Here is a 57,671-nt window from a genome sequence, read left to right on the forward strand (position 1 = left end):
ACGACGTGCAAGGCGCTGACCGGGTGACGCTCGGAGAAAATGCCGGCCCGATCACCCCCGGCACCTTCACCGGCACCTATGGCACCCTGGTGCTCAACGCCAACGGCACTTACACCTACACCCTCAACACCAGCGATGCCGACTTCAAGGCGTTGCACGGCGGCGGCGACGGCACCGAAACCTTCACCTACACCCTCACCGATGCGGACGGCGACAGCAGCACCGCCTACTTGGTGCTCAACGTCTACAACAACGACGATCCGGTGACCCTCAACGGCCTCAACGTGTATGGCGGTGAGCTGACGGTCTACGAGAAAAACCTCAGCGACGGCAGCAGCCCGGACGCACCAGCCCTGACTCAGAGCGGCACGTTTACCATCACCGCGCTGGATGGCGTCACCACCCTGACCGTCGGCGGTATCGCCGTGGTCAGCGGTGGCGTGGCCGCCGGCTTCCCGCAATCGATCACCAGCCCGCTGGGCAGCACGCTGACCATCACCGGGTTCAACTCCGCCACTGGCGTGGTCAGCTACAGCTACACCCTGGTGGACAACGAAGCGCACCCAACCGCCAACGGCGCCAACACCCTGCCTGAGCAGTTCGCCGTAACCGTGGTCGACGACAACGGCACCACCGCCACCGGCAGCCTCGACGTGAACATCGTCGACGACCTGCCCAATGGCGTGGACGACAGCAATGCTTCAACGGCCTCGGAAACCCTGCTGACCCTCAACGGCAACGTGCTGAGCAACGACGTGCAAGGCGCCGATCGGGTAGCCGTGGGTGAAAACGCAGGCCCCATCACCCCCGGCACTTTCACCGGCACCTACGGCACCCTGGTGCTCAACGCCAACGGCACTTACACCTACACCCTCAACACCAGCGATACCGACTTCAAGGCGTTGCACGGCGGCGGCGACGGCAGCGAAACCTTCACCTACACCCTCACCGATGCGGACGGCGACAGCAGCACCGCGAACCTGGTGCTCAACGTCTACAACAACGATGATCAGGTGACCCTCAACGGCCTCAACGTGTATGGCGGTGAGCTGACGGTCTACGAGAAAAACCTCAGCGACGGCAGCAGCCCCAACACGCCTGCTCTGACCCAGAGCGGCACCTTCACCGTGACCGCCCTCGACGGCGTCACCACCCTGACCGTGGGCGGCATCACTGTCGTCAGCGGTGGCGTGGCCGCCGGCTTCCCGCAATCGATCACCACGCCACTGGGCAGCACGCTGACCATCACCGGGTTCAACGCGGCGACCGGTGTCGTGAGCTACAGCTACACCCTCAACGATAACGAAGCGCACCCAACCGCCAACGGCGCCAACACCTTGCCCGAACAGTTCGCCGTGACCGTGGTCGACGACAACGGCACCACCGCCACCGGCAGCCTCGACGTGAACATCGTCGACGACCTGCCCAATGGCGTGTACGACAGCMATGCTTCAACGGCCTCGGAAACCCTGCTGACCCTCAACGGCAACGTGYTGAGCAACGACGTGCAAGGCGCYGACCGSGTGMCGCTCGGAGAAAATGCCGGCCCGATCACCCCCGGCACCTTCACCGGCACCTATGGCACCCTGGTGCTCAACGCCAACGGCACTTACACCTACACCCTCAACACCAGCGATGCCGACTTCAAGGCGTTGCACGGCGGCGGCGACGGCAGCGAAACCTTCACCTACACCCTCACCGATGCGGACGGCGACAGCAGCACCGCCAACCTGGTGCTCAACGTCTACAACAACGACGATCCGGTGACCCTCAACGGCCTCATCGTGTATGGCGGTGAGCTGACGGTCTACGAGAAAAACCTCAGCGACGGCAGCAGCCCCAACACGCCTGCCCTGACCCAGAACGGCACCTTCACCGTCACCGCGCTCGATGGCCTGCAAACCCTGACCGTCGGCGGCATCACTGTCGTCAGCGGTGGTGTGGTCGCCGGCTTCCCGCTGACGGCCGTCACGCCACTGGGCAGCACCCTGACCATCACCGGGTTCAACGCCGCCACCGGAGTGATCAGCTACAGCTACACCCTCAACGATAATGAGGGGCACCCGACTGCCAACGGCGCCAACAACCTGACCGAGAACTTCAACGTCGTCGCTACCGATACCGATGGCGACCCGGCGACCGGGCAGATCAACGTCAACATCGTCGATGACCTGCCGAGCGCCAAACCTGACTCGTCGTCGGTAGTGGAGGGCGGCACCGTCAACATCAGTGTGCTGGGCAACGACATCAGCGGTGCCGATGGTCCGGCGACGGTGGTCGGCGTGCGCGCCGGTAGCAATACCTCGACGTCGGCCATCGGCGGGTTGGGCAACCAGATCAATGGCACCTATGGCTACCTGACCCTCGATGCCAACGGCAACGCGGTGTATCACAGCAACCCGGGTTCGGTCGGCGATGCGGGGGTGACCGATACGTTCACCTATACCGTGCGCGATTCCGATGGCGATGAAAGCACCACCACCATCACCATCGACGTGACCAACAGCATTATCAAGGCCAACCCCGATAGCGACGTGACGGTCTACGAAAAAGCCCTCGACCTGAGCATGGATGGGCAGGACCTGGCCGTCGCTACGGTCACCGGCAGCGACCCGGGCAACACGGGCGAAACCGCGTCCGGCACCCTGGTCGGATCTGTCTCGGGTGGCAGCGGTGCGCTCACCTACACCCTGGTCGGCAGCGCCACCGGCACCTACGGGCAAATCCTGCTCAACCCCGACGGCACCTACACCTACACCCTCACCTCGGCGCCGAAAACCTCGCCGAATGCCAACGACGGGCCGAACAGCCTGAGTGAAAGCTTCACCTACAAGGCCACCGATGCGCTGGGCAACAGCAGCACCAGCACCATCGTGGTCAACATTGTCGATGACGTGCCCAAGGCAGTGGCAACGGATCGCTCGGTGGCGGCGGTGGAAATCGATTCCAACCTGCTGATCGTGCTCGATGTCTCCGGCAGCATGGCCGACCCTTCCGGCGTGTCGAACCTGTCACGGCTGGATCTGGCCAAGCAGGCCATCAGTGCCTTGCTGGATAAATACGACGACCTCGGCGATGTGAAAGTGCAGCTTGTCACCTTCAGCAGCAGCGCCACCGACATGACCTCGGTGTGGGTCGATGTAGCGACCGCCAAGACACTGCTGGCCGGCCTCAGCGCGAACGGCAATACCAACTACGACGCGGCCGTGCTGACCATGCAGACCGCGTTCAACACCTCGGGCAAACTGACCGGTGCGCAAAACGTCGGCTACTTCTTCTCCGACGGTAAGCCCACCACCGGTCAGGAAATCGGCGCTGCCGACGAGACCGCTCTGAAAGCCTTCCTCGATGCCAACGACATCAAGAACTACGCGATCGGCCTGGGCAGCGGCGTCAGCAACGCCAACCTCAATCCACTGGCCTATGACGGCAGCAGCCACACCGACACCAATGCGGTGGTGGTGACCGACCTAAACCAGCTCAACTCGGTGCTGTCCGGCACTGTGATCGGCGCACCGGTAACCGGTTCGCTGCTGGGCGAGGGCGGTACCTTCGGCGCCGATGGCGGCTTCATCAAAACCATCACGGTGGACGGCACCACGTACACCTACGATCCGAGCGGCAACAGCAATCAGGGCGCGCTGAGCTTCAGCGGCGGGCTCAACCACGGCACGTTCAACACCGTGGACAACACGTTGAGCATTGCCACCAGCAACAGCGGTACCTTGCAGATCAATCTCGATACCGGTGAATACGCCTACATTTCGCAGAAAACCACATCGGTGTTGATCACCGAAAACATCGCCTTCACCGCCAGCGACAACGACGGCGACCTGGCCAGCGCCACCCTGACGGTCAAGGTCATACCGAACGCACCGCCAGTGGCCGCCGATGATAACGTCATCACCAACGTGCTCTCGGGCACTGTCGTGGTGCCGGGCGAACTGTTGCTGGCCAACGACACTGACCCCAATGGGGATCAACTCTCGGCGACACCGACCTCCTTCAACACCGGCTGGATAGCCAAGGGCGCGGACTTCACCGGCACCGGCGCGATCAACTTCACCGGCACCAACAACAACCCTGCCAACCAGAGTCTGGCAGACGTGCGCAATGCCTTTGCGGCCAACACGGCGACCATGACGGCGCTGCTGGTGGTCAGTGGCTATCTCGACAAAGCGAACAGCTCCAATGGCAACAATGAAGACCTCATCACGGTCAAGCTGAAACAAGGTGAGACGCTCAACCTCGATCACAACCTGGACCCCGGGCACGTCACGATGGAGTATTCGCTCAACGGCGGGGCGTTCGTCAGCATCGCCGATGGCGGTACCATCACCGCAAGCGCGGATGGCACTTACCAGATCCACATGACCAACATCACCGACCCCGGTAACGGCAATACGAATGCGGCGGAAAACTATCAGCTAACCATGACCGTCAACTACGCCGGGGCACACGACGTCACCCCGGACTACCACGACACCTACACCGCCAACGACAACCATGGCGGCAGCGACTCGGCCAACCTGACCATCAGCTATCAGGACGGCCACACCCTCACCGGCACTAGCGGGGATGACGTACTGGTGGCAGGCACGGGTAACAACATCATCAATGCCGGCGACGGCAACGATGTGCTCACTGCCGGCTCCGGCAACAACGAGCTGCACGGCGGCACCGGCAATGATTTGCTCTTCAGCGGCCCAGGCAATGACATACTCGATGGCGGTACGGGCATCGACACGGCCAGTTACGCCCACGCCACCGCCGGAGTGACGGTCGACCTCAGCCTGCCCGGTGGGCAAAACACCCTGGGCGCGGGCTCGGACACCCTGACCGGTATCGAAAACCTCACAGGTTCGAACTTCAACGACACCCTGACCGGTGACAACAACAGCAACGTGATCAACGGCGGCCTGGGCAACGACATGCTCAACGGCGGAGGCGGCGATGACTGGCTGATCGGCGGCCTGGGCAACAACACCCTGACCGGCGGAGCCGGGGTCGACACCTTCCAGTGGCTCAAGGGCAACAGCAGCCATGACTTGATCACCGACTTCACCCCCGGCACCGACAAGCTCGACCTGTCGCAGCTGCTGCAAGGGGAGAGCGGCACCACGGCTTCACTGGATGACTACCTGCACTTCACCGTCACCGGCAGCGGGCCGTCGACGGTGACCAGCATCGACGTCAGCGCCATGGCCGGCGCCGCGCCGAACCAGACCATCGACCTGGCTGGCGTCAACCTCGCCAGTCATTATGGTGTAACGCCGGGGGTGGGCGGGGTGATCGCGGGCGGGCATGACACGGCGACCATCATCAACGGCATGCTCAACGATCATTCGTTGAAGGTGGATACCGTGTGAACTGAAAGCCCACTAAAAACCCGCCATCCCTGTGAAGGGGGCGGGTTTTTTGTTGTCCGGGTCAAAGGCCGATGTCCTATCGGTGGCTACAGAACCTCGACGTACCTATCATCACATCGGCTCTGGCGCCCCGATCAACCGCCCCATGGCCCCGAATACACCCAACTCCCTGATTGCTTCCAGTTCCCCGCGTGTCTCGACCATCTCGGCAATCAGCGGCAAATCAATGCTGTGGGTCGCGCGAAAGATCGCTTCGATGAACATCCGCTTGTCTGTCTGCTCGTCGATGTTACGAATGTAGGCCCCATCTATTTTCAGGTACGCCAACCCCAATTGGGTCAGGTTGCCGATCTGACTGAAGCGCCCACCGAAGTGTTGCACGCCGATGCGATAACCGGTCTTGAGCAGGCTGCTGCTCAAGCGTTGTAGTGCTTCGGGTGACGGCAATTGGCGCTCGTCGATTTCCAGGGTCAGCAGTGGTGCCAGATCCGGGAGGGAGTCGAGCAGGTCGAGGATCGTCTGCCACTGCACTGGATCGCCCAGGGTGCGATCGGACAGGCTCAGTGCCAAAGGCCTGCGGTTGACTACCAGGTCGTCCAGCGCGGCCTCGAGCATCACCAGGTCAAACCGTGCCGACCAGCCGAGACGCTCGATCCACGGCAGGAAATGCCCGGCGGCAATCGCCTCGCCCTGTGGGTCGAGCAGGCGTGCGAGCACTTTGTGATGCAGCACCTGGCGGGTGTCGGCGCATTGCACGACGGGCTGGAAGTACAGCTGCATTTTGCCTTCGGTCAAGGCATCGTCGATCCAGGTGCGCCAGTCATGCTGGGAGTGATTCGGCGCGGTGTCACGATGGCTCAAATGCACCCAGGGTCGCTCGGGATGCTGCCGGGACTCGGTCAGTGCCTGGTCAAGGCGCAGGAGTACAGTGCTGATCGGCTCCCCGGGGCGATAGGCGACAACGCCCAGATGGGCGACGGGCATGCAGTCGCTGGCTCCGGTCAGGCGCAGGTTTTCCAGGCTGACACTGACATCGGAGGCCAGACGCGCTGCACTTTGGGCGTCCAGACCCGGCGTCAGCAGACTGAATTCGCCGCCACGATTGCGTGCCGCCAGCCAGGTGCGACGCTCCGGCAATTGAGTCAGGCGCTTGAACAATTCGCCCACGGCACTGATCAGCGTGTCAGTTCGTTGGCCACCCAGTCGCTGGTTGAGCCCGTTCAGGTCGTTGATCCGCAGCATCAGCAAATGGCCATCGCGGCTCTGTTCGCACACGCGTAAATGGTCGGCCAGTTGCTCGTCGAGCAGGCGCCGGTTGGCCAGGCCGGTGAGGCTGTCCAGATAGGATTCGGCCCGCAGTTTTTCGCTGCGTGCGGCTTCTTCGGCGAACAGCGCCTTGAGCTTCTCGACCATCTGGTTCATCGCCAGCACCACCCGTTTCAGTTCCGGTGTGCGCGGCAGTTTTGGCAGGCTGAGAAACTCGCGTTTGCTGATGGCTTCAGCTTGTCGGACCATGCTGTCGAGTGGACGAAATTGCCTACGCAGCATCCATCCTCCAATCACCGCACTGAACAGCCCGCACAACAACAACCAGATCAGGCTGCCGAGAGTGCTGTCCCAGAGCTTGGCCAGGGCAAATTGCGGATTGCTCAGCACTTCGACCCGTGCCAGTTGTTCCCAGCCGCGCATGATCAAGGCATCRCCACCTTCCGGGCGCAGGTCGACCAGGTTGACGAACCAGTCAGGCGCACCGTCGATTTTCGTCGGTGCGCTGCGCTCCGCCAGGGTTTGCTGATCCTTGAGCCTGATGACGCGGATGCTGCTGAAGTAGCCACTGTCGAAAATCGAGCTGACCATCAGCTCCATCATGGCCGGGTCATCGACCTGTGCGGTCAGTGACAGCCCCAGCGCGGTGGCTGCGTCCTGGGCGTGGGCGCGCAGCTGACTGAGGGTTTGCTCGCGGGAGCTTTCCAGGCTGGCAAAAAAACTACCGCTGAACGCCACCAACAGGAACAGGCAGATGGCCAGGAACAGCTGTTTACGCAGTGTCATACATCGCTCCTTGCCATGGCGGTCAGCCGTCCCCTATGTCGAAGCCTTCGGCCTGCATCTTTTTCAACACGTCCTGCCAGCGCGACAGCTTTTTCGGGTCGTTGCTGCGCTGGCCGCCGTTTTTGCCCGGCAGGTACAGGCCTTCGGCATTGAAGGCGTACACCGGTAGCAGGTCTTTGCGTTGGGACGCGGGGCGGATATCGCCGATCAGGTTGTCCAGTACCAGCGGGTCGGTCGTGGGGGTGCTGTAGAACGTCAGCACCATATGCGCCTGGTTCTGACTCAGGGCCTTGACGTAGGTGATGCGCAGTTTTTCGCTGGGAATGCCGAGTCGGCGCAGGCTGAAGTATTTCGCCAGGGCATAGTCTTCGCAGTCGGCGGCGCCCTTGATCAGGGCTTCGACGGGGGTGGCCCAATAATCGGTCTGTTGCCAGATGCGCGTGTCGTCCTGAAAGTTCAGCTGTTGATTGAAGAAACGGTTCACCGCGTTGAGTTGCTCAGGTTCAGGCGCGCCGCGTGTGCTCTGCAGCATTTGACTCCACGCTTCGATCCGGCCTCGCGCCGGTCCCGGCGAGCCGTAGCGTTGTTCAATGGTTTGCAGAATCTGTGAAAAATCCCGGTCGGCACGGACCCCGTTGAATGCAGTCAGTAGCAAACCGGCCAGCAGCATCCAGCCGCCGAGCCGAAGTCGGAGCGCTGGCCATCCTGGACTACGCAGACTGCGGGCCATGTCTGGCTGCTCGAGTGTGGATGGGTGAAGTTTAGGTGGAGTTTTTGCGGGGGGAGGGCAGGTCGTCGGCCGACAGGCGCTCACCGAGCTTTTTGTGGTCAGGATTTGCGCAGGGTTTTCTGATTGAGGATGTAGAAGGTCACCAGCACCGCACTGGTCAGCATGAACCCCTGTGCCCAGGGACGCGGCACCAGATAGCAGGAGAACAGGATGCTCGCCCACATCAGGCCGATGGCGTAGGCCTTGCCCTTGAGCGGAATGCCATTGCCGTTGAGGTAGTCGCGAATCCATGGCCCCAGCCGGGGATGCTCAACCAGCCACTGATAGAAGCGCGGGGAACTGCGGGCAAAGCAGGCCGCCGCCAGCAGCAGAAAAGGGGTGGTGGGCAATACCGGCAGGAAAATCCCGATCACCCCCAGCGCTACGCTCAGCCAGCCGATGGCCAGCAGCACGTAGCGCAACATCAGGGGGCGGTTGCCTATGGGGTTGTCCATAGGCAGAACCTTAGTGGTGACGTGGCTTGAGAATCGCCGGTTTTTCGTCTGGCGCGTTGCACAGCAGGTACAGCGCGGTCAGGGCTTCCGGGATCTGCACGATCATGTCGTCCATCAGGTTGGCATCGGCGGCAATGTCGGAGAACTCCGGTTGCTCGTCGAACAGGCCCGAACCGACCATGATCGGCAGCAGCATTTCGCTGACTTCGTCTTCGGCGGTTTCGAACCAGGCTTCTTCACGCAGGAACACGCCTTCCATGAAACCGATGCACCAGCCGCGCAGTTCGGAATCATCCGGATCGTCGCCCAGGTCAAGGTCGCACGGCAGCTCGAACTCTTCGTCGGAGGCCAGTTGGCGGGCGATGTGGGCCTTGAGGCCGATCAGCGTGGCTTCGATCTCTTCGCGCTGGGCTTCGCCGCTGTAGTGCGGCTCTTCGGCGAAGAGGGCGTCGATCCATTCACGGTCGGGAACCACTTCGGAGCAGATCGACAGCGCGGTGAGGTAGCCGTGGGCGGCCACGTAGTCCAGCGCCTCGTCATGCAGTTCATCAGCGTCGAGGAAGACTTGCAGGCGGGTTAGTTGCTCAGCGAAGGACATTAAAGGACTACCTTGGGGAATGTTCGATGCGGGAATTCTAGGCCTTCTTGAGCACTTGGGCCAGCCGCACGGCATATTTGCCCGTTTGTGGGCGCTGCCCCCCATACAGTTCGGTCAAGCGGTATCTCTGTGGGAGCGAGCTTGCTCGCGATGGCGGTGGTTCAGGCGAAATCAATGTTGACTGTGATGGCCTCATCGCGAGCAAGCTCGCTCCCACAGGTTTCCCACAGTTTTTTTGCAAATCAGGTTAGCCGGTGTCTTATCAGCGGCACCCTTTGCCGGACGGGGCTCGGGTATACTCGCGCGTTTTGTGATGCCCTGCTGGCGTCACGGCTGAGATGTGAAGCGTCATGCAATGCGCACTTACGATTTGTCGGTGCAGCATCGCGGGTTCTGAACCAGCCTTGCAGGGATGTTTCGGTGATTTTTGGAGTTTCTATGCTCGAACAGGCTCAACGCGTCCTCAAGGACATCTTCGGCTACGACAGTTTCCGTGGCCGCCAGGGTGCAATCATTGAGCGTGTGGCCAGTGGTGGCGATGCCCTGGTCCTGATGCCTACCGGTGGCGGCAAGTCCTTGTGTTTCCAGGTCCCGGCGCTGTTGCGCGAAGGCCTGGCGGTGGTGGTCTCGCCGCTGATCGCACTGATGGACGACCAGGTCGCCACCCTCGAAGAGCTGGGGGTGGCCGCCGCCGCGTTGAACTCCACCCTCAGCGCCGAGCAGCAGCGCGACCTCGCCGCCCGTATCCGCCGCGGTGAAGTGAAAATGCTCTATCTGGCACCGGAACGACTGGTCCAGCCGCGCATGCTGTCATTTCTGCAGGGGCTGGACATCGCCTTGTTCGCCATCGACGAAGCACACTGCGTGTCGCAATGGGGCCACGATTTCCGTCCGGAATACCTGCAACTGGGCCAGTTGGCGGAAATGTTCCCCGATGTACCGCGCATCGCCCTGACCGCCACGGCCGACAAGCGCACCCGGGAAGAAATCGTCACCCGTTTGCACCTGCAAGACGCCGAGCGCTTCCTGTCGAGCTTCGACCGGCCGAACATTTTTTATCGCATCGTGCCCAAGGAGCAGCCGCGCAAGCAGTTGCTGGCGTTCCTCGCCGAGCGCCGTAGCGATGCCGGCATCGTGTATTGCCTGTCGCGCAAGAAAGTCGAGGAAGTCGCCGCGTTCCTCAGCGAACAAGGCTTTCCGGCGCTGCCGTACCACGCTGGTCTGCCCAACGATATGCGGGCCTACCATCAGAAACGCTTCCTCAATGAGGAAGGCCTGATCATGGTTGCGACGGTGGCGTTCGGCATGGGCATCGACAAGCCCAACGTGCGTTTTGTCGCCCACCTCGATCTACCGAAATCCCTTGAAGCCTACTATCAGGAAACCGGTCGTGGCGGCCGTGACGGTCTGCCGGCGGATGCCTGGATGGCCTACGGCCTGCAAGACGTGGTGATGCTCAAGCAGATGCTGCAGAACTCCGAAGGCGACGAGCGCCACAAGCGCCTGGAGCAGCACAAGCTAGACGCCATGCTCTCGCTGTGCGAAGAAACCCGCTGCCGTCGGCAAACGCTGCTGGCCTACTTCGACGAAGACATGCCCGAGCCTTGCGGCCATTGCGACAACTGCGTCGACGGCGTGCAGACCTGGGATGCCACCGAGCCTGCGCGTCAGGCGCTGTCGGCGATCTACCGCACCGGTCAGCGCTACGGGGTCGGGCACCTGGTGGATGTACTGCTCGGCAAGGACAACGAAAAGGTCCGCAATTTCGGTCATCAGCATCTGTCGGTGTTTGGAGTCGGCAAGGCGAGGGCCGAAGGCGAGTGGCGCTCCCTGTTCCGCCAATTGGTGGCTCGCGGGCTGGCCGATGTCGACCATGAGGGCTATGGCGGACTGCGCCTGAGCGACAGTTGCCGGCCGTTGCTCAAGGGCGAAGTGACCCTGGAGCTGCGCCGCGACCTCAAGGCGCAAACCGTGGCGAAAAGCAGCAAGAGCCAGGCGAGCCAGCTGGTCCGTGGCGAGGAGCGCGAACAATGGGAAGCCTTGCGCGCCCTGCGACGCAAGCTCGCCGAAGAACATGGCGTACCGCCGTACGTCATCTTTCCCGACTCGACCCTGCTGGAGATGCTGCGCAGCCAGCCGACTTCTCTGGCGGAAATGGCCCGGGTCAGCGGCGTCGGCGCGCGCAAGCTGGAGCGCTACGGCGAGGCCTTCCTCGAGGTGCTCGGCGGCCAGGTCGAGGCGCCGAAAGCGGTGGCCGACGTGCGTCACGAACTGATCACTCTGGCGCGGGCCGGGATGACGCCGGTGCAGATCGCCGGTCAGTTGCAGTGCTCGGAAAAGAACGTCTACACCATGCTGGCCGAAGCGATTGGCAAGCAGCAGTTGTCGTTGGAACAGGCACTGGATCTGCCTGAAGACCTGATGGGTGAAGTGCAGGACGCCTTTCTCGACGGCGAAGGCGAATTGCCGGCGGTTTCCGAAATCGCCGCATTGTTCGCGGGCAGGGTACCGGAAGGGGTTTTGTACTGCGTTCGTGCTGCCTTGCAGTCGGAGTTCGAGATTTGAGACATCTGTAGCGCTGATGTAACGATTCAGTACAGATCAAGCCTTGCCTCAAGTCGAGGCTCATGCTTAGCTGACTAATAATTAGTTTTTATTTATTTCAGTCTAATCTTGAGTGTTTTATGCCGTTAACCGATCAACACCGCTTTGGCATGCAATTGGCCCAGATGTCCCGCGGCTGGCGTGCCGAACTGGACCGCCGTCTGGCGGGCATGGGCTTGTCCCAGGCGCGCTGGCTGGTGCTGCTGCACCTGGCACGTTTCGATGAAGCACCGACCCAGCGAGAACTGGCACAAAGCGTCGGCGTCGAAGGCCCGACCCTGGCCCGTTTACTCGACAGCCTGGAAAGCCAGGGCCTGGTGCAACGCCAGGCCGTGCTGGAAGACCGTCGGGCAAAGAAAATCGTGCTCTGCGCGCCGGCGCGTCCCCTGATCGAACAAATTGAAACCATTGCCACGCAACTGCGTCACGAACTGTTCGAAGGCGTCGATGAAGCGGACTTGAAGGTGTGCATGCGGGTTCACGGGCACATCCTGGGCAACCTTGAAAAGTCTTGAGGCATAACCGAACGCCAGGTTTTTGAGAGACCGCATTGGGCAAACTATAAGAACTACTCGGCGATATCGTGTTCGTAACGGATGTACGAATGCGTACGGGTAGTTTCTGTAGATCTCAAGGATGCTCATGCTCAAGTGTTGGCGATTGGTTTTACGCGGTGGTTCTCAGTGGTTACTGGCCGGGGCCGCTGTCACTTATTCGGCATGGGCGCCTGCGCTGGGCCTGGGTGAAATCACCCTGCATTCGGCGCTGAATCAACCGCTGCGTGCCGATATCGCACTGGTGGATGCGGCTGGCCTTGAGGAGAACGAACTGTCGGTGAGCCTGGCAACGGCAGACGAGTTCAGCCGTGCCGGGGTCGACCGGGTATTTTTCCTCGATAACCTGAAGTTCACTCCGGTCCTGCGTGGTAATCGCAGCGTTATCCAGGTGACCTCCAGCAAGCCGGTCAGTGAACCCTTCCTGAATTTTCTCGTGCAGATCAATCAGCCTAATGGGCGATTGCTGCGTGAGTACACGGTGCTGATCGATCCTCCGGGTGCGCCAGGCGTTGTTCCCGCCGCCGATGAACCGGTTTTCCGGTCCCCGACGTCCGCATTCCCCCGTGTCCAACCGGACATGGCGCCGTCACCCGTGACAAAGACGACGCCAGAACCGGACGTCGCCGTGGTTGATCCCGCTGTCGAACAACTGGCCGCCAGCACCCTGCAAAACCACTCGCTGCAAACCACTGTCGATGAGCTCAATGCGAAGCTTCAAAGCCAGGATGAGCTGATCGCCGACCAGAAAAAACAGTTGGCTGAACTGCACACCCAACTGGCGGAGCTCAAGAAGGTAAAGACGCAACCCGTTGCTTCCGATGCGGTGACGCCACCCCCCGCCATTGCTGAAAACCCCGGGATTGGCTGGCTGCCGATTGCCGGCGTGTCAGCGCTGATGGCGTTGCTGTCGCTGGGCTGGTTTTTTCGCCGCTGGCAGCATCGAGACACAGTGTCAGAGGCTGTGCCGTCGCAGCATGAACCGCTGGCTGAGCTCTTTACCGAGCCAGTGATGTGGCCCCCCGTCATGCAACCGGCCGCAGTGCATCGCGGCGGGGTGCCGGCCAACGATGAGCTTGAACGGGTCGATAGCCGTCATTCCATCCCGGTCGCTGCTGCGGTGGCAGTGGTTGCGGATTTGGCGATGTCTGGCGAATCCGTCGCTGACGATGAGTACCGGCTCAACCTGGAGGAGTTGTCCATGGTGTCGAGTTGGGACGTGATCAGCCCAAACGAGAACCAGCAGTCGGCTGCTCTGGCCATGATCGAGCCTGCGTTCGAATTGGAGGCGCAACCCGCTTCGCCGTCCCGGCAGCCTCCGGTCGGGCTATCATAGCGGCGTCGTCAAACTCTGGAGTTACGCCCCATCATGACCGTCAGCAAACCGGAAATTGTCATCACCTATTGCACGCAATGCCAGTGGCTGTTGCGTGCGGCCTGGCTGGCCCAGGAACTGCTCAGCACCTTTGGTGATGACCTGGGCAAAGTCTCCCTGGTGCCAGGCACTGGCGGGGTCTTTCATATTTACTGTGACGCCGTGCAGATCTGGGAACGCAAGGCGGACGGTGGCTTTCCTGAGGCCAAAGTGCTCAAGCAGCGGGTCCGTGATCAGATCGACCCGGACCGCGACCTGGGGCACAACGACCGCACTCAGTGAGACGCGGCCTCGGCTGTAACGGCTTTCTTGCTTGTGCCAGTCGAGAACCTGCTGGACACCACAATCGCCACAATGATCAGCGCGCCCCCCAGCAACATGCGCAGGGTGGGGTTTTCGTTGAACAGTAGCCACGCGACGGTGATGCCGTAGACCGGCTCCAGGGCGAACACCACGGCGGCGGTGCGTGCCTTGATCACCGCGAGGCTGGCGACGAACAGGCTGTGGGCGACACCGGTACAGAACACACCGAGCAGGCCGATCCACAGCCAGTCGATGGCACGCACTTCGCTCAATTGAGGCGCCGCCACCGGCAGCAGGCACAGGGCAACCACCACGTTCTGGCACAGCGCTGCCTGCACGGGCGGGACGCGCCCGGAGCTGGCACGGTTGGTCAGCGACAACAGGGCGAACAACAACCCGGAACCCACGGCCCACAGCAGACCTGTGGTGGCGCCGCTGGCCAGGTCAAAATCAGGTGTGACCAGCACCAGCCCGATACTCACCAGCAGCACCAGCACGATCTCATTGGCGCGAATGCGCTCGCGGAAGATCAGCCCTTCGAGGATCACGGTAAAGGCCGGGAAACTGGCGAAGCCAAGCGTCGCAATCGCCACGCCTGCTACTTTCACCGCAATGAAGAAACTCACCCAGTGCCCGGCCAGCAACAAGCCGCTGAGCAGCAGTCGACGCCAGTCCACGGCCTCGAGTTTCTGCCAGCGCGTCTGGCTGGCGAACCGTGCAAAAAACGCCAGCGCGAGCACGGCAAAAGCGGCGCGGCCGAAAACGATGATCGCCGGTGACGCGGCGGCCAGTTTGCCGAACACGCCGGTCAGACCGAACATCAATGCGCCGATATGCAAGGCGCCAAGGGCGGTACGGGGAGTCATTGCAATCCTTGACGACAAATGAACAGAGGCATCATTGAAGCGCGTAATCGCCCATCAAGTCTGTCGGCAAACTAGCGATTTTTGTCGCCAGCCTCGCGCCGCAGTTTCCCGGGCGATGCCCCGAACTCGCGCAACACCGTCGCCGCAAAGGCACTCTGGGAGCTATAGCCGACGCGGCTGGCAATCTCGCCGATGGGCAGCGCCGAGTTGCGCAGCAAGCCCACCGCGATGTGCAGGCGTCGGCTGCGGATGTAGTCCATCGGCGTCTGCCCGCATTCGGCGACGAATCGAGCATGCAATCGGGCACTGGAAAGGCCAGCCACCCGGGCCAGATCGGCCACTTGCAGTGGGTACGCCGCGTACTGATCGATGTGTGCATTCAGCGCGGCATAGGGCAGGCGCCGGCCGCCGACGGCCTCGGGCCTGGCGTTATTGAGACTGGCCAGTAGCAGCACCGCGCCTTGTTGTGCAATCAGCGGATCATCGACCGGACTGTTCGCCAGCCAACTGACCAATTGGCTTTGCCCGGCATCCAGTGACAGGCGGCCGGCGTTGTCGAGCAAGCGCCGGCTGGACTCGGCGTGATCGCCCAACGACTGGGCAACCCATTGTTCGCCGGGCACATCCAGCACCAGGCAGCGGCTGCCATTGGGGCTGCCGCACGCATGATGAGCGCCTGACGGTATCACCACGAAACTCTGCTGCACCACCTGACTGCCACGGCCGTCAACCTCGAAATCCAGGGCGCCCGAAAGCCCGAACACCAATTGCGCGTGGTCGTGGCTGTGGACGATCAGGTCGTGGCTGTATTGGCGGAGCGTGAGGATCGGTCTCATCGCGGGTCTCCCGTATCAGGCCGCCAGTCTACACCCGGGCAGGCTGATAAGCGCTGTCACACGACTGACTTGGTGCTGTCATGGACCATTAACTCGACCAGCGCAAACTTTACAAAACATGTCCAGAGGGTTGCCCATGACCAGCGCCGAGGTTGCCAAACCCACCCGTAAGCAACGTGTGCGGACGCTATGGATTTCCGACGTGCATTTGGGCACGAGGGACTGTCAGGCTGAACACCTGTCGCAGTTTCTCAAGGGTTATCACGCAGACAAGATCTATCTGGTCGGCGACATCATCGACGGCTGGAAACTGCGCGGCGGCATGTACTGGCCGCAAGCGCATACCAACGTGATCCGTCGCCTGTTGACCATGAGCAAGCGTGGCACCGAGGTGATCTATGTCACCGGCAACCACGACGAATTCCTGCGCCGTTATTCGAAACTGATCCTGGGCAATATCCAGTTGGTGGACGAAGCAGTGCACGTCACCGCCGACGGCCGGCATCTGCTGGTAATCCATGGCGACCAGTTCGATGTGATCACCCGTTACCATCGCTGGCTGGCCTTTCTCGGTGACTCGGCCTACGAATTCACCCTGACCCTCAACCGCTGGCTCAATCATTGGCGCGCACGATATGGCTACGGCTACTGGTCGCTGTCGGCCTACCTCAAGCACAAGGTGAAAACAGCGGTCAGCTTCATCAGCGACTTCGAAGAAGCCATCGCCCATGAATGCGTCAAACGCGAACTGCACGGCGTGGTGTGCGGGCACATTCACCATGCCGAGATTCGCAAGGTCGGCGAGGTGGACTACCTCAATTGCGGCGACTGGGTGGAGTCGTGCACGGCGCTGATCGAGCACTGGGATGGCACGATCGAGTTGTATCGCCTGGCGGATGCTCAGGCGCGGGAGGCGCAGATGAAGGCGGCCAAGGTTGCGGAGCTGGCTTGATAATCACTGTGTCCCTGCGGGCCTCATCGCGAGCAGGCTCGCTCCTACAGTAGATTTTTGGTGAATACAGAATCTGCTCGCGCCGCAAAACCCTGTAGGAGCGAGCCTGCTCGCGATGGACCGCGAAGCGGTCCCGCTGGATCTGTCAGGCTGGCAAATGCTCTTCCATCGCCGCCTTGTAAATCGAGCTCCTGGGGTGTGCAAACAACCGCTCCATCATCGGCTCGAAAAAGCTCAATGGCAGCGTGTCATATGCCGGGTCAAACGCCGCCGCATCGTACCTGGCACAGAACTCGACGGTCGCCTGGTACTGCGGATGGTCCTGGAATTGCTCACGCAGATGCCGATCCATGCCCAGGTGATGGAAGAAGTAGTAGCCCTGGAAAATCCCGTGCTTTTCCACCATCCACAAGTTCTCGGCGCTGACGAACGGCTTGAGAATCGCCGCCGCGATATCCGGGTGGTTGTAGGAGCCCAGGGTGTCGCCGATGTCATGGAGCAGGGCACAGACCACGTACTCCTCGTTGCGACCATCGCGCCAGGCGCGGGTGGCGGTTTGCAGGGAGTGGGTCAGGCGATCCAGCGGGAAACCACCGAAATCACCCTCCAGCAGCTTCAGGTGCGCCACAATCCGTGTTGGCAATTGTCTTGCGTAGGCACTGAAGTCCGCGGCAATGATCGCCCAGTCTTCTTGCGTGCCGTCCTTCATGTGGGTGAAGCGGGCATTGGCATTCATCGGCAACTCTCTTGTGACGCAAGTCAGCTAGAACGGAACGCGCCCCATAACCATGTCCCGGTACATGACAAAATCGCCAAGCAGGCTATAGAAGGGATGCTGGAATGTTGCCGGGCGGTTCTTCTCGAAGAAGAAATGCCCGACCCAGGCAAAGCTGTAGCCTGCCAGTGGCAGGGCCCACAACAGCATCCATGCTCCGCGACCGATGGTCAGCGTCAGAATCAAGATAACCAGGGTCGTGCCGATAAAGTGTAAACGGCGGCAGGTGCTGTTGCTGTGCTCACTGAGGTAGTAAGGATAGAACTCTGCGAAGCTGTTGAATCGTTTGACGTTTTCCACGACAGCGATCTCTGTGGTTACTGTTCTTGCTGCAAGTTGTTCKGCGGGTAGCTTATTTGAGTCTAGAGTGATCAATGGCATCAGCCAGTGACAATAGGCGCCACTTTAGTATCCTTCGGTCAATAGCCGTAGCATTCGGCCACCATGTAAGAAAACGCCATGAGCGAACGAACGACTTCTGCAAGCTGGGCGATGGGGATTGTCAAAGCGCTGGAGATGGACGGCCTGGATTGTCGGGTTCTGTTCAAACAGCTGGGGCTCGACTATGCGGCACTGGATGATCCCGATGCACGTTTCCCGCAAGACTCCATGACACGGCTGTGGCAGCGCGCGGTCGAGCTGTCCGGCAATCCGGCCATCGGCCTGAACATGGGCAAGGTGGTGCGACCGGCGCAGTTTCATGTGGCCGGTTACGCCTTGATGTCCAGCCAGACTCTCGCTGAAGGCTTTCAGCGTCTGGTGCGCTATCAGCGAATCATCGCCGAAAGTGCCGACCTGAGTTTCAAGCTGCTGGAAGAAGGCTATGCGCTGATTCTGACGGTGCATGGCGATCATCTGCCGCCGACCCGGCAAAGCGCCGAAGCTTCGCTGGCCTGTGCCCTGGCGCTGTGCGGCTGGTTGACCGGGCGTACGTTGCATCCACGCAAAGTGCTGTTGCAAGGCGCCGAGCCGGTCAACCTTGAACCCTATAAACAAGCCTTCCATGCACCGCTGCTATTCAACGCGCCTTACGATGCGCTGATTTTCGAACGCGCGGACATGGAAGCGCCACTGCCGACGGCCAACGAGGCGATGGCCTTGCTGCATGACCGCTTTGCCGGCGAGTACCTGACGCGCTTTTCCGAAAACCGGGTGACCCACCAGGCGCGGCAGGTGTTGTGTCGCCTGTTGCCCCAGGGCGAGCCCAAGCGCGATACGGTGGCGCAGACGCTGCATCTGTCCCAGCGCACCTTGCAACGGCGTTTGCAGGAAGAGGGCACCAGTTTTCAAGTGCTGCTGGACGATACCCGGCGTGAACTGGCCGAGCAGTACCTGGCACAACCGGCCATGACCTTGCTGGAAATCGCCTACTTGCTGGGTTTCGCCGATCCGAGCAACTTCTTCCGCGCTTTCCGTCGCTGGTTCGACGCCACACCCGGCGAGTACCGGATGCGGCTGATGCAAACATCTGAAGCAGTCAATGACGCCAAAATGCTGGAATACACAGCACAAACACCGTAATGATCTCCAGTCGGCCCAGCAGCATGCCGAACGACAGAATCCACTTGGCGGCATCCGGCAGGGTGGCGAAGTTACCCGCCGGGCCGATGGTTTCGCCGAGCCCCGGGCCGACACCGGACACGGTACTGGCCGCGCCGGTGAGGGCGGTCATCCAGTCCACGCCGAGCAGCGACAGCAGTAGCGCAATCACACAGATGGTGATTGCGAAGAAAAACGAAAAGGTCAGGATCGAACGCACGATTTCTTCGTCGAGGCGGTGACCGTTGTACTTCTGCTTGATCACCGCCCGCGGGTGGATCAGCTGGTTAAGGTTGGCCTTGAGCAGGATATAGGCCACCTGGAAGCGGAAAATCTTGATGCCGCCCGCGGTCGAGCCGGAGCAGCCGCCGACAAACCCCAGATAGAAGAACAGCATCAGCGAGAAATTACCCCACAGGCTGTAGTCCCCCAGTGCGAAACCGGTCGTCGTCACCACCGACGTCACGTTCAGCGCCACATGCCGCAACGCCTCCAGCCAATGCAGTTGGGTCGTCCACCAATACCAGGTGCCGAGCACCAGCCAGGTCACCAGCAGCATGCCGAGCAGGCCTTGAACCTGTTCATCCTTGATCAGCGCCCGACGGTTACCACGCAACATGGCGACATACAGGGTGAACGGCAGGGCACCGAGAATCATGATGACGATCGCGACCCAATGCACCGCAGGTTCCGGCCACTTGGCCAAAGACTGGTCGGAGGTGGAGAAGCCGCCGGTGGAAATCGCCGACATCGCGTGGTTGACCGCATCGAACGGGCTCATTCCGGCCCACCAGAACGCCAGGCTGCCGACAATGGTAATGCCGACGTACGCCGCCACGATCAGGCGCGCCACCATGTGCGAGCGGGGCATGACTTTTTCCGAGCGATCCGACGATTCGGTCTGGAACAGCCGCATGCCACCGATGCGCAGCAGCGGCAGAATCGCCACCGCCATGCCGATGAAACCGATGCCACCCAGCCAGTGCAGCAGGGAGCGCCACATCAGAATGCCGGGGGACATGCTGTCCAGGCCGCTGAGCACGGTCGAACCGGTGGCGGTGATGCCGGACATGCTTTCGAAGAATGAATCGGTGTAACTGATGTGCTGGGTCAGCAGGAACGGCAGCGCGGCGAAGATACACACCACCAGCCAACTGCTGACGGTCAGCAGGTACATGTCCCGGGGGCGCAGGTGAATATGCTCTGGGCGCCCCGGAATCACCAGCGCCAAACCGGCGACAAAGGTGATCATGCTGGCCCAGAGGAACGACGGCAGATCGCTGGTGCGGTCGAAAATGACCAGCGTGGCCATGGGTACGACCATGGAGATCGCCAGCGTGATCAGGAAGATGCCGATGATGAAACCAATGATCCGTAAGGTCGGCAACGCCATGAGGTCCGCTCGGCTGATAGTGGAAAGGGCGCCATTCTACCCGCGAGGCAGGGCATGTAAACCGGCACTACTGCGGCAGTTGCCGCTAGAATAGCCGCACAAATTTTTCAGGAGGTGGCCGATGCAGGCTCTCGACGCTTTGCTCAACCGTGTTTCCGTTCCACGACTGATTGACCCTGCGCCCACTGCCGAACAGCGCGAAGTGCTGTTCGGCGCCGCCATGCGCGCCCCGGATCACGGTCACTTGCAGCCGTGGCGCTTCTTGACGGTGGAAGGCGCGGCGCGCGAGCAAATGGGCGAGTTGCTGGCCGAAGCGGCGAAGCTTTCGGACGCAGAAATCAGCGAAGCGGCCATCGACAAGGCACGCAATGGTCCGCTGCGGGCACCGCTGGTGGTAGTGGTGATTGCGCGGTTGCAGGATCACGTCAAGTATCCGAAGTCCGAGCAGTTGCTGGCGGCGGGCTGTGCGGCCCACGGGATTTTGCTGGCGGCCTATGCGCAGGGCATCGGTGCGGTGTGGCGTACCGGTGACCTGGCTTACTCGCCCCATGTGGCCAAGGGGCTTGGCTTGACGGAGGGGGAACAGGTGATTGCCTTCCTGTATCTGGGCACGCCGCAGAAAGAACCGCGAGTGGCCGAGAAGGTCGACCTGGCCGAATTCGTCAGCGCCTGGCCTGGCAAAGTCTGACACCACAAAACCTGTGGGAGCGAGCTTGCTCGCGATGGCGGTTTTTCAGTCACGTTGATGTTGAAGGTGCTAACGCTATCGCGAGCAAGCTCGCTCCCACAGTAGATCTCTGTAGTTCAAACCGGGATCAGGGTTGCACGACAGCCCCCGGCACCAACGGCAATTCCAGACTGGCAATGAACCCGCCCTCCGGGTGATTGGCCAGCACCAGGCTGCCGCCATGTCGCTCCGCTGCTCGCCGGGCAATGGCCAGGCCCAGGCCATGTCCGGCGGCGGTCTGTCCCGGTGCCCGATAGAACGGCTCACCGAGCTGGCTGAGGTTTTCGGCACTGACCCCCGGCCCGTGATCGCGCACGGTCACGACGATCCGCTCACCCTGACGTAGCGCCTGCATTTCGATCGGCAGGCCACCCACCGGATTGAAGCGCTGGGCGTTGCGCAGCAAGTTGTCGACGGCCCGTTCGATCATGGTCGGCCAGCCCTTCAGATTCAGTTGCGACTCGGCTTCAAGGTGGACGAGTTGCTCGGGTGAACCGAGTTGCGCGTCCTTCTGCAGGGTATAAAGCAAGGCGTTCAGATCCACCTCTTCGGCACTGGCGTTATCGGAATCGACCCGCGCCAGTACCAGGATTTCGCTGATCAGCGCCTCCAGTCGGTCGCACTCACGGGTCAGGCGCGGCCAGAGCTGTTCCCGTTCCTGCGCGGTGGCCCGTTCGGCCAGCGCCAGTGCGATACGCAGGCGAGCGAGGGGCGAACGCAGTTCGTGGGACACATCCCGCAGCAGTTGCCGCTGACTGCCAATCAGGCTTTGCAGGCGCGCGCCCATACGGTTGAAGTCGTTGGCCAGGACGCCGAACTCATCGCGACGGTTGGCCAGTTTGACCAGGCTGTTTTGTTGATAGGTGGTTTGGCCAAGGTCATGCACCGCGCCACGCAGACGGCTGAGCGGGCGGGTGATGGAAAAGGTCACGAGCAGACTGAACAGGGTCAGCACCACCAGGGCGATCCCCAGCGCACTGAGCGGCCAGAGCAGGCTCTCGCGGTGCCAGGCGTCCAGTTCCGGGTGCGGAATGCGGTAGATGAACAGGTAGGTGTCACCGGTTTTTTCGCTGGTGAACTCATCGGTCAGACGCCGCCACGGCAGGCGCCGGTCATTGTTGTTCTGTCGCGCCTCAAAGGCCGCCGCACGTTTGGGGAAGGTGCCGCGCACTACAGGGTCGCCACTTTCGTTGAGCACCTGAACGTCGATGTGATACTGGCGTTTGCGTTGCTGGAGAATGTCCTGGGCGGCGTCTTCGCCCTGACTTTCGTAGGTTTGCGTCCACTGTTCGGCCAGCGTGTTGAGGCCCGGGTGGCGGCTGAGAATCCATGCGTCCTGGTTGAGCATGTGCCCGAGCAGGATGGAAAGCCCTGCAACCAGAGCGATGGCCAGCCAGAAGCTGGCCAGGATACGCCAGAACAATGAACGCACGGAAAATCCTCAGGCAAACACAACCCCTGTGGGAGCGAGCTTGCTCCGGGCGGCGTTCCGACGATGGCGGTCTTTCAGTCACGTTGATGTTGAACGTGCTGACGCTATCGCGAGCAGGCTCGCTCCCACAGTGATAGGTGTGGTGTCAGACCCAACGGTGCTTGGCCGTCGGGTCCCGGGTCAGCGCATTATTGCGCTTTTTGCTGTTGTTGCGCTTTCCAGGCTTTGAACTCGGCCCACTCGGCGCGGCGTTCGGCCTGTTTTTTCTGGATCTCGTCGAATTTCTTCTGTTGATCCGGTTTCAGCAAGGCGCGCACGTCCGCTTCAGCTTTCTTGTGGTTAGCGGCCATCTCGTCTTTCATGGCTTTCTGGTCGGCTGGCGAGAGTTTCTCCAGGTACTTCTCGACCAGTTGCTTACGCTCGTGCATCTGCTCGCCCATGATCTTGCGGATCTGCTCGCGCTGTTCGCGGCTCAGGTCCAGTTCACTGTAGGGGCCTTTGCCGTGCATGCCGTGCATCTGACCGCCGTGGCGCGAACCGTCCATCGGCCCATCCATCGGGCCGGTGCCTTCAGGCATGGCCATGGCAACGGTCGGCAGGGCAGCAGCGAACATCAGAGCGATAAGAGTCTTGCGCATGGTGAATCTCCTTGTCTCGTTCCCGGTACGTTCCGGATGAATACAGATTACGCAGATCAAGGTCAGCGGCGGTCAGCGGAGGGTAAAGCTTGGGTAAAGACGGTTTTCCGCCGACCTGACAAACCCGTATACGGGGATCAGAGGCTGTAGTAGTAGCCGCGGCTGCGCAGGGCGACGATGCGCGGTCGACCATCGGGGTGTGGGCCGATCTTCTTGCGCAGGTTGCTGACGTGCATGTCCAGGCTGCGGTCGTACAGGGTCAGCTTGCGACCGAGAGCGATCTGCGCCAGTTCCTGTTTGTCCAGGGGTTCGCCGGGTTGCTTGAGCAGGGCTTCCAGCAGGCGGCTTTCGGAAACAGTGAGGGTGAACTCTTGCTCATCGATGCTGACCACGCCGCGCACCGGGCTGAAACACAGGTCGCCCAGTTCCATCTGGCTGGACACCGCTGCCGGGTGGCTACGACGCAGCACAGCGCGCAGGCGGGCGGTCAGTTCCCGTGGATCGCAGGGTTTGGCCAGGTAATCGTCGGCGCCGAGCTCCAGGCCGAGGATGCGGTCCAGGGGCTCGCCCCGGGCCGAGAGCATCAGCACCGGCAGATCCGGGTGATCGCTGCGCAACTGCTTGAGCAGTTCCAGGCCGCTACCATCGGGCAACATCACATCCAGAACCACGGCCGCCGGGGCGGTTTCGGTCAGTGCACGGCGCGCGCTCTGGCCGTCGTGACAGGCACGTACCTGAAACCCTTCCTGGCTCAGCCAACTGCTCAGGAGCTCACACAGCTCCTGATCATCATCAATAAGTAACAGCTCGCTCATGACTCACTCAATTTAGCCATTGTCGACGTTTTCGACTTGCTCCACTGGCGAAGATACCGCAGAGCAGAGCCAATAGCGCTACCCCGGCGCCAATGACAAACCATTGTTGCTGGTCGGTCAGCAGGCGCGGCAGCGGACTGCTGGCCTGGGCTTCCTTGAGTTGCAGCTTCAAGCGCTGGTTCTCCTGGCGCAACCGGGCCAGCAGCGGGCTTTCGCGTTCGCCATCGGCAGTTTGCAATTGTTTGCTCAGTTCATCCCGTTGCCGTTCGCTTTCTTTCAAGCGTTGCTGCAACTCGGTGATCTGGCTGCCGGCGCTCAAGGAAAGCGGCGTCGAATTACCGCCCTCGACACTTTCCTCACCGTGGGCGGGCGCCCCGATCGACAACGTGACCAACATCAGACACAACGGACCCTTGCGCATCGCGACTCCTGATTCCAAGACGAGTATTGGGCAGGTTGTCGGCAGGCAAACGAGAATAATGAGCGATTGAGAGCGCGATGAACCGACAAGGTTCATCGCGTGGGGGCAATTGCGAGAAGAAAGTTACGGAAGGACTTGCTTGAACGGCTTGACCAGAACGTTGGCATAGACGCCTGCGGCGATGTACGGATCAGCGTCGGCCCAGGCCTGGGCGGCGCTCAGGGAATCGAATTCGGCGACGATCAGGCTGCCGGTGAAACCCGCCGCGCCCGGATCATTGCTGTCGACCGCCGGATTTGGACCGGCCAGAACGATGCGACCTTCGCCCTTGAGCACTTGCAGGCGCTCGAGGTGCGCAGGCCGTGCGGCCAGGCGGGCTTCCAGGGAGTTGGCGACGTCTGTGGCAATGATTGCGTAAAGCATGTCAGTCCTCGGTTTTTGGCGTAGTGGTATCGGCATCGTGCAGATGGCGGGACAGGTAGATGCCCTGGCCGACCAGGAACAGCAAAGTCATGCCCAGGCTGCCGAAGACCTTGAAGTCGACCCAGTAGCTCTGGAAGGTGAACGCGACAAACAGGTTGGCGGCACCGCAAAACAGGAAGAAGGCGATCCAGGCGATGTTCAGGCGCGTCCAGACCGGCTCCGGCAAGGTCAGCGCGTGGCCCATGATGCGCTTGATCAGCAGGCTGTCACCGACGAAGTGGCTGCCGATGAACGCCAGGGCGAACAGCCAGTTGACCACCGGGGCTTTCCACTTCAGGAAAGTCTCGCTGTGGAACGCCAGGGTCAGGCTACCGAAGACCAGGCAGGCGATCAGGGTCAGCCACTGGCTCTTCTCCAGCTTGCGCTGTTTGATGAACAGTGTGCCGTAGACCACCAGGGAGCTGACGATCAGCATCGCGGTGGCGCTGTAAATACCGCCTAGAGTGACCTCATGGCCGGCGATGTCGACGACCCGTGGATCGATCTTGAAGACGATGAAAAACAGCAGGAGCGGGATGAAATCGATGAATTGTTTCACAGTGGCAGCCAGAAGCAGGATGTGGCGGCATAATAACAAACATATGGGCGTGCGATAGCGCCAGCTGATTTGAGGTTACAAAGCCCTGTGAATGTTGATTTGCACTGCCATAGCACGGCCTCCGATGGCGCCCTGGCGCCTGCGGTTCTGGTGGCGCGGGCGTACGAGAAAGGCGTGCGAGTCCTGGCCCTGACCGATCACGACACCCTTGAAGGCCTTGACGAGGCCCGCCACGCGGCCACCGCGCTGGGGATGCAACTGGTCAATGGCGTCGAATTGTCCTGCACCTGGGGCGGCGCGACCATTCATGTCCTGGGCTACGGTTTTGACGTGAACGCCGCGCCGTTGGTCGAGGCCATCGCCAGATTGCATGATGGCCGCTGGCTGCGCTCCGAGGAAATCAGCCGCAAACTCGCGCTCAAAGGTATGCCGGGGGCGCTGGAAGGCGCCCGCAAGATCCAGCAGGAGCTGGGCGACAGCGGTAACGCGCCGGCCCGCCCGCATTTCGCCGACTGGATGGTGCGTGAAGGTTTCGTCAAGGATCGCGCCGAGGCGTTCCGTAAATGGCTGGGTGCTGGCAAGCTGGGCGACGTCAAGCAACACTGGCCGACCCTGGAAGAAACCGTCGAAACCCTGCGCGCAGCCAAAGCCTGGGTCAGCCTGGCACACCCCTGGCACTACGAATTTACCCGAAGCAAGCGTCGTCGCCTGATTGCCGACTATATTCAAGCAGGGGGCCACGCCATCGAAGTGGTCAATGGTTACCAGCCTGCCGAGCAAGTGGGCAGCCTGGCCATTCTGGCCCGCGAGTTCGGTCTGCTGGTCAGCGCCGGCAGTGATTTTCATGGCCCTGGAGGCTGGTCGGAGATCGGTGAATACCGGCCACTCCCGGAGGATCTGCCACCACTATGGTGTCGATTCAAACATGACCCAGTTATTGCCGCCGTCTGAACAGGTAGAGAATGTGAGTCAATTTTTCCAGATTCATCCGGAAAACCCGCAAGCGCGCCTGATAAAACAGGCAGTCGAGATCATCCGCAAGGGCGGGGTGGTGATTTATCCCACAGACTCTTCCTACGCCATTGGTTGCCAGATCGGCGACAAAGTGGCTGTGGAGCGCGTGCGACGTTTGCGCGGGCTGGATGAAAAGCACAACTTCGCGCTGATTTGCTGCGATCTGTCGCAACTGGGGCTGTTTGCCAAGATCGACACCGGCACTTTCCGCTTGCTCAAGGCCCACTTGCCGGGGCCGTACACGTTCATTCTCAACGCCACCCGCGAAGTACCGCGACTGTTGTTGCACCCGAAGAAGCGCACCATCGGCCTGCGGGTGCCAAGCCATCCGATTGCCCTGGCACTGCTGGAGCAGCTCGGCGAGCCGTTGATGAGCGTGAGTCTGATCATGCCCGGTGAAACCGACCCTATGTTCGATCCCTATGAAATGCGCCAGCTGCTCGAACATCAGGTTGATCTGATCATCGACGGCGGCTTCGGCGGGATCAAGGCGTCCACCGTGATCAACCTCGCCGACGGCGAGCCGGAAGTCATCCGCGTTGGCTGCGGCGACCCTGCGCCGTTCATGGTCGAGGCCTAGATGTCCGCAGTAGAACCCGTCGACAGTCAGGCCGGAGCCCAGCAGGAACTGCCCTTCGCCATGGTCTATGGCCAGGCGGTCATGGAAATGCCGCTGGACCTGTACATTCCGCCGGATGCCCTCGAGGTCTTCCTCGAAGCCTTCGAAGGGCCCCTCGACCTGCTGCTGTACCTGATCCGCAAACAGAACATCAACATTCTCGACATCCCGGTGGCGGAAATCACCCGCCAGTACATGGGCTACGTCGAGTTGATGCAGTCGGTGCGCCTGGAACTGGCCGCCGAATACCTGGTGATGGCCGCGATGCTGGCCGAGATCAAGTCGCGGATGCTGCTGCCACGGGCCGAAACCGTCGAAGACGAAGAGGAAGACCCGCGCGCCGAACTGATCCGCCGCTTGCAGGAATACGAGCGTTTCAAGGCTGCCGCCGAAGGCATCGATGGGCTGAGTCGCGTTGGCCGTGATGTGGTGGTGCCCAAGCTTGACGCCCCGCAAGCCCGGGCGCGCAAGCTGTTGCCGGACGTGCGCTTGTCAGAGCTGCTGTTGTCCATGGCCGAGGTGTTGCGCCGTGGCGATATGTTCGAAAGCCATCAGGTCAGCCGCGAGGCGCTGTCGACCCGCGAGCGTATGAGCGATGTGCTTGAACGCCTCAAGGGCGGCGGTTTCGTGCCGTTTGTCGAGCTGTTCACCGCTGAAGAAGGGCGCCTGGGGGTGGTGGTGACCTTCATGGCGATCCTTGAGTTGGTCAAGGAATCCCTGGTCGAGCTGGTGCAGAATGAGCCATTTGCCGCGATCCACGTGCGAGCCCGAGCCGAATAACGAGTCGAAACATGAACCTGAGTGAACCCCGTGATCTGGCACCCTTGCTCGAAGCCTTTCTGTTGGCTTCGGGAAAGCCGCAATCTCTGGAAAGCCTGTTCGAACTCTTCGAGGAAGGCGAGCGCCCGGAGCCGCCGGTCTTCAAGAAGGCCCTGGCGATTCTGGCCAAGTCCTGCGATGGCCGCGCCTTTGAACTCAAGGAAGTGGCCTCGGGTTATCGCCTGCAAATTCGCGAGAAATTTGCGCCTTGGGTCGGGCGTCTGTGGGAAGAGCGCCCGCAGCGTTACTCCCGTGCCATGCTGGAAACCATGGCCCTGATCGCCTATCGCCAACCGATTACCCGTGGCGAAATCGAAGACGTGCGGGGTGTGGCGGTCAACAGCAACATCGTCAAGACGCTGATGGAGCGCGAGTGGATCCGCATCGTCGGCTACCGTGACGTGCCCGGCAAACCGGCGATGTTCGCGACCACCAAGGCGTTCCTCGATCACTTCAACCTGAAGAACCTCGACGACCTGCCGCCGCTGGCGGAACTGCGCGAGCTGGAACCGGATCCGGTGCTCGATTTCGATGACGCGCCCGTACCCGCCGGGCTTCAGGAGTTGGCCGACGCCAGCGCCGAGCAGGAAGAGCCGAAGGAAGAAACCAGTTTCCACACGCTGTTGCTGGAACTGGACAGCATGGAGGAGGGGCTCAAGACCGACTTCGACGATTTGCTGCGTGATGGTGCGTCGCCTGAATTCGATCCGGAACAGTCGGTTATCGAACCGGAAGTCGAAGCGGCGCAGCCCGAGACTGAGTCGGAAGGCGAGCCTGAGCCGGAAATTGAACCGGAGCAGGACGACGACATCCTTGGCGTTGCCGAAGCCCGGGAAAAACTCCTGGCCGCCGTGGCTGCCCTCGAACAGCCGAAACCCGAGCCGGAGCTTTCGGACGAAGAGGCCGAGGCCCAGGCCCTGGCGGAAGCCATCGAAGCCGAGCGCCGCCAGTTCGAAGACTGATGCAATTCTCATGAACAATGGATATTCACTGTGGGAGCGAGCTTGCTCGCGATGGCGGCAGTACATTCAACATCAATGTGACTGAAAAACCGCTATCGCGAGCAAGCTCGCTCCCACAGGGTTTTGTGTTCGCAAGCAAGCTGCGTGTCACCGGTCAGCGGAAAAACAAATAACCTTGCATTGATCAGCTAGTCTCTGATGCGCAAACGCCCGCATGCGCGTATGATTCGCGACCCTTCGGCGATCCCTTCGCCCAAGTACCCAGTTTTCAGACCACACCGGGAGGTGCCCAGATGAGTATCAAAGACCAGCAAGACGACCAGCCAATCGGCCCAGCAGGCGAAAAACTGCAGAAAGTCCTCGCCCGTATCGGCGTCGGCTCGCGCCGTGACGTGGAAGCCTGGATCAGCCACGGCCGCATCAAGGTCAACGGCAAAGACGCCACCCTTGGTCAGCGTGTCGATATGCACGACGCCATCACCATCGATGGCAAGGTGATCAAGCGTGAAGAGGCCGCCGAGTCGGTCCGCCGCGTGATCATGTACAACAAGCCCGACGGCGAAATCTGCACCCGTGTCGACCCTGAAGGTCGTCCGACGGTGTTCGACAAGCTGCCGCGTCCGAAAGAAGGGCGCTGGATCAACATCGGCCGTCTCGACATCAATACCACCGGTTTGCTGATGTTCACCACCGACGGTGAACTGGCCAACCGTTTGATGCACCCGTCCTACGAGATGGACCGCGAGTACGCCGTGCGTGTACGCGGTGAAGTCGACGACGAGATGATCGAGCGCCTGAAGGCTGGCGTTGTCCTTGAAGATGGCCCGGCCAGGTTCACCGACATCAAGCAGGCGCCAGGTGGCGAAGGTTTCAACCACTGGTACCACTGCGTGGTGATGGAAGGTCGTAACCGTGAAGTGCGTCGCCTGTGGGAATCCCAGGGCCTGGTGGTCAGCCGTCTGAAGCGCGTGCGTTTCGGCCCGGTGTTCCTCAACTCTGACCTGCCGATGGGCCGCTGGCGTGAAATGAGCCAGTACGAAGTCGACATTCTCAGCGCCGAAGTTGGCCTGACGCCGGTAGCCATGCCGCAACTCAACGCCAAGAGCAAGGACAAGCTCGACCGGATGCAGCGTAAATCGTCGCGGCCGATGGCCAGGACCGAGCGCGTGCGCACCCTGCGTCCAGCGAATGGCGGGCCTGCTGCCCCGCGTGAAAACCGCGAGCCGCAGATCGAAGGCGAGCGTCCAGGTCGCAAGCCAGCCGCCCGTCAGGACGGGGAACGCGGTCCACGCACGCCACGTCCGGCCAACGGCCGTAGCGAGCGTGGCGAAGGTCGTGGTACGCCGGTGGCGGACCGTCCGGTCGACACCAAGCGCCCGGCCAAGCCTGCACCGAAGCGTCCGGGGATCAAACTGGTCGACGGTGACACGCCATCGGGCAAGCGCCGTGGCGCACCAGCCGGTTCCGGCCAGCGTCCGGGCTTTGGTCGTCGCAAGCCGGAGTGAGGCAGCTGTAAGCTGAAAACTCCAGGTAAAAAACGTCAATCTTCGGGTTGGCGTTTTTTTTTGCCAGGCTTTGTGTCTGTGTTGTGTTTGAGTACGCCATCGCGAGCAAGCTCGCTCCCACAGGGAAATGAGTTTGCTTGGAGAATCGCGATCAAAATGTGGGAGCGAGCTTGCTCGTGATGGCGTCAGTCGCCGCACCGAGAGCTTCAATGTGGAAACGCTAATTTACGTCGTGTAAAGAAAACCTGACAAAATCCACCGATTAACCCCGTGGATTCGCCACCTCCTGGATTCCGTAAGAAAACTCTTACGCGTCAGCGCCTTCCTTCCTACATCCGACCCCCTAGCCCGCTTGTTTCCCCGCTCCATGCAGGGTGTTATGCGCGCCATGCCTGTCGTGCAGGTGCATAACAAAAAGGAGGCGCAATGAACGCCGTATTCCATCTCCATCTCTCTGCGAGGGGCGGTTTTCCTGCCTTTCCCGTCGATGATCCGCAAGGATCTGACCCTTTTTTTGCAGCCGCCCGAGCACCTCGGGGCGGACACAGGCAATCCCGGCCATAGGCACGCTTGTCCAGCGGGTCTGTCAGCAGGGGGTTACAGGTGTACAATGCGCCGCGTTTTACCTGTGACCTCCTGCGCACCTGCGCAAACCTCAAGGCTATCCGCCTTGTTCACTCCGTCGCGTCACGAGCGTGTCGGGTTCGATTTCGTCGCAGATAAAAACAAACAGGTGACGCATGACCGTTGTAAATACGCTGAACTCCTGGTGCCTGCGCTGGGGTTTGATCGGTGCCGCTTAACGCTTTTCTTGAGCAGCAACGTCTACTGAACATCATCAAACCTTGCGTGAGACCCTTTTCATGAGTGGACAACACCCGCAATCAGGCGAGCTGAAACGCGGCCTGAAAAATCGCCACATTCAATTGATCGCCCTCGGTGGCGCGATCGGTACCGGTTTGTTCCTCGGCTCGGCAGGGGTACTGAAATCCGCCGGCCCGTCGATGATCCTCGGCTACGCCATCTGCGGCTTCATCGCCTTCATGATCATGCGCCAACTGGGCGAAATGATCGTCGAAGATCCGGTGGCCGGCTCCTTCAGCCATTTTGCGCACAAGTACTGGGGCGGCTTTGCCGGCTTCCTGTCGGGCTGGAACTGCTGGATTCTGTACATTCTGGTGGGCATGTCCGAGCTGACTGCGGTCGGCAAATACATCCACTACTGGGCGCCGGACATCCCGACCTGGGTCTCCGCAGCGGCCTTCTTCGTGCTGATCAACGCGATCAACCTGGCCAACGTCAAAGTGTTCGGCGAGGCCGAGTTCTGGTTTGCGATCATCAAGGTCGTGGCGATCGTCGGCATGATTGCCCTGGGCAGCTACCTGCTGGTCAGCGGCAATGGCGGCCCGCAAGCGGCGGTCAGTAACCTGTGGTCCCACGGTGGCTTCTTCCCGAACGGCGTCAGCGGCCTGGTGATGGCCATGGCTTTCATCATGTTTTCCTTTGGCGGCCTGGAAATGCTCGGTTTCACCGCAGCGGAAGCCGACAAGCCGAAAACCGTGATCCCGAAAGCCATCAACCAGGTGATCTACCGGATCCTGATTTTCTACATCGGTGCCCTGGTCATCCTGCTGTCGTTGACCCCGTGGGACAGCTTGCTGACCACCCTCAACGCCTCCGGTGATTCCTACAGCGGCAGCCCGTTCGTGCAAGTGTTCTCGATGCTGGGCAGCAACACCGCCGCGCACATCCTCAACTTCGTGGTCCTGACTGCGGCGTTGTCGGTGTACAACAGCGGCACCTACTGCAACAGCCGCATGCTGCTGGGCATGGCCGAGCAGGGCGATGCGCCGAAAGGTCTGGCGAAGATCGACAAGCGCGGCGTGCCGGTGCGCTCGATTCTGGCCTCGGCCGCCGTGACCCTGATCGCGGTACTGCTGAACTACCTGATCCCGCAAAACGCGCTGGAACTGCTGATGTCGCTGGTGGTGGCCACCCTGGTGATCAACTGGGCGATGATCAGCTACTCGCACTTCAAGTTCCGCCAGCACATGAACAAGACCAAACAGACGCCGCTGTTCAAGGCCCTGTGGTATCCGTACGGCAACTACATCTGCCTGGCGTTCGTGGTGTTCGTCCTTGGCGTGATGCTGTTGATTCCGGGGATTCAGACATCGGTGTATGCGATTCCAGTGTGGCTGGTGTTCATGTGGGTCTGCTACTGGATCAAGAACAAGCGCAGTGCACAGCACGTGTCGAATGCCACGCCTGCTGTTAACTAAAGGCATCGAGCAATAACAAAAACCCGGCCTTGTGCCGGGTTTTTGTTGTATGAAGTTGTAAGGCTCGCGGGTAAGAATAGTTGCCTGGACGTAATGTTCAGCGAATTTTAATTATGACTGTGTTGAATAAAAGGCGTGTAACTCGGCGCGCCCTGTTTCAACTGGCCATGTTCGTCCCAGTCATCGGGCGAGTTGAAGGGAAGTACCGCTGCTTGATCGATGTTGCAACAGTGCGAACGGTAGCGTTGCAGTTCCTCCTCAAGATCACGCCCGGCTGCCGTGCAACCCGCCCAGATGCCGTGAATCAGGTGAGCCTGGAGCACCTCGAAGCCAACGTAACGGAAGGCGTACTGAATCGGCCATAACAGCATATGGGTGTTGCCCTCTCGACCATTGGGCGCGCACTCGTCTGCCGATGAGCCGGTGGTGACGCACAGAAGTACTTTTTTGCCTCGGCATACCCCTTGCTCGAAGCGCTGTTCACTCGAGTAAAGGCCGCCGTAAACCAATACTCGATCCATCCAGCCCTTGAGCATTGCGGGGGCGCCGAACCACCACAGGGGAAACTGGATAACCAGCAGATCGGCCCAGTCAATGGCCGCCAGTTCCTGCGCCACCTGTGCGGGCAAGGTTCCGTTCTCGTAACCGAAGCGCTGCTCGGCCTGTACGTCGAAGCGCTGGCTGTCCTTGCGTTGCTGAAAGTGTCGGGCGTGCTCGCAGGCATCGAAGTTCTGCGCATACAGGTCGTTGACCCTGACACGATGTCCCTGGGCTTCGAACGTATCGCTCGCGGTTGTTACCAGACTGTTGGTGAATGACGTGGGTTCCGGGTGTGCAGACACTATATAGATATTCATTGTTGGCTAATGAACTCCAGAGTTCGGTGGGGTGAATTCCATTCAAAACTCAGGATAGGCTTTTAGTGACCTGGGACGCTGGCTGGATATGTTCCCGAATGTAAGGCATTAAAACAGCTGAATCTCATTCAGTTGTTCCGGGCAGGGTCAATACGCGGCAGCGAAATGGCGTATCCTGCCCACTCTGTTTACGGATTTTTTTTCATGCTGGTCATTTCCAACAACGTGCATCTGCCGGATGCCGAGATCGAGTTGACGGCCATTCGCGCTCAGGGCGCCGGTGGGCAGAACGTCAACAAGGTCTCCAGTGCCGTGCACCTGCGCTTCGACATTCCGGCGTCGTCCCTGCCCGAGTTCTACAAGGAGCGGCTACTGGCGCTACGCGACAGCCGCATCACCAGCGACGGTGTGTTGATCATCAAGGCCCAGCAGTACCGCACGCAGGAGCAGAACCGCGCCGATGCACTGTTGCGGCTGACCGAGTTGATCCTCAGTGCCACCAAGGTCGAGAAAAAGCGCCGTCCGACCAAGCCGACACTCGGCTCGAAGACCCGTCGCCTCGAGTCCAAGAGCAAGCGAGGCAACATCAAGGCCGGGCGCGGCAAGGTCGATTTCTAACGGACATCCCGCGTTTCTCGTTGCTTTGGCGCCTGCCAATACAAGTAAAGGCTCAGTATCAATCCGCTCAAGGCGGCGAAGGCAGCGAACAGGAAGATCGAAGCGAACCCGAATCCGGCCGCAATGGCGCCGGCGAGCGGCCCGGTGATCCCCAGCGACAAGTCGATGAACAGCGAATAGGCGCCGACGGCTGCGCCACGGCTGGAGGCCGGGACCAGGTTGACCGCTTCCACCCCCAGCGCCGGAAACACCAGCGAAAAGCCAAAACCGCTCAGCGCCGCTCCCGCCAGAGCCCAATGTGCATCTGGTGCCAGCCACAGCAACAGCAACCCGAGTGTTTCCACTGACAGGCAGGCAATGGCGACGCGAAAGCCGCCGAGGCGGTTGATCAGGTTGCCGAACAGCAAGCGCGCGCTGATGAAGCTGGCGCCGAACAGGCTCAGGCACAGCACGGCGTTATCCCAGTGTTGCGTGGCGTAATACAGGGTGATGAAGGTGGCGATGGTGCCAAAACCAATGGAGCCCAGGGCCAGTCCGCAGCCGTGGGGGAAGACCCGCCCGAGCACGTGGATGAACGGCAGGCGCTCACCGGCAACGATCGGCGTGGCGGTTTTCGGCCAGGCCAGCAGCAGGCCGAGCACGGCCAGCAACACAATGCTTACGCCCATGCTCCACAAGCCCAGTCGATGGACGAGCAAAACACCCAAGGGCGCGCCGACGGCCAGTGCGCCATAGCTGGCGATTCCGTTCCACGAAATGACTTTGGCCGTATTCGCCGCGCCGACCCGGCCGATGCCCCAGCCAATCGAGCCCGAGCCCACCAGGCTTTCCGCGCTGCCGAGAACCAGACGGCCGATCAGCAGGCTGAACAGGCTCAAGGCCGGCAGGCTCTGGGTCCAGGCCGAGATCAACATGAACACACCACTCAAGCCGCAACCGGCCAGGCCATACATCACGGCCAGTTTGCTGCCCTTGTTGTCGATGATCTTCCCTGCATAGGGGCGGCTGAGCAGGGTGGCCAGGTATTGCACGCTGATCACCAGGCCCGCGATCACCGCGCCGAACCCCAGGTCGCTGTGGACGTAACCGGGCAATACGGCCAGGGGGATGCCGATGTTCAGGTAGCCGATGAAGGTGAAAAGGACGATGGAAACGACTTGCAGCGTGACCGCCAGGGGGCGCTGGTTTTCAGGCATGGGTAAAGGTCCACGGTAAAGCAGGATAGATAGGCTGCTTATGATAGCGGTGTGGACGGTCGCAGGTTGTGAAAAAGTAAAACTATTTGCCGGGCGCTGTCATTCAGGTTTGACGGGAGCGACCAGCTGCGTGGTGACCAGGGCGGCCAGCGCATTTTCCTGGGTGCCGAAGCGGGCGAGCAAGGCGGCTTGTTTCTCGGGGGAGAGGCGATTCCAGATCTCGATCATTTTCTCGGCGGTGCCGATCAGGACGCTGGCCTGCGCTTCGCTGAATTCATCGGTCATGGGTAAAGACTCTTTCAGGCAGTGTGGAAAGCGCATGTTAGCGCTTTCCACACGGTCTGTACGGCGGGTGTTTCAGTCTTCTCTGTCAGCCTGGCGGCTGCCAGTGGCTTCTTTCGGCTCGGGCTGTTGGGCTCCGGCTTGCTGCGTGGTCGTCTGCTCAGGTTCGTGCAGGCTTGGGAAGGGGAGATTAGGAATCTCGTGCATGGTCGCGCTCCTCGCTAAGTCTGTTGATAGATCTGGTAGATCCGCGCTTTAAAAAAAGCTTGGGCAGGATACAGCACTGAAAATGACAAACAGACTTTTATATCCATTTGTTTCGACGGATGGGGTTGTATAGACAGATCGATAACAGTTGCGCAGAAACAACTGTGGGAGCGAGCTTGCTCGCGATGGCGGCCTGACAGTCAACAGAGATGTTGAATGTTATGGCCTCATCGCGAGCAAGCTCGCTCCCACAGGGTTTGGTGGTGTTATTTGCAAACCTTGGCAATCGCCTCAGCCAGCAAATCCAGGCGCGTTGCATCAATGCCTGCGACGTTAGCCCGTCCTGAGCTAACCATGTAAACACTGTGATGATCCCGCAGGTTCTTCACTTGTTCCGGCGACAGGCCGGTGTAGGAGAACATCCCGCGTTGCACGCCAATGTGCGCAAAGCGCTCGCGCAAACCGTGAGGCTCCAGCGCCTCCACCAGACCGCTGCGCAGTTGGGCAATACGCAGGCGCATGGCTTCCACTTCGTCAGCCCAGAGGTTTTTCAGTTCCGGGTCGCCGAGGATGGTCGCGACCACGGCCGCACCGTGATCCGGCGGCGTCGACCACAGGTTGCGGGCGATGTTGGCCAGTTGGCTGCGGATGTCGGTGAGCTTGTCGGCGGTTTTCGCGCAGACAATCAGCGCGCCGGTACGGTCGCGGTACAGGCCGAAGTTTTTCGAACAGGAACTGGTGATCAGCAGCTCCGGCAACTCGGCGGCGAACAGCCGGGTCGACCAGGCATCCTGTTCCAGGCCATCGCCGAATCCTTGATACGCGAAGTCGATCAGTGGCAGCAGTTCGCGCTTGCGTACGACCTCCAGCACCCGCTGCCAGTCATCCTGGGACAGGTCGAATCCGGTCGGGTTGTGGCAGCAGGCGTGCAGCAACACCACGTCACCCTTGGGCGCTTCATTGAGCGCCGCCAGCATGCCGTCGACGTCGAGCCGGTTGTCACTGCCCACGTACGGGTAGTGGCTGACCTTGACCTTGGCTGTCGCAAAAATCGTTTCGTGGATCGGCCAGGTCGGGTTGCTCAACCACACGCCACGGCCCGGCAGGCATTGGGCGATGAAGTCCGCGCTCAGGCGCAAAGCCCCGGTGCCGCCCGGAGTCTGGGTGGCGCCGGCGCGTTGTGCGCTGATCAGCTTCGAGTCGACGCCCAGCACCAGCTCATTGATGGCCTTGCCGAATGCGGGCTCGCCGTGGCCACCGATGTAGGTCTTGGTGGACTGACGATCCACCAGGCGCTGCTCGGCAAGTTTCACCGACTCGAGAATCGGCGTCAGGCCCTGGGCGTCTTTGTAGACACCCACGCCCAAATCGAACTTGCGCGGGTTCGGGTCCTGCGCGTAGGCCTCCATCAGGCCGAGGATCGGGTCGCCAGGCACTCGACCGATGGCGTCGAAATGCATTACTTGCGCCCCTCAGCATCCTTCGCCACTTCGTCAGTGCGCGCGGCCATGATGAAGTCGTTGCGGTGCAGGCCCTTGATCGAGTGGCTCCACCAGGTCACGGTGACTTTGCCCCACTCGGTCAGCAGGCCCGGGTGGTGGCCTTCGGCCTCGGAGATTTCACCAACGGCGTTGGTGAAGGCGAGGGCATGTTTGAAGTTCTTGAACAGGAAGACCTTTTCCAGCTGCATGACGCCGTCGCGTACTTCGATGTTCCAGTCCGGGATCTGCTTGATCAGGATCGGCAGTTCTTCATCGCTGACTTGTGGGGCGTCGGCGCGGCAGGCTTCGCAATGGGCTTGGTTCAAAGTGGACATGATGTGTTTCCCGTAATCGAGTGTTTTTATATCGGTCGACAGTACCGTCACGCTAAACCAAAGCGACGGTGACTGACAGACTCACTTGTCAGCAAAAGTCGCGGTTCACGCAGCCTTTGGCGGAAATTTCGGTGTGTGCAGACCCATCTGCATCGCGTGCTTGACCATGCCCATGATGTCTTCGTGAGCGAGGTCGAAAAGGCGCTTGAGGTTCGGCAGAACGAAATACAGGGGTTGCAGGATGTCGATGCGGTAAGGCGTGCGCATGCATTCCAGCGGGTCGAAGGCTTGATGTTCAGGCTCGTTCGACAGGCTGTAGACGGTCTCTTTCGGTGAAGACAGAATGCCGCCGCCGTAGATGCGCTGGCCTTGCGGGGTGTCGACCAGGCCGAATTCGATGGTCATCCAGTACAGCCGCGCCAGGTACACGCGCTCTTCCTTGGTCGCCTTGAGGCCGAGTTTGCCGTAGGTGTGGGTGAATTCAGCGAACCACGGGTTGGTCAGCAGCGGGCAGTGACCAAAGATCTCGTGGAAAATGTCCGGCTCTTGCAGGTAGTCCAGTTCTTCGCGGGTACGAATGAAGGTCGCCACCGGAAACTGCTTGCTGGCCAGCAATTCGAAAAAGGTCTGGAAGGGAATCAGTGCGGGAACCCGGGCAACCTGCCAGCCGGTGGTTTCACCGAGGACCTTGTTGATTTCGCCGAGTTGAGGAATGCGGTCGTGGGGCAGACCGAGTTTTTCGATACCGTCCAGGTACTCCTGGCACGCACGCCCTTCGATCACTTTCAGTTGACGAGTGATCAGCGTGTTCCACACCGCGTGTTCTTCGGCGGGGTAGTCGATAAAACCTTGCGCATCGGGCTCGCGAGCCACGTATTGCGTCTGCTTCATGCTGCTCTCCTGCTAGGGGATTTCGTTCTTGTTATGTACTGCTATGGACCTAGAAGTACTCCAAGGATTGCACTGTTGCAGCAGGTGCCCGGCGTCATGTGCGGCGAAACCCCTCAATTATCGTAAAGTTTTCGTTACGTATCGGCCGTTGTCGCGCAGATGTTGAGATTGGCGGGTGGGAAAAGCCCTACATCTGTCACATAATCTTGACGACTATCTGAGCGCCTAATCAGAAAAGTCGGGCGCTAACCCTGTGGGAGCCAGCCTGCTGGCGATAGCGGTGTGTCATTCGACATCAATAGGGCCTGATGCGACGCCATCGCCAGCAGGCTGGCTCCCACAGGTCAATCATCGTTTATCAGGTCTTTTTTATGCGTATCAAAGTCCATTGCCAGAACCGCATCGGCATCCTGCGCGACATTCTCAATCTGCTGGTGGAGTACGGGATCAACGTGGCCCGCGGTGAGGTGGGCGGTGAGCATGGCAACGCCATCTACCTGCATTGCCCGAACCTGATCAACATTCAGTTCCAGGCCTTGCGTCCGAAATTCGAAGCGATTGCCGGGGTCTTTGGCGTCAAGCGTGTAGGGCTGATGCCCAGCGAGCGTCGGCACATGGAGCTCAATGCACTGCTCGGTGCGCTGGAGTTTCCGGTGCTGTCGATCGACATGGGCGGCTCCATCGTCGCGGCCAACCGTGCGGCGGCGCAGTTGCTCGGGGTGCGGGTCGACGAGGTGCCGGGGATTCCCCTGTCGCGGTACGCCGAAGATTTCGATTTGCCGGAACTGGTGCGCGCCAACAAGTCGCGGATCAACGGGCTGCGGGTCAAGGTCAAGGGTGACGTGTTCCTGGCCGACATCGCGCCGCTGCAATCGGAGCATGACGACAGTGAAGCCATGGCCGGTGCGGTGCTGACGCTGCACCGCGCCGACCGGGTGGGCGAGCGCATCTACAACGTGCGCAAGCAGGAATTGCGTGGCTTCGACAGCATCTTCCAAAGCTCGAAAGTCATGGCCGCGGTGGTGCGCGAAGCCCGGCGCATGGCGCCACTCGATGCACCGCTATTGATAGAAGGCGAAACCGGCACCGGCAAAGAGTTGCTGGCGCGGGCCTGCCATCTGGCCAGTCCTCGTGGGCAGTCGCCATTGATGGCGCTCAATTGCGCCGGTCTGCCGGAATCCATGGCCGAGACGGAATTGTTCGGCTATGGCCCTGGTGCCTTTGAAGGGGCGCGAGCCGAGGGCAAGCTCGGGCTGCTGGAATTGACGGCGGGCGGCACGCTGTTTCTCGATGGCGTCGGGGAAATGAGCCCGCGCTTGCAGGTGAAACTGCTGCGTTTCCTGCAGGACGGTTGCTTCCGTCGCGTGGGCAGCGATGAAGAGGTCTACCTCGACGTGCGGGTGATCTGCGCGACCCAGGTCGACCTGTCCGAGCTGTGCGCTCGCGGTGAGTTCCGCCAGGACCTCTATCACCGCTTGAATGTGTTGTCGCTGCACATTCCGCCGCTGCGCGAGTGCCTCGACGGCTTGACGCCGCTGGTGGAGCACTTCCTCGATCAGGCCAGCCGGCAGATTGGTTGCCCGTTGCCGAAACTGGCCCCGGCGGCCATGGAACGGCTCAGCCACTACCATTGGCCGGGCAATGTGCGGCAACTGGAGAATGTGCTGTTCCAGGCGGTTTCCCTGTGCGACGGCGGCACGGTCAAGGCCGAGCACATTCGTTTGCCGGACTATGGCGTGCGCCAGCCCCTTGGCGATTTTTCGCTCGAAGGCGGACTGGATGAAATTGTCGGGCGTTTCGAAAAAGCCGTGTTGGAGCGGCTGTATTCCGAGCATCCGAGTAGCCGGCAACTGGGCAAGCGGTTGGGTGTTTCGCATACCACCATTGCCAACAAGTTGCGTGAGTATGAGGTGGGCAAGACTGAGTCATAGCTGAGGCCTGCTGCGTTTGTGCTGGCCTCATCGTCGGAACGCCGCCCGGAGCAAGCTCGCTCCCACAATGGTTCATCGGCGGACACACAATCTGTGATCACCTAATAACCCTGTGGGAGCAAGCTTGCTCGCGATGGCGGTTGTGGCCATGGCCCAAGGTCAATCCTTGCCACCCACCGGCATGACACCGCCGGTTTTTCGTCTCCGATACAAATCCCTCATCCCCTCTGAATCCCCAAAGTCCTTTGTTTGCCGGGCCTGGCGCCGCCAAAAACAAGTTGGTCTGCAAATTGCTTATGGCTCAGCAGTACAGCAGTGGACGGCAAACGTCCGGCAGGCAGAGGAAAGAGTGTGGACAAGTACCTTTATGTGGCAATGACCGGCGCCAGCCAGAATGCACTGGCGCAAAAGGCTCATGCCAACAACCTCGCGAACATCTCCACCAACGGCTTCCAGAAAGACCTGGAGCAGGCCCGTTCGATGCCGGTGTTCGGTGACAGCTTTCCGGCGCGTGCGTTTGCCATGTCCGAACGCCCGGCCACCGATTTCTCCCCTGGCTCACTGGTGGAAACCGGCCGCGACCTCGACGTTGCCGTGCAAGGCAACGGCTGGATTGCYGTACAGACTCCCGATGGCGGTGAAAGCTACGTGCGCACCGGCAGCCTGAACGTTGACGCCCTGGGCGTGCTGCGCGCCGGCAACGGCATGCCGGTCATGGGCAATGGCGGGCCGATTGCCGTGCCGCCGGAGCAGCAGATCGAAGTCGGCGAGGACGGCACCATCAGCATCCGCGCGATGGGCGAAGGTCCCCGGGTGATGGCTGAAGTCGACCGCATCAAGCTGGTCAACCCGGACCTCAAGAACATGACCAAAGGCCTGGATGGTTCGATCCACACCAAGGACGGCAAGCCGGCGCAGGCCGATGCCGGCGTCAAGCTGGTGTCCGGGTTCCTCGAGTCGAGCAACGTCAATGCCGTGGAAGAGATGACCTCGGTACTGGCTTTGTCCAAGCAGTTCGAACTGCACATCAAGATGATGAACACCGCCAAAGACGATGACCAGGCCATGGCTCGGGTCTTGCAGATCAGCTAATTACCAGAACGTCGCGCCGTAAAACAGGCGCACGAGGAGAATCGAATGCTTCCGGCTCTATGGGTTGCCAAAACAGGTCTGTCCGCCCAGGACACCAACCTGACCACCATTTCCAACAACCTGGCCAACGTGTCGACCACGGGTTTCAAACGTGACCGCGCCGAGTTCCAGGACCTGCTCTACCAGATCAAGCGCCAGCCAGGCGCCCAGTCGACCCAGGACAGCGAACTGCCGTCGGGTCTGCAACTGGGTACCGGTGTGCGCATCGTCGGCACCCAGAAAAACTTCACCGCCGGCAGCCTGCAAACCACCGAGCAGCCACTGGACATGGCCATCGACGGTCGCGGTTTCTTCCAGATCCTGCAACCGGACGGCACCACGTCCTACACCCGTGACGGTACCTTCCACCTGGACTCCAACGGCCAGATCGTCAACGCCAGCGGCTTTGCCCTGGAGCCGGCGATTGTCATTCCAAACGACGCGCAGACCTTCACGGTCGGTCGCGACGGCACTGTGTCCATCACCGTTGCCGGCAACCCGGCTGCCCAGGTGATCGGCAACCTGCAAACCGCCGACTTCATCAACCCGGCCGGCCTGCAGGCAGTGGGCAACAACCTGTTCCTGGAAACCGCCGCCAGTGGCGCGCCGCAAGTCGGCACTCCGGGCCTGAACGGTTTCGGCACCACGCTGCAGAACACCCTGGAAACGTCCAACGTCAGCACCGTTGAGGAGATGGTCAACATGATTACCACCCAGCGCGCCTACGAGATGAACTCCAAGGTGATCTCCACCGCCGACCAGATGCTCTCGTTCGTAACGCAGAATCTGTAATCAAGTCTATGGGGCGGCCATGAGGCTGCCTGCAACACCGTGAGGTAGGGTCATGAATCGCTTTGTATCTGTTCTGGCACTGAGTGGGATCACCGCGCTCGCAGGTTGCGTGCCTGCGACGCCCAAGCCCAATGACCCTTACTACGCTCCGGTGTTGCCGCGCACGCCGTTGCCGGCGGCGGCGAACAACGGCTCGATCTACCAGGCCGGTTTCGAACAGAACCTCTACAGCGACCGCAAGGCGTTCCGGGTCGGTGACATCATCACCATCACCCTGAACGAAAGGACCCAGGCCAGCAAAAACGCCAACTCGCAAATTGGCAAGAACAGCAAGGCCAACATCGGCCTGACCTCGTTGTTCGGCTCCACCCCCAACACCAATAATCCGTTTGGCAGTGGTGACCTGAGTCTGGACGCCAGCTATGAAGGCGACCGCGCGACCAAGGGCGACAGCAAGGCAGCCCAGGGCAACACCCTGACCGGCTCGATCACCGTGACCGTCGCCGATGTGCTGCCCAACGGCATCATTGCGGTACGCGGCGAAAAGTGGATGACCCTCAACACCGGCGATGAGCTGGTGCGGATTGCCGGCCTGGTTCGCGCCGATGACATCGCTACCGACAACACCGTGTCGTCGACCCGTGTCGCCGATGCGCGCATCACCTACTCGGGCACCGGTTCGTTTGCCGATGCGAGTCAGCCAGGCTGGTTCGACCGTTTCTTCCTCAGCCCGCTGTTCCCTTTCTAGGTGGCTTTCCAGTTGAGCATGTTGAACTTCAAACACCTTATGGTGGCCGCCTTGATGCTGTCGGCAGCCTTCAACGTTCAAGCCGAGCGCCTGAAGGACATCGCCAGCATTTCCGGCGTGCGTTCCAACCAATTGATCGGTTACGGCCTGGTGGTCGGGCTTAACGGCACCGGTGACCAGACGACGCAAACCCCGTTCACCCTGCAGACCTTCAACAACATGCTCTCGCAGTTCGGCATCAAGGTGCCGCCGGGTTCGGGCAACGTGCAGTTGAAGAACGTCGCGGCCGTGTCGATCAGTGCCGATTTGCCGGCGTTCGCCAAGCCGGGTCAACAGGTCGACATCACCGTTTCGTCCATCGGTAACTCCAAGAGCCTGCGTGGCGGCACCTTGCTGCTGACACCGCTCAAGGGTATCGACGGCAACGTCTATGCGGTGGCCCAGGGCAACCTGGTGGTCGGTGGTTTCGATGCGGAAGGGCGAGACGGCTCGAAGATCACCGTCAACGTTCCGTCGGCCGGTCGCATCCCCGGTGGTGCCTCGGTGGAGCGTGCGGTACCGAGCGGTTTCAACCAGGGCAACAGCCTGACGCTGAACCTCAACCGTTCCGACTTCACCACCGCCAAGCGCGTCGTCGACAAGATCAACAACATGCTCGGCCCTGGCGTGGCTCAGGCCATCGACGGCGGTTCGATTCGCGTCACCGCGCCGCTCGATCCGAGCCAGCGGGTCGACTATCTGTCGATCCTGGAAAACCTCGAAATCGATCCAGGTCAGGCGGTGGCGAAAGTCATCATCAACTCCCGTACCGGCACCATCGTGATCGGCCAGAACGTCAAGGTTTCCCCGGCCGCCGTGACCCACGGCAGCCTGACCGTGACCATCACCGAAGACCCGATCGTCAGCCAGCCCGGCCCTCTGTCCAATGGCACGACAGCGGTTGTGCCGCGTTCGAAGGTCAATGCCCAGCAGGAAGCCAAGCCGATGTTCAAGTTCGGCCCGGGCACCACCCTCGACGAGATCGTGCGGGCGGTGAACCAGGTCGGCGCGGCACCGGGTGACTTGATGGCCATCCTCGAAGCGCTGAAGCAGGCAGGCGCCCTGCAAGCCGACCTGATCGTGATCTGAGGACGGCCATCGTGGATATGCGCAAGAGCGGTCTGGTCAGCAGCAGCGATTCGGGCTCCTATTCGGACCTCAATCGTCTGAGTCAGCTCAAGGTCGGCGACAAGAACAGCGACGGCAACATGCGCAAGGTGGCGCAGGAGTTCGAATCGCTGTTCCTCGGTGAGATGTTCAAGTCGATGCGCTCGGCCACTGAAGCGCTGGGGCAGGACAATCCGCTGAACACGCCGGCGGCCAAGCAGTATCAGGAAATGTACGACCAGCAACTGGCCGTTTCCATGTCCCGCGAGGGCGGTGGTATCGGCCTGGCTGACGTGTTGATGCGCCAGATGTCGAAGAACAAGCCATTGGCGCCGGGCGAGGCGGCCGCCGCGTCGCTGGCCAGGCAAGAGGCAGCCAGGACAGCCGTGCAAACGCCGGTGGCGGCAGGCACGGTCGCAATCAACGGGCCGCTGTCGCGAGTCAATGGACAGCGTCCATTGTGGGCTTCGCGATCGGTTCATGCGTCGCAGGAAGCAGGCGAGGGTGCTCATCGCAATGACATGGCGCTGATCAATCAGCGGCGCTTGGCTCTGCCGCCGAAATTGGCAGATCGGTTGTTGGCCGGGTTGGTGCCTTCGGCGACGACCGCCGCAGTAACAGTCAACGCAACCCAATTGCCGCAACGCACGACCACCACCGGTACCGGTCCGTTGTACAACGGCGACTGGCTGGCCAGCGCGCAGCAAGCCTCCAGCGGCGGCATGCAGATCTACGGTCGCGCCATGGCGCAGATTCCTCTGGCGCCGGCGAAGAAAGCCTTCAGTTCCGCCGACCAGTTCGTCAACACCATGTTGCCGATGGCCAGGGAAGCTGCGGCCCGGATCGGTGTCGACCCACGTTACCTGGTGGCCCAGGCGGCCCTGGAAACCGGTTGGGGCAAGTCGGTCATGCGCCAGCAGGATGGCAGCAGCAGCCACAACCTGTTCGGCATCAAGGCCGGCACTAGCTGGCAGGGCAATTCGGCGCGGGCGATCACCAGCGAATTCAGGGACGGGCAGATGGTCAAGGAGACGGCCGAGTTCCGCTCCTACGACTCCTACAAGGACAGTTTCCATGACCTTGTGACTTTGCTGCAGACCAATAATCGCTATCAAGATGTCGTGAAGTCGGCCGATAACCCAGAACAGTTTGTACGCGAGTTGCAGAAGGCCGGTTACGCAACCGACCCGGACTACGCAAGCAAGATTTCGCAGATAGCCAGGCAGATGACGAGTTACCAGAACTACGCTGCGGCAGGCGTTTCCACCACGCCTTTATAGGCACAAGGTATAAGGTCTGAATCATGAGTTTGCTCAATATCGGGATGTCGGGGCTCAGTGCTGGCCATAACTCGTTGGTGACGACCGGCAACAACATTGCCAACGTCGACACCGCCGGGTACTCGCGCCAGCAGTCTGTGCAGAGCACCAAAGGCTCGATTCAGTACGGCAACGTGTTTATCGGCACCGGCACGACGCTGGCCGATGTGCGCCGCGTGTATAACACCTACCTCGATTCGCAGCTGCGTACCGCAACTTCGCTCAACAGTGAAGCCGCGTCGTACAACGCTCAGGCCACACCGCTGGACGCCACGCTTTCCGATACCAATACCGGGCTGACCGGTGTGCTGCAAAAGTTCTTCACGTCGATGCAGGGCGTTGCGACGTCGGCCACCGACGACACGTCGCGCCAGTCGGTGCTGACCGGTGCCCAGGCTCTGTCCAGCCGCTTCAATTCGATTGCCAAGCAGTTGAATGACCAGAACACCAACCTGAATGGCAATCTTGGGGACATGGCGGACCAGGTGAACAAGCTGTCCTCCAAGATTGCCACGCTCAACCAGAAGATTTCCGAACTCTCCACCGGCACCAACCAGCCAAACGACCTGCTGGACTCGCGCAACGAAGCCGTGCGCCAACTGTCCGAGCTGGTCGGTACCCAGGTGGTCGAGCGTGGCAACAGCTACGACATCTACATCGGCAGCGGTCAGCCACTGGTGGTCGGCAACACCACCAATACGCTGCAAACCGTACCGGGCAAGGATGATCCATCGCGCATGGCGCTGCAGCTCAACCGTGGCTCCAGCACCATCGACGTGACCTCGGTGGTCAGCGGCGGTGAGATCGGTGGCCTGCTGACTTACCGCAAGGAAGTGCTCGACCCTTCGCTCAATGAGCTGGGGCGCGTGGCGCTGGTGGTGGCCGACCAGATCAACAGCCAGCAGGCGCAAGGGATCGACAAGAACGGTGATTTCGGCGCGGCGATCTTCAACAACATCAACAGTGCCGCCCTGGTCAGTCAGCGCAGCATTGCGGCGGCGGGCAACAGTGCCGGCTCCGGCAACCTGGATGTCACCATCAAGGACACCGGCAAGCTGACCACCAGCGACTATCAGGTGACGTTCACCAGCGCCACCGACTACACCGTCAAGCGCTCTGACGGCACCGACATGGGCGCGTTCAGCACCACGACGACCCCGGTCCCGGTGATCGACGGCTTCAGCCTGAGCCTCAATGGCGGTGCGTTGAGCGCCGGCGATTCGTTCAAGGTGACACCGACCCGCGGCGCGGCGGCCAGTATCCAGACCGTGCTCAGCGACCCGAAAAAAATCGCTGCCGCAGCACCCTTGACCGGCGTGACCAGTGCCAACAACACCGGCACCTACACCCAGCCGACGCTGACCAGCACCATCGATATCTACAACCCGGCGGCCCAGGCAGAAATGCAGACCGCGCTCAAGTACTCGACGCCGGTCAAGCTGGTGTTCGGGACGGCCAGCGGCGGTAGCCAGAGCTACAACATGGTCGATGCCAAGGGCAACTCGATCGGCACCGGCAACATCGTTCCCGGCCAGAGCAACACCCTGAACCTGAAAGTGGGCATGGTCGATGCCAGCGGTGCGCCGGTCATGGACACCAGTGTCACCCCGGCCGTGCAGAAGACCTTCACCGTGCAAACCACGGTCGGCGCCACGCCTGCCAGCGGCGAAAGCTTCACCATCAACCTGACCGGCGCGGCGTCTTCGGACAACCGCAACGCCCAGGCACTGGTCGGTCTGCAAACCAGGCAGACCGTAGACACCGGCACGGCGAGCAAGGGCATCAGCCTGACCGATGCCTACAACAAGCTGGTGACCAACGTCGGCGCCAAGGCTGCCCAGGGCAAGTCCGACAGCGACGCTACCACGGCGATCCTGGACAACGCCAAAGGGGCGCGGGATTCGAACTCAGGGGTCGACCTGGATGAAGAAACCGGCAACCTGGTCAAGTACCAGCAGTACTACACCGCGTCTTCGCAGATCATCAAGGCTGCGCAGGAAATTTTCACCACGCTGATCAACAGCCTTTAAGGAGTCGTAATTCATGCGCATTTCCACCGCCCAGTATTACGAAATCACCGCTGCCAACTACCAGCGCAACTTCAACAAGGCCATCGCTACCAGCAACGAAGCCAGCAGCCTGACCCGCATCAACACCGCCGCCGATGATCCGATCGGCGCCGGTCGTTTGCTGGAGCTGGGTCAGCAGAGCGCGATGCTTGAACAGTACGGCACCAACATCGACACCACCAAGAATGCGTTGAGCCTGCAGGAAACGACGCTCGACTCCATCGGTACTGCTTTGCAGCGCGCCAAGGAACTGGCCCTCGCCGCCAGCAACGGCATTGCCACCGACGCGGACCGCAAGGCTTATGCGTCGGAGTTGGGCCAGATCCAGCAACAAGTGCTGGGCCTGATGAACGCCAAGGATGCCAACGGCAACTATGTGTTCTCCGGTTCGAAAACCGACACCGCGCCTTACTCGCAGAACTCGGACGGCACCTACAGCTACAACGGTGACCAGACCACCATCGACCTTGGCATTGGCGATGGCATGACGGTCGGGACCAACACCACTGGCTGGAGTGCGTTCCAGCAGACCATCAACACCAGTCGCACCCAGACCACCATGACCGCGCCGGCGGTGGATGACGGTCGCGTGGTGTTGTCCAACGGCACGGTCGGCACCAGCTCTACCTACAACGCAAAGTTCACGGGCGGCCAGCCCTACACCGTCAGTTTCCTCAGCAGCACCCAATTGAAGATCACCGACTCGCTGGGCAACGACGTGACTGCCGAAGCCAGTCAGAACGGCCTGATCAGCAACTCCAACGGTGCCAACCAGACGGTCAGTTTCCGTGGCGTCGACCTGAAGCTGAACATCAACCTCAAACCCGGTGATACCAACCCGGATGCGGTGATCGCCGGTCACAGCTTCAATCTGTCTTCCACGTCGGACACCTTCAACACCTCGCGCAGCGCCGGTAACCCGTCGACCGCGGTCATCACCGGTTCCAGCGTGACCAACCCGACGGATTACACCAACGCCTTCCCGTCGGGCGGGGCGATCCTCAAGTTCACCAGCGCCACCAATTTCGACCTGTATGCCGCGCCGATCACTGCCGACAGCAAGCCGGTGTCGTCGGGCACCGTAGCCGGCGGCAACGCCACTGCTGCGGGTGTGACGTTTGCCCTGGGCGGTGGCGCCCCGGCGTCCGGCGACCAGTTCGTGATTCAGTCCAACAACCATCAGACCCAGAACGTGCTCGACACTCTGGGCCAGATGATCGCCGCGCTGAACACGCCAATCGATGGCGACCCGGTGGCCAAGCAGAAATTTCTGGGCACCATGGAGTCGGGAATGGGCAACATCGACAGTGCGGCCAACCAGATCGGCTCGGCCATCACCACGATAGGTGCTCGCGGTCAGGCGCTGGATAACCAGGCTGCGACCAACGAGAGCCTGACCCTGGCGAACAAAGCGAGCCAGTCGTCGATTCGCGATTCGGACCCGGCCGAAGTCATGACTCGCCTGACCTTGCAGCAGACCATGTTGCAGGCGGCGCAGCTGGCATTCAGCAAGATTTCCCAGCTGGGCCTGTTCAACAAGATCTGACGGTGGTCGGGCGCGCAGGTGCCCGATAGCCTTGCCCCTTCAGTATTTATCGTCTTTTTTGCGGTAACAAAGGGCTCGCTTTTCAGGGCGGGCTCGCGCCGCCTGTGAGCCCGCCGTGAATTCACTTCCGCTTGTCAGCCTGGTCATTCCCGCCTTCAATCCTCGCTTTTTCAGTCGTGCCTTGCACACGGCTGTGAACCAGAGCTACGGCAATCTGGAGATCATCGTTTGCGATGACAGTCGCGGTCACGAGATCGAAGACTTCGTGGCTTCGGTGGTTGAGCAGGGCGCGACCGTGCGCTATGTGCGTAACCCGCGCACCCTGGGGCTGGTGGGTAACCTGCAAGCCTGCCTGGAAGTGGCGCAAGGCGAGTACATCAAGATTCTGTGTGATGACGATCAGTTGTTCTCGGCCTGCATCGAGCGTCAGGCCCAGGTGCTGATCGATTGTGCCGACGTCAATCTGGTCGTGGCCCAGCGCCTGCTCTGGGATGCCGACGACATGCCACTGCCGTCGCGCCTCGAAAACACTCCGCTGTCCCCGGTGGGCGGAGTGTTCAAGGGCGAGGACCTGCTGGCGATCTTCGAAAACTTCCCGGTCAACATCCTCGGCGGCTTCAGCAACGCGATGTTCCGGCGGGCTGACGTGCTCGAGCTGTTCCCGGCACTGACGCAGCCCGGCCATTGCTTCGTCGCGACCCTCGACTTTGCCTTGTACGTCTGCCTGATGCGGCGCGGCAATCTGGCGGTGTCCAATCATGTGCTCGGCGTCGAGCGCCTGTACCCCGAACGTCTGAGCAGCCAGCAGTCGATGAAAGACGCGGCCGAAACCGAGCGGCAATGGCTGTCGCAGATGCTCAAGGCCCGTGGCGGCGAATCTGCGCCGGCCCAGGGCTGGGTGCGCTATGTGCCACTGACGAAAGTGGACGAGTCACCGCGGGTTTGGGAAGAGTTGCCGCTGAGCAGGACCCTGGGCACCAAGCAGACCACCCAGGATTGGCATGTCGGCATCGCCAGTGTCAGTTTTGCGCAACTGTATGCCCAGTGGCTGGCGTGCCGCACGCTTACCGACGGTCAGCGCGAGTTGCTGACGGATACGCTGGAGGCTTGGCCATCCAGACCCAAAATCGTTCCGGTCATCATCGACGAGCAAGGCAGCCGTTCGGCGCTGGAGCTTACCCTGCAATCGCTGGCGGATCAGGATTACGCCCCTGAACTGACACTGGTGCTGTCGGCATCTTGCACTGAAGCCGAGCTGGACGAGCGAGTCTTCCGCTTGCCGTTGCAGGACGACTGGCAGCAGCAGATCAACACCCTGTTGCCGCAACTGGAGGGCATTGGCTGGTTCTATCTGCTGCGCGCCGGTGATCGCCTGGTGGCGCCGGCATTGCTGGTCATGGCCGAGCGGATTGCGTTGTCGCGCACGCTGACCTGCCTGTACAGCGACGAAGGTGGGCTGCATCAGGGTGAGTCGGCCGAGCCTGCGTTCAAACCGGATTTCAACCTGGACCTCATGCGCAGCTATCCCTACGTGGGGCGAGCGTTGGCATTCGAGCGCGAGCAATTCCTGGCGCTGGGCGGGTTCGATTCGGCGTACGGCGAACTGGCGCCTCACGATGTGTTGTGGCGCATGGTCGAGAGTGCTGGCACGCACGTGGTCGGGCACATTTCGGAGGTGCTGCTGGAGTCGGCGTTCGACCTGGCCAAATGGCTGTCGCAGGCGCAAGTGATGGACACCAATCCGCGGTTGCTCGAGGCACACTTGCAGCGCCTGGGAGTCGCCCACGACATTCGTGAGGGCAGTTCGGCGCTGCTCAATCGAGTCGACTATCGGCATGCTGATCGGCCGCTGGTGTCGATCGTGATCGTCAGCAAGGACCAGACCCTGGCATTGCAACGTTGTGTCGAGAGTCTGTTGGAGAAAACGGCCTACGGCGAATACGAGTTGCTGTTGGTGGACAGCGGCAGCGAGAGCGCCGAGGCGCTTGACTGGTTCGCCGGCATGGCGCAATTGGGCAGCGAGCGGATCCGGGTGCTGCGCTGCGAGTTGCAGGGTAATGCGGCGGCGGTGCGCAATTTCGCCGCGCAGCAGGCCGCTGGCGACTACGTTCTGATGCTCAACCCCTACACGGTGATCACCCAGGGCGAATGGCTGGGCGAGCTGCTCAATCATGCGCAACGTCCGGAAGTCGGCGTGGTAGGCGCCAAGCTGTTCAACCCCGATGGCCGCGTGCTGCATGCCGGCCTGATACTCGGGTTGCAAGGGCCGGCCGGGGTGCCGTTCCATGGTGAGACGCTGCACGCAGCGGGCTACATGTACCGCTTGCAGGTCGCTCACAATTTCAGTGCGGTCGGCGGCGATTGCCTGATGGTGCGCAAGTCTGTCTTTGATGCAGTCGGTGGCCTGGATGAACWGGACCTGGCGCAGTCCCTCAACGAAGTGGACCTGTGTTTGCGCGTCGGTCAGGAAGGTTATCTGGTGGTCTGGACGCCTCACGCGCAACTGGCATTGGGTGCGCAGCCGGCGGTGGTTGCGCAAGAGGGTGACCAGGCCCGGAGCGAGCAGGAGCAGGAAGCTTTCTATAAACGCTGGCTGCCGATAGTGGCCCGTGATCCGGCCTACAACGCCAACCTGGCGCTGCAAGGTTTGGGTGGGGCGAGCTTCAGTCTCGAGCCCGGCCTGCGCTCCGGTTGGAGCCCGTTTTCCAAGGCTCAGCTGCCGAAGATTCTCGCGTTGCCGGTCAATGCGTCCGCCATCGGCCATTACCGGGTCACGCAACCGCTGATCGAGCTGGAGGCCGCCGGCAGGGCGCACGGACGCATTCATTACAACCTGCCGACCATCATCGAAGTCGAGCGTCATTCGCCTGACGTGATCATCCTGCAGGGGCGCTATTCCGAAGGTCCGATCAACGAAATCCCGAGCCTGCAAAAATACTCCAGCGCGCGACGTATTTATGAGCTCGATGACTTCGTGATCAACGTTCCGCACCGCAATGCGCATATCCGCAATATGCCGGGCAAGGACGAAATGGAAAAACTGGTGCGGCGCGCCATCGGCATGTGCGATCGCGTGGTGGTCTCCACCGAACCGCTGGGTAATGCGCTGTCGGACATGCATCACGACATTCGCGTAGTGCCCAACATGTTGGCCTCGCACTTGTGGACCGATCTGCGCAGTCAGCGCCGCACGTCGAAAAAGCCCCGGGTCGGTTGGGGCGGCGGCACCAGTCACCACGGTGACCTGGCGGTGATCGCCGATGTGGTTCGCGAACTGGCCAATGAAGTCGACTGGGTGTTCTTCGGCATGTGCCCGGACGATCTGCGCCCGTACATGCATGAGTTTCATGGGGTGATCGGGCTGGACGTCTACCCGGCCAAGCTGGCCAGCCTGAACCTGGATCTGGCATTGGCGCCGTTGGAGTTCCACATTTTCAACGACTGCAAGAGCAACCTGCGCTTGCTGGAGTATGGCGCTTGCGGTTACCCGGTGATCTGCACCGACACCGAGGCCTATCGCGGCTACCTGCCGTGCACCCGGATCAAGACCAACTCTACGGATGAATGGCTGCAAGCGATCCGCATGCACCTGGCCGATCCGGACGCCAGCTATCGCATGGGTGATGAGTTGCGCGAGATCGTGCTGCGTGACTACGTGCTGCGCGGCGACAATTTACGCTACTGGGAAAATGGCTGGCTGGCGGACTGACAGTCCGCAACCATCCCGACCGGGCAGGCGACGCTGAGTCGCCTGCCTTTTTTTTGCCGCCAGACTTTGCGACTTGGCTCGAAGTGGCCGCTGCGCTTTGCCCGGTAGCGGATTGAAATAGCTGGCGCGTTTCCTGCAAGTCCCCCTCATATCGCCATAAAACGAGCACTTCCGGTGAGCCCGGACGTGCCCTGAACGGCGGCAGGTTTAACCCGGATGGCCCGAAAAAGCTTGATACAGCTTGGCTGAGCCCTGTGACGAACAAGAGAGGAAGGGGATGAAGGCAGTTATTTTGGCGGGTGGCCTGGGTACGCGGATCAGCGAGGAGTCGCACCTCAAGCCCAAGCCAATGATCGAGGTCGGCGGCAAGCCAATTCTCTGGCACATCATGAAACAGTACTCCGCTCACGGGATCCACGATTTCGTGATCTGCCTTGGCTACAAGGGCTATGCGATCAAGGACTTCTTCGCCAACTACTTTCTGCATACCTCCGACGTCACGTTCGACATGCGTAACAACCGCATGGATGTTCACCAGAACTACAGCGAGCCATGGCGCGTCACGCTGATCGACACAGGGGAAGAGACCATGACCGGCGGCCGTTTACGCCGCGCCCGACGCTACCTCGAAGACGAACAGGCGTTCTGCTTTACCTACGGTGACGGCGTGTCGGACCTCAATATCGGTGCATTGGTGGATTTCCATCTCAAGCACGGAAAGCTGGCGACCGTCACCGCGGTACAACCACCCGGCCGGTATGGCGCGCTCAATCGCGATGGTGACAAAGTCCTGGGTTTCACCGAAAAGCCACGCGGTGATGGTGGCTGGATCAACGGCGGGTTCTTCGTCCTCTCGCCCAAGGTGTTGCCGCTGATCGAAGGCGACGAGACCTCGTGGGAGTCCGGGCCGCTGGATGGTCTGGCCGAGCGCGACGAGCTCATGGCGTTCCAGCACGATGGTTTCTGGCAACCGATGGACACCTTGCGTGACAAAAACCACCTCGAGGCGTTGTGGCAGAGCGGGGAGGCCCCATGGAAGCAATGGGACTGAGCCCGCAATTCTGGCGCGGCAAGCGGGTGCTGGTCACCGGCCACACCGGTTTCAAGGGCAGTTGGCTGACGTTGTGGCTGCAAAGCCTGGGTGCCGAAGTCAGCGGGTTTTCCCTCGACCCGTCCACCGAGCCGAGTCTGTTCGAACTGGCGCGGGTGCATGAAGGCATCAATGATCAGCGCGGCGACTTGCGTGACCTGGGCGCTTTGCTGGAACTGATCGCCGAGACCCGGCCGGAAATTGTCCTGCACCTGGCGGCACAGCCGCTGGTGCGCGAAGGTTATCGCGACCCGTTGGGCACGTACTCCAGCAACGTCATGGGCACCCTCAACCTGCTCGAAGCAATCCGTCAGGTCGGCGGCGTGCGTGCTTGTGTGCTGGTGACCACTGACAAGGTCTACGCCAATCAGGAATGGCTGTGGCCGTACCGCGAAAACGAAGCGCTGGGCGGTCACGATCCCTACAGCAGCAGCAAGGCGTGCTGCGAATTGCTCGCGCAATCCTATGCCGCCTCATTCTTTGCGCCTGAAAAGCATGCCGAGCATGGTCTGGCGTTGGCCACGGCGCGTGCCGGCAACGTACTCGGTGGTGGCGATTTCGCCCCGGAGCGGTTGATTCCCGACGTGCTGCGGGCATGGTCGGCGGACGAGCCCGTGACCTTGCGCTATCCGCTGGCAGTGCGCCCGTGGCAGCACGCACTGGAACCGCTGGCCGGTTATCTGCAACTGGCTGCCGGGCTGTATGAGCAAGGTCCGGAATTCGCCGGAGCGTGGAACTTCGGCCCGAGTGAGGCAGATATGTGCAGCGTCGGCGAAGTGGTCGAGTTGCTCGCCAATCGTTGGCCTCAAGCGCGGGGTCTGCGGATCGAACCGAGTGACCTGCATGAAGCAGGCCTGCTGCGCCTGGACAGCAGTCGCGCTCGTCAATTGCTGGCCTGGAAACCCCGCTGGTCGTTGCAGCAATGCCTGACTCAGACCCTGGATTGGCATTTGGCGTGGCAGACCGGTGACGACATGCGCACGGTCACCCTGCAGCAGCTCAACCTGTACCGAGGCGCGTTGTGAGCGAGTTTCTGTTGAAGGTGCTGCCGTTGAACGGGTTGTTCAGCGTCCAGCACAAACGCTTCGAGGACGAGCGCGGGCACTTTTCCCGGTTGTTTTGCGAGGGCAGCCTCAGTGCGTTTGGCCAGGCGTTTCATATCCGCCAGATCAATCACTCCTGCACCCGCGAACGCGGCAGCGTGCGTGGCCTGCATTACCAGAATGCCCGCGCGCCGGAAGCCAAGTTGATCACCTGCCTGCGCGGTGAAGTCTGGGATGTCGCGGTGGATTTGCGCCCCGACTCCGAGACCTTCCTGCACTGGCACGCCGAACACTTGCGTGCCGGCGATGGCCGCAGCCTGTTGATTCCGGCCGGGTTCGCCCATGGCTTCCAGACCCTGAGCGCCGACGCCGAGCTGCTTTACCTGCACAGCAACGACTACACGCCGGAACACGAAGGTGGTTTGTCGGTGCTCGATCCACGGCTGGCGATTGCCTGGCCATTGCCTGTCAATAATCTGTCGGTGCGCGATGCCAGTCATCCAGCGCTCGATGAACACTTCGCCGGAGTGCGTCTATGAACTGCCGTGGTTGCGCCACTGCGCTGACCCTGCCGCTGATCGACCTGGGCACCTCGCCGCCGTCCAATGCCTACGTGCGGGTCGACCAGCTGGAACAGGCTGAACAATGGGTGCCGCTGAAGGTTGCCGTGTGCCAGCAATGCTGGCTGGTGCAAACCGAGGATTACACCAGCGCCGACAGCCTGTTCGATGCCGAGTACGCCTATTTCAGTTCGTTCTCCAGCACCTGGCTGGCCCATGCCGAGCGTTATGTGGCCGAGATGGTCGAACGCTTCGGCCTGAACGCCGACAGCCATGTGGTGGAAGTCGCCGCCAACGACGGTTACCTGTTGCAGTACGTGGCCAGGCGCGGCATCCCTTGCCTGGGCGTCGAGCCGACCCGCAGCACCGCGCAAGCGGCGCGGGAAAAAGGCCTGGAGATTCGTGAACTGTTTTTCGGTCGCGACACCGCCGCGCAGTTGAAAAGCGAAGGCTGGGGCGCCGACCTGATGGCTGCCAACAACGTGCTGGCGCATGTGCCGGACATCAACGATTTTCTCGGTGGTTTTGCGACCCAGCTCAAACCGACCGGCGTGGCAACGTTTGAGTTTCCGCAACTGCTGACCCTAATGGCCGGCCAGCAGTTCGACACGCTGTACCACGAGCACTATTCCTATCTGTCGTTGACCTCCGTGCAAACCCTCTGCGCGCGCAACGGCCTTGAAGTGTTCGACGTCAGCCAGTTGCCGACCCATGGCGGCTCGCTGCGGGTGTTCGTGCAGCGCATGGACGGCGAACGCCGTGAAGTGCTGCCGGCGGTGCAACAGCAGTTGCAGGCCGAACTCGCCGCTGGGGTGAAAACCCCCGAGTACTACGCGACCCTCGCCCCGGCGGCCGAACGCATCAAGCACGAACTGCTGCGCTTCCTGTTGCAGGCCAAGGCTGACGGTAAGCGTGTGGTCGGCTACGGCGCCGCCGCCAAGGGCAATACCTTACTCAACTACGCGGGGGTCAAGCCGGACCTGCTGGCCTGGGTGGCCGATGCCAACCCGCACAAGCAAGGCAAATACCTGCCCGGTAGCCGCATTCCGATCGTGTCGCCGGCCCGGATCGACATCGAAAAACCGGACTACGTGCTGGTACTGCCGTGGAACCTGCTGGATGAGATCACCCAGGCTTTTGCCGGCATCCGTGCATGGGACGGTCGTTTTGTCATTGCCATTCCCGAGTTGATCATTCGATGAGCCGAATTCATTACACCAAACCCAGTGTCGGCGAGCTGGAAGCTGACTACGTACTCGATGCCGTCCGCCATGGTTGGGGAGAGCGCTGCTACGAGTACCTGACGCGCTTCGAAAAGTCCTTTGCCGAGCACGTGGGTGCGACGTACGCGATTGCCACGTCCAGTTGCACCGGTGCGCTGCACATGGGCATGGCGGCGCTGGGCATCGGTGCCGGCGATGAGGTGATCCTCGCCGATACCAACTGGATCGCCTCGGCCGCGCCCATTACCTATCTGGGCGCGACGCCGGTGTTCGTCGACGTGCTGGCCGACAGTTGGTGCCTCGACCCGCAGCAGGTTCGCCAGGCGATCACCCCACGAACCAAAGCGATTCTGGCGGTGCACCTCTACGGCAATCTCTGCGACATGGATGCGTTGCTGGCCATCGGTCGCGAGTTTGGCCTGCCGGTCATCGAAGACGCCGCCGAGGCGATTGGCTCGCAGTGGCGCGGTCAGGCCGCCGGTTCGCTGGGGGCGTTCGGCGCGTTTTCCTTTCACGGCACCAAGACCATGACCACCGGCGAAGGCGGGATCTTCGTGACGTCGGACAAGGCCCTGTATGACCGCGTACTGACCCTGTCCAATCATGGCCGGGTGGCGGGCAGCAGCAAACAGTTCTGGCCGCATTTCCTCGGTTTCAAATACAAGATGAGCAACCTGCAAGCGGCCGTCGGTTGCGCACAGGTCGAGCGGATCGACGAGTTGATCGAGCGCAAGCGTGCGATCTTCGCCCACTACGCCGAGGCGCTGGCGTCGTTGCCGGGCTTGTCCATGAACCCTGAGCC

Annotated in this window: 51 protein-coding genes (1 of these 51 running past the window's edge); 29 read left to right on the forward strand and 22 right to left on the reverse strand. The window is 61.1% G+C overall.

What is annotated here, in order from left to right; genetic code table 11:
- Positions 1–5,369, forward strand: a 5,369-nt coding sequence (locus AC1DU9_RS08405; protein WP_477809993.1) for an Ig-like domain-containing protein, incomplete at its 5' end; no start/stop codon positions are given.
- 111 nt (positions 5,370–5,480) lie between these two features.
- Here AC1DU9_RS08405 and lapD read toward each other — a convergent pair.
- The 4 genes from lapD to AC1DU9_RS08425 all read right to left on the reverse strand — a co-directional run bounded on the left by lapD (position 5,481) and on the right by AC1DU9_RS08425 (position 9,243).
- The gene (gene lapD / locus AC1DU9_RS08410; RefSeq protein ID WP_223461255.1) at positions 5,481–7,421 is read right to left on the reverse strand and encodes a cyclic di-GMP receptor LapD; all 1,941 of its coding nucleotides are present in this window, start codon (positions 7,419–7,421) and stop codon (positions 5,481–5,483) included.
- Between the two features lie 22 nt (positions 7,422–7,443).
- Positions 7,444–8,151, reverse strand: a complete 708-nt coding sequence (gene lapG / locus AC1DU9_RS08415) for a cysteine protease LapG (protein WP_457266081.1) — start codon at positions 8,149–8,151, stop codon at positions 7,444–7,446.
- Positions 8,152–8,249: 98 nt separating this feature from the next.
- Positions 8,250–8,645 carry a YbaN family protein gene (locus tag AC1DU9_RS08420; protein ID WP_223461259.1) on the reverse strand — a complete coding sequence of 132 codons (396 nt, stop codon included), beginning with the start codon at positions 8,643–8,645 and terminating at the stop codon, positions 8,250–8,252.
- A 10-nt stretch (positions 8,646–8,655) separates the two neighbouring features.
- Positions 8,656–9,243 (reverse strand): UPF0149 family protein, encoded by a 588-nt coding sequence (locus AC1DU9_RS08425; RefSeq protein ID WP_007975277.1) that lies wholly within the window; start codon positions 9,241–9,243, stop codon positions 8,656–8,658.
- 438 nt (positions 9,244–9,681) lie between these two features.
- Between AC1DU9_RS08425 and recQ the strand changes: the two genes are divergently transcribed.
- The 4 genes from recQ (at position 9,682) to AC1DU9_RS08445 (ending at position 14,058) form a co-directional block, all read left to right on the forward strand.
- Entirely contained in the window at positions 9,682–11,808 is a 2,127-nt protein-coding gene (gene recQ, locus AC1DU9_RS08430) for a DNA helicase RecQ (RefSeq protein ID WP_223461261.1), read from the forward strand.
- A 119-nt stretch (positions 11,809–11,927) separates the two neighbouring features.
- Positions 11,928–12,362 carry a MarR family transcriptional regulator gene (locus tag AC1DU9_RS08435; RefSeq protein WP_150724407.1) on the forward strand — a complete coding sequence of 145 codons (435 nt, stop codon included), beginning with the start codon at positions 11,928–11,930 and terminating at the stop codon, positions 12,360–12,362.
- A gap of 127 nt (positions 12,363–12,489) precedes the next feature.
- On the forward strand, positions 12,490–13,737 hold the full coding sequence (locus AC1DU9_RS08440; protein WP_223461263.1) for a type IV pilus assembly protein FimV: 1,248 nt from the start codon (positions 12,490–12,492) through the stop codon (positions 13,735–13,737).
- 33 nt (positions 13,738–13,770) lie between these two features.
- Positions 13,771–14,058, forward strand: coding sequence for an Rdx family protein (locus tag AC1DU9_RS08445; RefSeq protein ID WP_108218586.1), 288 nt, complete (start codon positions 13,771–13,773; stop codon positions 14,056–14,058).
- Here AC1DU9_RS08445 and AC1DU9_RS08450 read toward each other — a convergent pair.
- Positions 14,052–14,945 carry a DMT family transporter gene (locus AC1DU9_RS08450; RefSeq protein ID WP_223461264.1) on the reverse strand — a complete coding sequence of 298 codons (894 nt, stop codon included), beginning with the start codon at positions 14,943–14,945 and terminating at the stop codon, positions 14,052–14,054. The two genes, AC1DU9_RS08445 and AC1DU9_RS08450, sit on opposite strands and share 7 nt — an antisense overlap.
- Positions 14,946–15,016: 71 nt before the next feature.
- The gene (locus AC1DU9_RS08455; protein WP_223461265.1) at positions 15,017–15,781 is read right to left on the reverse strand and encodes an AraC family transcriptional regulator; all 765 of its coding nucleotides are present in this window, start codon (positions 15,779–15,781) and stop codon (positions 15,017–15,019) included.
- Positions 15,782–15,917: 136 nt separating this feature from the next.
- Between AC1DU9_RS08455 and AC1DU9_RS08460 the strand changes: the two genes are divergently transcribed.
- The gene (locus AC1DU9_RS08460; protein ID WP_223461267.1) at positions 15,918–16,733 is read left to right on the forward strand and encodes a UDP-2,3-diacylglucosamine diphosphatase; all 816 of its coding nucleotides are present in this window, start codon (positions 15,918–15,920) and stop codon (positions 16,731–16,733) included.
- Positions 16,734–16,878: 145 nt separating this feature from the next.
- Here AC1DU9_RS08460 and AC1DU9_RS08465 read toward each other — a convergent pair whose 3' ends face one another.
- Both AC1DU9_RS08465 and AC1DU9_RS08470 read right to left on the reverse strand, forming a co-directional pair.
- Positions 16,879–17,469 (reverse strand): HD domain-containing protein, encoded by a 591-nt coding sequence (locus tag AC1DU9_RS08465; RefSeq protein WP_223461269.1) that lies wholly within the window; start codon positions 17,467–17,469, stop codon positions 16,879–16,881.
- 27 nt (positions 17,470–17,496) lie between these two features.
- Positions 17,497–17,808, reverse strand: a complete 312-nt coding sequence (locus tag AC1DU9_RS08470; protein WP_223461270.1) for an Mpo1-like protein — start codon at positions 17,806–17,808, stop codon at positions 17,497–17,499.
- Positions 17,809–17,967: 159 nt separating this feature from the next.
- On the opposite strand from AC1DU9_RS08470, the gene AC1DU9_RS08475 reads away from it, so the two are divergent.
- Positions 17,968–19,029 (forward strand): AraC family transcriptional regulator, encoded by a 1,062-nt coding sequence (locus AC1DU9_RS08475; RefSeq protein ID WP_223461272.1) that lies wholly within the window; start codon positions 17,968–17,970, stop codon positions 19,027–19,029.
- Here the strand turns inward: AC1DU9_RS08475 and AC1DU9_RS08480 are convergent.
- On the reverse strand, positions 18,986–20,440 hold the full coding sequence (locus tag AC1DU9_RS08480) for a TrkH family potassium uptake protein (protein WP_223461274.1): 1,455 nt from the start codon (positions 20,438–20,440) through the stop codon (positions 18,986–18,988). The genes AC1DU9_RS08475 and AC1DU9_RS08480 overlap by 44 nt on opposite strands.
- A 121-nt stretch (positions 20,441–20,561) precedes the next feature.
- On the opposite strand from AC1DU9_RS08480, the gene AC1DU9_RS08485 reads away from it, so the two are divergent.
- Positions 20,562–21,128 (forward strand): NAD(P)H nitroreductase, encoded by a 567-nt coding sequence (locus tag AC1DU9_RS08485; protein WP_223461276.1) that lies wholly within the window; start codon positions 20,562–20,564, stop codon positions 21,126–21,128.
- A 127-nt stretch (positions 21,129–21,255) separates the two neighbouring features.
- Here AC1DU9_RS08485 and AC1DU9_RS08490 read toward each other — a convergent pair whose 3' ends face one another.
- The 6 genes from AC1DU9_RS08490 to AC1DU9_RS08515 all read right to left on the reverse strand — a co-directional run bounded on the left by AC1DU9_RS08490 (position 21,256) and on the right by AC1DU9_RS08515 (position 25,494).
- Positions 21,256–22,599 carry a sensor histidine kinase gene (locus AC1DU9_RS08490; protein WP_317851122.1) on the reverse strand — a complete coding sequence of 448 codons (1,344 nt, stop codon included), beginning with the start codon at positions 22,597–22,599 and terminating at the stop codon, positions 21,256–21,258.
- Positions 22,600–22,787: 188 nt separating this feature from the next.
- Positions 22,788–23,237: a Spy/CpxP family protein refolding chaperone gene (locus AC1DU9_RS08495; RefSeq protein ID WP_223461278.1), complete on the reverse strand. Its 450-nt coding sequence runs from the start codon at positions 23,235–23,237 to the stop codon at positions 22,788–22,790.
- A 137-nt stretch (positions 23,238–23,374) separates the two neighbouring features.
- Positions 23,375–24,052: a response regulator transcription factor gene (locus tag AC1DU9_RS08500; protein ID WP_223461280.1), complete on the reverse strand. Its 678-nt coding sequence runs from the start codon at positions 24,050–24,052 to the stop codon at positions 23,375–23,377.
- 7 nt (positions 24,053–24,059) lie between these two features.
- Positions 24,060–24,473, reverse strand: a complete 414-nt coding sequence (locus AC1DU9_RS08505) for an SH3 domain-containing protein (protein WP_223461282.1) — start codon at positions 24,471–24,473, stop codon at positions 24,060–24,062.
- A 123-nt stretch (positions 24,474–24,596) separates the two neighbouring features.
- Positions 24,597–24,896, reverse strand: coding sequence for a YciI family protein (locus AC1DU9_RS08510; protein ID WP_108218598.1), 300 nt, complete (start codon positions 24,894–24,896; stop codon positions 24,597–24,599).
- A gap of 1 nt (position 24,897) precedes the next feature.
- On the reverse strand, positions 24,898–25,494 hold the full coding sequence (locus AC1DU9_RS08515) for a septation protein A (RefSeq protein WP_223461284.1): 597 nt from the start codon (positions 25,492–25,494) through the stop codon (positions 24,898–24,900).
- Between the two features lie 87 nt (positions 25,495–25,581).
- On the opposite strand from AC1DU9_RS08515, the gene AC1DU9_RS08520 reads away from it, so the two are divergent.
- The 6 genes from AC1DU9_RS08520 to AC1DU9_RS08545 all read left to right on the forward strand — a co-directional run bounded on the left by AC1DU9_RS08520 (position 25,582) and on the right by AC1DU9_RS08545 (position 32,695).
- Positions 25,582–26,445: a PHP domain-containing protein gene (locus AC1DU9_RS08520; protein ID WP_223461286.1), complete on the forward strand. Its 864-nt coding sequence runs from the start codon at positions 25,582–25,584 to the stop codon at positions 26,443–26,445.
- 13 nt (positions 26,446–26,458) lie between these two features.
- Positions 26,459–27,088 carry an L-threonylcarbamoyladenylate synthase gene (locus tag AC1DU9_RS08525; protein WP_108218704.1) on the forward strand — a complete coding sequence of 210 codons (630 nt, stop codon included), beginning with the start codon at positions 26,459–26,461 and terminating at the stop codon, positions 27,086–27,088.
- Between the two features lie 60 nt (positions 27,089–27,148).
- The gene (locus tag AC1DU9_RS08530; RefSeq protein ID WP_223461458.1) at positions 27,149–27,907 is read left to right on the forward strand and encodes a segregation and condensation protein A; all 759 of its coding nucleotides are present in this window, start codon (positions 27,149–27,151) and stop codon (positions 27,905–27,907) included.
- A gap of 11 nt (positions 27,908–27,918) precedes the next feature.
- On the forward strand, positions 27,919–28,908 hold the full coding sequence (scpB, locus tag AC1DU9_RS08535) for an SMC-Scp complex subunit ScpB (RefSeq protein WP_223461288.1): 990 nt from the start codon (positions 27,919–27,921) through the stop codon (positions 28,906–28,908).
- Between the two features lie 293 nt (positions 28,909–29,201).
- A complete protein-coding gene (gene rluB, locus AC1DU9_RS08540) occupies positions 29,202–30,413 on the forward strand; it encodes a 23S rRNA pseudouridine(2605) synthase RluB (RefSeq protein WP_223461290.1) in 1,212 nt (403 codons plus the stop codon).
- A gap of 863 nt (positions 30,414–31,276) precedes the next feature.
- Positions 31,277–32,695, forward strand: coding sequence for an amino acid permease (locus AC1DU9_RS08545; RefSeq protein ID WP_223461292.1), 1,419 nt, complete (start codon positions 31,277–31,279; stop codon positions 32,693–32,695).
- Between the two features lie 107 nt (positions 32,696–32,802).
- Here the strand turns inward: AC1DU9_RS08545 and AC1DU9_RS08550 are convergent, their stop codons facing one another.
- Positions 32,803–33,552, reverse strand: a complete 750-nt coding sequence (locus tag AC1DU9_RS08550; RefSeq protein ID WP_223461294.1) for an NAD(P)H-dependent oxidoreductase — start codon at positions 33,550–33,552, stop codon at positions 32,803–32,805.
- A gap of 204 nt (positions 33,553–33,756) precedes the next feature.
- Between AC1DU9_RS08550 and arfB the strand changes: the two genes are divergently transcribed.
- Entirely contained in the window at positions 33,757–34,170 is a 414-nt protein-coding gene (gene arfB / locus AC1DU9_RS08555; RefSeq protein ID WP_008021374.1) for an alternative ribosome rescue aminoacyl-tRNA hydrolase ArfB, read from the forward strand.
- On the opposite strand, the gene AC1DU9_RS08560 is transcribed toward arfB, so the two are convergent.
- From AC1DU9_RS08560 to phhA, 6 genes are all read right to left on the reverse strand, one after another.
- Positions 34,167–35,366: an MFS transporter gene (locus AC1DU9_RS08560; RefSeq protein ID WP_223461296.1), complete on the reverse strand. Its 1,200-nt coding sequence runs from the start codon at positions 35,364–35,366 to the stop codon at positions 34,167–34,169. The two genes, arfB and AC1DU9_RS08560, sit on opposite strands and share 4 nt — an antisense overlap.
- Before the next feature lie 99 nt (positions 35,367–35,465).
- Positions 35,466–35,651 carry a hypothetical protein gene (locus AC1DU9_RS08565; RefSeq protein WP_108218605.1) on the reverse strand — a complete coding sequence of 62 codons (186 nt, stop codon included), beginning with the start codon at positions 35,649–35,651 and terminating at the stop codon, positions 35,466–35,468.
- Between the two features lie 72 nt (positions 35,652–35,723).
- A complete protein-coding gene (locus tag AC1DU9_RS08570; protein ID WP_263289743.1) occupies positions 35,724–35,855 on the reverse strand; it encodes a hypothetical protein in 132 nt (43 codons plus the stop codon).
- Positions 35,856–36,121: 266 nt separating this feature from the next.
- Positions 36,122–37,315, reverse strand: coding sequence for an amino acid aminotransferase (locus tag AC1DU9_RS08575; protein WP_223461298.1), 1,194 nt, complete (start codon positions 37,313–37,315; stop codon positions 36,122–36,124).
- Positions 37,315–37,671, reverse strand: a complete 357-nt coding sequence (locus AC1DU9_RS08580; protein ID WP_018929944.1) for a 4a-hydroxytetrahydrobiopterin dehydratase — start codon at positions 37,669–37,671, stop codon at positions 37,315–37,317. Before AC1DU9_RS08580 ends, AC1DU9_RS08575 begins: the two co-directional genes overlap by 1 nt.
- Positions 37,672–37,776: 105 nt before the next feature.
- Positions 37,777–38,562 (reverse strand): phenylalanine 4-monooxygenase, encoded by a 786-nt coding sequence (gene phhA, locus AC1DU9_RS08585; RefSeq protein ID WP_223461301.1) that lies wholly within the window; start codon positions 38,560–38,562, stop codon positions 37,777–37,779.
- Positions 38,563–38,933: 371 nt separating this feature from the next.
- On the opposite strand from phhA, the gene AC1DU9_RS08590 reads away from it, so the two are divergent.
- From AC1DU9_RS08590 to AC1DU9_RS08655, 14 genes are all read left to right on the forward strand, one after another.
- Positions 38,934–40,493, forward strand: coding sequence for a sigma-54-dependent phenylalanine hydroxylase transcriptional regulator PhhR (locus tag AC1DU9_RS08590; protein WP_008021363.1), 1,560 nt, complete (start codon positions 38,934–38,936; stop codon positions 40,491–40,493).
- A gap of 351 nt (positions 40,494–40,844) precedes the next feature.
- Positions 40,845–41,585 carry a flagellar basal body rod protein FlgF gene (locus tag AC1DU9_RS08595; RefSeq protein WP_085717038.1) on the forward strand — a complete coding sequence of 247 codons (741 nt, stop codon included), beginning with the start codon at positions 40,845–40,847 and terminating at the stop codon, positions 41,583–41,585.
- Between the two features lie 45 nt (positions 41,586–41,630).
- Complete coding sequence (flgG, locus tag AC1DU9_RS08600; RefSeq protein WP_007975316.1) at positions 41,631–42,416, forward strand: flagellar basal-body rod protein FlgG; 786 nt, start codon at positions 41,631–41,633, stop codon at positions 42,414–42,416.
- 52 nt (positions 42,417–42,468) lie between these two features.
- Complete coding sequence (gene flgH / locus AC1DU9_RS08605) at positions 42,469–43,164, forward strand: flagellar basal body L-ring protein FlgH (RefSeq protein ID WP_223461303.1); 696 nt, start codon at positions 42,469–42,471, stop codon at positions 43,162–43,164.
- Positions 43,165–43,182: 18 nt separating this feature from the next.
- A complete protein-coding gene (locus AC1DU9_RS08610; protein ID WP_223461460.1) occupies positions 43,183–44,292 on the forward strand; it encodes a flagellar basal body P-ring protein FlgI in 1,110 nt (369 codons plus the stop codon).
- Positions 44,293–44,303: 11 nt separating this feature from the next.
- Complete coding sequence (gene flgJ, locus AC1DU9_RS08615) at positions 44,304–45,590, forward strand: flagellar assembly peptidoglycan hydrolase FlgJ (protein ID WP_477809994.1); 1,287 nt, start codon at positions 44,304–44,306, stop codon at positions 45,588–45,590.
- Between the two features lie 23 nt (positions 45,591–45,613).
- The gene (gene flgK, locus AC1DU9_RS08620; RefSeq protein WP_223461308.1) at positions 45,614–47,659 is read left to right on the forward strand and encodes a flagellar hook-associated protein FlgK; all 2,046 of its coding nucleotides are present in this window, start codon (positions 45,614–45,616) and stop codon (positions 47,657–47,659) included.
- Between the two features lie 13 nt (positions 47,660–47,672).
- The gene (locus AC1DU9_RS08625) at positions 47,673–49,244 is read left to right on the forward strand and encodes a flagellar hook-associated protein 3 (RefSeq protein ID WP_223461310.1); all 1,572 of its coding nucleotides are present in this window, start codon (positions 47,673–47,675) and stop codon (positions 49,242–49,244) included.
- A 115-nt stretch (positions 49,245–49,359) separates the two neighbouring features.
- Positions 49,360–52,953 (forward strand): glycosyltransferase, encoded by a 3,594-nt coding sequence (locus AC1DU9_RS08630; protein WP_477809995.1) that lies wholly within the window; start codon positions 49,360–49,362, stop codon positions 52,951–52,953.
- A 277-nt stretch (positions 52,954–53,230) separates the two neighbouring features.
- A complete protein-coding gene (gene rfbF, locus AC1DU9_RS08635; RefSeq protein WP_223461314.1) occupies positions 53,231–54,004 on the forward strand; it encodes a glucose-1-phosphate cytidylyltransferase in 774 nt (257 codons plus the stop codon).
- Entirely contained in the window at positions 53,986–55,068 is a 1,083-nt protein-coding gene (rfbG, locus tag AC1DU9_RS08640) for a CDP-glucose 4,6-dehydratase (RefSeq protein WP_223461316.1), read from the forward strand. The genes rfbF and rfbG overlap by 19 nt, the downstream gene beginning before the upstream one ends.
- The gene (locus tag AC1DU9_RS08645) at positions 55,065–55,625 is read left to right on the forward strand and encodes a dTDP-4-dehydrorhamnose 3,5-epimerase family protein (RefSeq protein WP_223461319.1); all 561 of its coding nucleotides are present in this window, start codon (positions 55,065–55,067) and stop codon (positions 55,623–55,625) included. Before rfbG ends, AC1DU9_RS08645 begins: the two co-directional genes overlap by 4 nt.
- Positions 55,622–56,848 carry a class I SAM-dependent methyltransferase gene (locus AC1DU9_RS08650; protein ID WP_223461321.1) on the forward strand — a complete coding sequence of 409 codons (1,227 nt, stop codon included), beginning with the start codon at positions 55,622–55,624 and terminating at the stop codon, positions 56,846–56,848. The genes AC1DU9_RS08645 and AC1DU9_RS08650 overlap by 4 nt, the downstream gene beginning before the upstream one ends.
- Positions 56,845–57,671, forward strand: partial view of a DegT/DnrJ/EryC1/StrS family aminotransferase gene (locus AC1DU9_RS08655; RefSeq protein WP_223461323.1) — the 5' portion only. 295 nt of this gene lie beyond the right edge of the window; the window shows 827 of its 1,122 coding nt (coding positions 1–827); its start codon is at positions 56,845–56,847; its stop codon lies beyond the right edge, outside the window. The genes AC1DU9_RS08650 and AC1DU9_RS08655 overlap by 4 nt, the downstream gene beginning before the upstream one ends.

The organism is Pseudomonas sp. P4_C1, from assembly GCF_056402155.1.

Coding starts and splice junctions, on each gene's coding strand:
- AC1DU9_RS08570 (WP_263289743.1), bottom strand. CDS start 35,855: ATGCACGAGATTCCTAATCTCCCCTTCCCAAGCCTGCACGAACCTGAG.
- AC1DU9_RS08505 (WP_223461282.1), bottom strand. CDS start 24,473: ATGCGCAAGGGTCCGTTGTGTCTGATGTTGGTCACGTTGTCGATCGGG.
- AC1DU9_RS08590 (WP_008021363.1), top strand. CDS start 38,934: ATGCGTATCAAAGTCCATTGCCAGAACCGCATCGGCATCCTGCGCGAC.
- rfbG (WP_223461316.1), top strand. CDS start 53,986: ATGGAAGCAATGGGACTGAGCCCGCAATTCTGGCGCGGCAAGCGGGTG.
- AC1DU9_RS08565 (WP_108218605.1), bottom strand. CDS start 35,651: ATGACCGATGAATTCAGCGAAGCGCAGGCCAGCGTCCTGATCGGCACC.
- phhA (WP_223461301.1), bottom strand. CDS start 38,562: ATGAAGCAGACGCAATACGTGGCTCGCGAGCCCGATGCGCAAGGTTTT.
- AC1DU9_RS08500 (WP_223461280.1), bottom strand. CDS start 24,052: ATGAGCGAGCTGTTACTTATTGATGATGATCAGGAGCTGTGTGAGCTC.
- AC1DU9_RS08560 (WP_223461296.1), bottom strand. CDS start 35,366: ATGCCTGAAAACCAGCGCCCCCTGGCGGTCACGCTGCAAGTCGTTTCC.
- AC1DU9_RS08425 (WP_007975277.1), bottom strand. CDS start 9,243: ATGTCCTTCGCTGAGCAACTAACCCGCCTGCAAGTCTTCCTCGACGCT.
- AC1DU9_RS08485 (WP_223461276.1), top strand. CDS start 20,562: ATGCAGGCTCTCGACGCTTTGCTCAACCGTGTTTCCGTTCCACGACTG.
- AC1DU9_RS08495 (WP_223461278.1), bottom strand. CDS start 23,237: ATGCGCAAGACTCTTATCGCTCTGATGTTCGCTGCTGCCCTGCCGACC.
- recQ (WP_223461261.1), top strand. CDS start 9,682: ATGCTCGAACAGGCTCAACGCGTCCTCAAGGACATCTTCGGCTACGAC.
- AC1DU9_RS08550 (WP_223461294.1), bottom strand. CDS start 33,552: ATGAATATCTATATAGTGTCTGCACACCCGGAACCCACGTCATTCACC.
- AC1DU9_RS08610 (WP_223461460.1), top strand. CDS start 43,183: ATGTTGAACTTCAAACACCTTATGGTGGCCGCCTTGATGCTGTCGGCA.
- AC1DU9_RS08580 (WP_018929944.1), bottom strand. CDS start 37,671: ATGTCCACTTTGAACCAAGCCCATTGCGAAGCCTGCCGCGCCGACGCC.
- rluB (WP_223461290.1), top strand. CDS start 29,202: ATGAGTATCAAAGACCAGCAAGACGACCAGCCAATCGGCCCAGCAGGC.
- AC1DU9_RS08530 (WP_223461458.1), top strand. CDS start 27,149: ATGGTCTATGGCCAGGCGGTCATGGAAATGCCGCTGGACCTGTACATT.
- AC1DU9_RS08650 (WP_223461321.1), top strand. CDS start 55,622: ATGAACTGCCGTGGTTGCGCCACTGCGCTGACCCTGCCGCTGATCGAC.
- AC1DU9_RS08440 (WP_223461263.1), top strand. CDS start 12,490: ATGCTCAAGTGTTGGCGATTGGTTTTACGCGGTGGTTCTCAGTGGTTA.
- flgH (WP_223461303.1), top strand. CDS start 42,469: ATGAATCGCTTTGTATCTGTTCTGGCACTGAGTGGGATCACCGCGCTC.
- AC1DU9_RS08480 (WP_223461274.1), bottom strand. CDS start 20,440: ATGGCGTTGCCGACCTTACGGATCATTGGTTTCATCATCGGCATCTTC.
- AC1DU9_RS08460 (WP_223461267.1), top strand. CDS start 15,918: ATGACCAGCGCCGAGGTTGCCAAACCCACCCGTAAGCAACGTGTGCGG.
- flgK (WP_223461308.1), top strand. CDS start 45,614: ATGAGTTTGCTCAATATCGGGATGTCGGGGCTCAGTGCTGGCCATAAC.
- AC1DU9_RS08475 (WP_223461272.1), top strand. CDS start 17,968: ATGAGCGAACGAACGACTTCTGCAAGCTGGGCGATGGGGATTGTCAAA.
- rfbF (WP_223461314.1), top strand. CDS start 53,231: ATGAAGGCAGTTATTTTGGCGGGTGGCCTGGGTACGCGGATCAGCGAG.
- arfB (WP_008021374.1), top strand. CDS start 33,757: ATGCTGGTCATTTCCAACAACGTGCATCTGCCGGATGCCGAGATCGAG.
- AC1DU9_RS08455 (WP_223461265.1), bottom strand. CDS start 15,781: ATGAGACCGATCCTCACGCTCCGCCAATACAGCCACGACCTGATCGTC.
- lapG (WP_457266081.1), bottom strand. CDS start 8,151: ATGGCCCGCAGTCTGCGTAGTCCAGGATGGCCAGCGCTCCGACTTCGG.
- AC1DU9_RS08465 (WP_223461269.1), bottom strand. CDS start 17,469: ATGAATGCCAATGCCCGCTTCACCCACATGAAGGACGGCACGCAAGAA.
- AC1DU9_RS08445 (WP_108218586.1), top strand. CDS start 13,771: ATGACCGTCAGCAAACCGGAAATTGTCATCACCTATTGCACGCAATGC.
- AC1DU9_RS08625 (WP_223461310.1), top strand. CDS start 47,673: ATGCGCATTTCCACCGCCCAGTATTACGAAATCACCGCTGCCAACTAC.
- AC1DU9_RS08545 (WP_223461292.1), top strand. CDS start 31,277: ATGAGTGGACAACACCCGCAATCAGGCGAGCTGAAACGCGGCCTGAAA.
- scpB (WP_223461288.1), top strand. CDS start 27,919: ATGAACCTGAGTGAACCCCGTGATCTGGCACCCTTGCTCGAAGCCTTT.
- flgG (WP_007975316.1), top strand. CDS start 41,631: ATGCTTCCGGCTCTATGGGTTGCCAAAACAGGTCTGTCCGCCCAGGAC.
- AC1DU9_RS08510 (WP_108218598.1), bottom strand. CDS start 24,896: ATGCTTTACGCAATCATTGCCACAGACGTCGCCAACTCCCTGGAAGCC.
- AC1DU9_RS08575 (WP_223461298.1), bottom strand. CDS start 37,315: ATGCATTTCGACGCCATCGGTCGAGTGCCTGGCGACCCGATCCTCGGC.
- AC1DU9_RS08435 (WP_150724407.1), top strand. CDS start 11,928: ATGCCGTTAACCGATCAACACCGCTTTGGCATGCAATTGGCCCAGATG.
- AC1DU9_RS08450 (WP_223461264.1), bottom strand. CDS start 14,945: ATGACTCCCCGTACCGCCCTTGGCGCCTTGCATATCGGCGCATTGATG.
- AC1DU9_RS08420 (WP_223461259.1), bottom strand. CDS start 8,645: ATGGACAACCCCATAGGCAACCGCCCCCTGATGTTGCGCTACGTGCTG.